The 57,671-nt window shown below is 37.1% G+C and carries 54 protein-coding genes and 1 pseudogene (2 of these 55 cut by a window edge); 26 read left to right on the top strand and 29 right to left on the bottom strand.

Going from position 1 to position 57,671, the window contains the following annotated elements; translation table 11 throughout:
* Positions 1-783, bottom strand: the 5' portion of a protein-coding gene (locus J4771_RS12920) for a hypothetical protein (protein WP_224135400.1). Its footprint begins 99 nt before the window's first position; 783 of the gene's 882 nt are visible here — the first part of the coding sequence; it begins with the start codon at positions 781-783; its stop codon lies off the left edge, out of view.
* Between the two features lie 303 nt (positions 784-1,086).
* Positions 1,087-1,698: a recombination mediator RecR gene (gene recR, locus J4771_RS12915; protein WP_224135399.1), complete on the bottom strand. Its 612-nt coding sequence runs from the start codon at positions 1,696-1,698 to the stop codon at positions 1,087-1,089.
* Between the two features lie 73 nt (positions 1,699-1,771).
* On the opposite strand from recR, the gene J4771_RS12910 reads away from it, so the two are divergent.
* The 3 genes from J4771_RS12910 to J4771_RS12900 all read left to right on the top strand — a co-directional run bounded on the left by J4771_RS12910 (position 1,772) and on the right by J4771_RS12900 (position 4,517).
* Positions 1,772-2,377 (top strand): LURP-one-related/scramblase family protein, encoded by a 606-nt coding sequence (locus J4771_RS12910; RefSeq protein WP_224135398.1) that lies wholly within the window; start codon positions 1,772-1,774, stop codon positions 2,375-2,377.
* Positions 2,378-2,457: 80 nt separating this feature from the next.
* On the top strand, positions 2,458-3,903 hold the full coding sequence (locus J4771_RS12905; RefSeq protein ID WP_224135397.1) for an aminoacyl-histidine dipeptidase: 1,446 nt from the start codon (positions 2,458-2,460) through the stop codon (positions 3,901-3,903).
* An 80-nt stretch (positions 3,904-3,983) separates the two neighbouring features.
* Complete coding sequence (locus J4771_RS12900; protein ID WP_224135396.1) at positions 3,984-4,517, top strand: DUF4256 domain-containing protein; 534 nt, start codon at positions 3,984-3,986, stop codon at positions 4,515-4,517.
* Positions 4,518-4,684: 167 nt separating this feature from the next.
* Here J4771_RS12900 and J4771_RS12895 read toward each other — a convergent pair whose 3' ends face one another.
* The 3 genes from J4771_RS12895 to J4771_RS12890 form a co-directional block, all read right to left on the bottom strand.
* Positions 4,685-5,020 carry a 2Fe-2S iron-sulfur cluster-binding protein gene (locus J4771_RS12895; RefSeq protein WP_224135395.1) on the bottom strand — a complete coding sequence of 112 codons (336 nt, stop codon included), beginning with the start codon at positions 5,018-5,020 and terminating at the stop codon, positions 4,685-4,687.
* A 28-nt stretch (positions 5,021-5,048) separates the two neighbouring features.
* Positions 5,049-5,177 carry a hypothetical protein gene (locus J4771_RS13230; RefSeq protein ID WP_262900179.1) on the bottom strand — a complete coding sequence of 43 codons (129 nt, stop codon included), beginning with the start codon at positions 5,175-5,177 and terminating at the stop codon, positions 5,049-5,051.
* Between the two features lie 75 nt (positions 5,178-5,252).
* A complete protein-coding gene (locus J4771_RS12890; protein WP_224135394.1) occupies positions 5,253-6,305 on the bottom strand; it encodes an NAD(P)/FAD-dependent oxidoreductase in 1,053 nt (350 codons plus the stop codon).
* A gap of 144 nt (positions 6,306-6,449) precedes the next feature.
* On the opposite strand from J4771_RS12890, the gene J4771_RS12885 reads away from it, so the two are divergent.
* On the top strand, positions 6,450-7,217 hold the full coding sequence (locus tag J4771_RS12885) for a DUF3108 domain-containing protein (protein WP_224135393.1): 768 nt from the start codon (positions 6,450-6,452) through the stop codon (positions 7,215-7,217).
* A 52-nt stretch (positions 7,218-7,269) separates the two neighbouring features.
* On the opposite strand, the gene J4771_RS12880 is transcribed toward J4771_RS12885, so the two are convergent.
* Positions 7,270-7,632, bottom strand: a complete 363-nt coding sequence (locus J4771_RS12880; protein WP_224135392.1) for a hypothetical protein — start codon at positions 7,630-7,632, stop codon at positions 7,270-7,272.
* Between the two features lie 26 nt (positions 7,633-7,658).
* Positions 7,659-8,798 carry an acyl-CoA dehydrogenase gene (locus tag J4771_RS12875; RefSeq protein ID WP_224135391.1) on the bottom strand — a complete coding sequence of 380 codons (1,140 nt, stop codon included), beginning with the start codon at positions 8,796-8,798 and terminating at the stop codon, positions 7,659-7,661.
* A gap of 173 nt (positions 8,799-8,971) precedes the next feature.
* Here J4771_RS12875 and J4771_RS12870 point away from each other — a divergent pair, with 173 nt between their 5' ends.
* The 10 genes from J4771_RS12870 to J4771_RS12825 all read left to right on the top strand — a co-directional run bounded on the left by J4771_RS12870 (position 8,972) and on the right by J4771_RS12825 (position 19,221).
* Positions 8,972-10,750 (top strand): AMP-dependent synthetase/ligase, encoded by a 1,779-nt coding sequence (locus tag J4771_RS12870; protein WP_224135390.1) that lies wholly within the window; start codon positions 8,972-8,974, stop codon positions 10,748-10,750.
* A 134-nt stretch (positions 10,751-10,884) separates the two neighbouring features.
* On the top strand, positions 10,885-11,481 hold the full coding sequence (locus tag J4771_RS12865) for a TetR/AcrR family transcriptional regulator (protein WP_224135389.1): 597 nt from the start codon (positions 10,885-10,887) through the stop codon (positions 11,479-11,481).
* Between the two features lie 28 nt (positions 11,482-11,509).
* Positions 11,510-12,757, top strand: a complete 1,248-nt coding sequence (locus J4771_RS12860; protein WP_224135388.1) for a TolC family protein — start codon at positions 11,510-11,512, stop codon at positions 12,755-12,757.
* Between the two features lie 154 nt (positions 12,758-12,911).
* On the top strand, positions 12,912-13,883 hold the full coding sequence (locus J4771_RS12855) for an HlyD family secretion protein (RefSeq protein ID WP_224135387.1): 972 nt from the start codon (positions 12,912-12,914) through the stop codon (positions 13,881-13,883).
* Between the two features lie 147 nt (positions 13,884-14,030).
* Positions 14,031-14,963 (top strand): ABC transporter ATP-binding protein, encoded by a 933-nt coding sequence (locus tag J4771_RS12850; protein ID WP_224135386.1) that lies wholly within the window; start codon positions 14,031-14,033, stop codon positions 14,961-14,963.
* A 178-nt stretch (positions 14,964-15,141) separates the two neighbouring features.
* Positions 15,142-15,909: an ABC transporter ATP-binding protein gene (locus J4771_RS12845; RefSeq protein ID WP_224135385.1), complete on the top strand. Its 768-nt coding sequence runs from the start codon at positions 15,142-15,144 to the stop codon at positions 15,907-15,909.
* A gap of 82 nt (positions 15,910-15,991) precedes the next feature.
* Positions 15,992-17,098 carry an ABC transporter permease gene (locus tag J4771_RS12840; protein WP_224135384.1) on the top strand — a complete coding sequence of 369 codons (1,107 nt, stop codon included), beginning with the start codon at positions 15,992-15,994 and terminating at the stop codon, positions 17,096-17,098.
* Positions 17,099-17,251: 153 nt separating this feature from the next.
* Positions 17,252-18,310, top strand: coding sequence for an ABC transporter permease (locus tag J4771_RS12835; RefSeq protein WP_262900178.1), 1,059 nt, complete (start codon positions 17,252-17,254; stop codon positions 18,308-18,310).
* A 54-nt stretch (positions 18,311-18,364) separates the two neighbouring features.
* Positions 18,365-18,736, top strand: coding sequence for a hypothetical protein (locus tag J4771_RS12830; RefSeq protein ID WP_224135382.1), 372 nt, complete (start codon positions 18,365-18,367; stop codon positions 18,734-18,736).
* Positions 18,733-19,221, top strand: a complete 489-nt coding sequence (locus J4771_RS12825; protein WP_224135381.1) for a hypothetical protein — start codon at positions 18,733-18,735, stop codon at positions 19,219-19,221. Before J4771_RS12830 ends, J4771_RS12825 begins: the two co-directional genes overlap by 4 nt.
* A gap of 146 nt (positions 19,222-19,367) precedes the next feature.
* On the opposite strand, the gene mazG is transcribed toward J4771_RS12825, so the two are convergent.
* From mazG to ruvX, 4 genes are all read right to left on the bottom strand, one after another.
* Positions 19,368-20,132, bottom strand: a complete 765-nt coding sequence (gene mazG / locus J4771_RS12820; protein ID WP_224135380.1) for a nucleoside triphosphate pyrophosphohydrolase — start codon at positions 20,130-20,132, stop codon at positions 19,368-19,370.
* Positions 20,133-20,479: 347 nt separating this feature from the next.
* The gene (locus tag J4771_RS12815; protein ID WP_224135379.1) at positions 20,480-21,040 is read right to left on the bottom strand and encodes a DUF5606 family protein; all 561 of its coding nucleotides are present in this window, start codon (positions 21,038-21,040) and stop codon (positions 20,480-20,482) included.
* 75 nt (positions 21,041-21,115) lie between these two features.
* Positions 21,116-21,688, bottom strand: coding sequence for a peptide deformylase (gene def, locus J4771_RS12810; RefSeq protein ID WP_224135378.1), 573 nt, complete (start codon positions 21,686-21,688; stop codon positions 21,116-21,118).
* Positions 21,685-22,101, bottom strand: coding sequence for a Holliday junction resolvase RuvX (gene ruvX, locus J4771_RS12805; RefSeq protein WP_224135377.1), 417 nt, complete (start codon positions 22,099-22,101; stop codon positions 21,685-21,687). Before ruvX ends, def begins: the two co-directional genes overlap by 4 nt.
* A 112-nt stretch (positions 22,102-22,213) precedes the next feature.
* Between ruvX and J4771_RS12800 the strand changes: the two genes are divergently transcribed.
* Entirely contained in the window at positions 22,214-22,690 is a 477-nt protein-coding gene (locus J4771_RS12800; RefSeq protein WP_224135376.1) for a SixA phosphatase family protein, read from the top strand.
* A 75-nt stretch (positions 22,691-22,765) separates the two neighbouring features.
* Here J4771_RS12800 and J4771_RS12795 read toward each other — a convergent pair whose 3' ends face one another.
* Positions 22,766-24,313 (bottom strand): serine hydrolase, encoded by a 1,548-nt coding sequence (locus tag J4771_RS12795; RefSeq protein ID WP_224135375.1) that lies wholly within the window; start codon positions 24,311-24,313, stop codon positions 22,766-22,768.
* Between the two features lie 119 nt (positions 24,314-24,432).
* On the opposite strand from J4771_RS12795, the gene pyrF reads away from it, so the two are divergent.
* From pyrF to J4771_RS12775, 4 genes are all read left to right on the top strand, one after another.
* Positions 24,433-25,791 carry an orotidine-5'-phosphate decarboxylase gene (gene pyrF / locus J4771_RS12790; protein ID WP_224135374.1) on the top strand — a complete coding sequence of 453 codons (1,359 nt, stop codon included), beginning with the start codon at positions 24,433-24,435 and terminating at the stop codon, positions 25,789-25,791.
* 89 nt (positions 25,792-25,880) lie between these two features.
* The gene (locus tag J4771_RS12785) at positions 25,881-26,801 is read left to right on the top strand and encodes an AEC family transporter (RefSeq protein ID WP_224135373.1); all 921 of its coding nucleotides are present in this window, start codon (positions 25,881-25,883) and stop codon (positions 26,799-26,801) included.
* 322 nt (positions 26,802-27,123) lie between these two features.
* A complete protein-coding gene (locus J4771_RS12780; protein WP_224135372.1) occupies positions 27,124-27,837 on the top strand; it encodes a DsbA family oxidoreductase in 714 nt (237 codons plus the stop codon).
* A gap of 73 nt (positions 27,838-27,910) precedes the next feature.
* The gene (locus J4771_RS12775) at positions 27,911-28,483 is read left to right on the top strand and encodes a YceI family protein (protein WP_224135371.1); all 573 of its coding nucleotides are present in this window, start codon (positions 27,911-27,913) and stop codon (positions 28,481-28,483) included.
* Positions 28,484-28,541: 58 nt separating this feature from the next.
* Here J4771_RS12775 and J4771_RS12770 read toward each other — a convergent pair whose 3' ends face one another.
* Positions 28,542-29,327, bottom strand: a complete 786-nt coding sequence (locus J4771_RS12770) for a DUF4846 domain-containing protein (protein ID WP_224135370.1) — start codon at positions 29,325-29,327, stop codon at positions 28,542-28,544.
* A gap of 242 nt (positions 29,328-29,569) precedes the next feature.
* On the opposite strand from J4771_RS12770, the gene J4771_RS12765 reads away from it, so the two are divergent.
* Complete coding sequence (locus J4771_RS12765; protein ID WP_224135369.1) at positions 29,570-32,389, top strand: aminopeptidase; 2,820 nt, start codon at positions 29,570-29,572, stop codon at positions 32,387-32,389.
* Between the two features lie 86 nt (positions 32,390-32,475).
* Here the strand turns inward: J4771_RS12765 and J4771_RS12760 are convergent, their stop codons facing one another.
* Entirely contained in the window at positions 32,476-33,258 is a 783-nt protein-coding gene (locus tag J4771_RS12760) for a T9SS type A sorting domain-containing protein (RefSeq protein WP_224135368.1), read from the bottom strand.
* Between the two features lie 98 nt (positions 33,259-33,356).
* Positions 33,357-33,989 carry a T9SS type A sorting domain-containing protein gene (locus J4771_RS12755; protein WP_224135367.1) on the bottom strand — a complete coding sequence of 211 codons (633 nt, stop codon included), beginning with the start codon at positions 33,987-33,989 and terminating at the stop codon, positions 33,357-33,359.
* A gap of 306 nt (positions 33,990-34,295) precedes the next feature.
* Here J4771_RS12755 and J4771_RS13225 point away from each other — a divergent pair, with 306 nt between their 5' ends.
* A complete protein-coding gene (locus J4771_RS13225) occupies positions 34,296-37,481 on the top strand; it encodes a hypothetical protein (RefSeq protein WP_262900177.1) in 3,186 nt (1,061 codons plus the stop codon).
* A 227-nt stretch (positions 37,482-37,708) separates the two neighbouring features.
* Here J4771_RS13225 and J4771_RS12745 read toward each other — a convergent pair whose 3' ends face one another.
* Positions 37,709-38,905, bottom strand: a complete 1,197-nt coding sequence (locus J4771_RS12745; RefSeq protein ID WP_224135366.1) for an exo-beta-N-acetylmuramidase NamZ family protein — start codon at positions 38,903-38,905, stop codon at positions 37,709-37,711.
* Between the two features lie 4 nt (positions 38,906-38,909).
* On the opposite strand from J4771_RS12745, the gene J4771_RS12740 reads away from it, so the two are divergent.
* Both J4771_RS12740 and J4771_RS12735 read left to right on the top strand, forming a co-directional pair.
* A complete protein-coding gene (locus J4771_RS12740) occupies positions 38,910-40,139 on the top strand; it encodes an ABC transporter permease (RefSeq protein ID WP_224135365.1) in 1,230 nt (409 codons plus the stop codon).
* A 263-nt stretch (positions 40,140-40,402) separates the two neighbouring features.
* A complete protein-coding gene (locus J4771_RS12735; protein ID WP_224135364.1) occupies positions 40,403-41,383 on the top strand; it encodes a PLP-dependent cysteine synthase family protein in 981 nt (326 codons plus the stop codon).
* 85 nt (positions 41,384-41,468) lie between these two features.
* Here J4771_RS12735 and J4771_RS12730 read toward each other — a convergent pair whose 3' ends face one another.
* From J4771_RS12730 to J4771_RS12710, 5 genes are all read right to left on the bottom strand, one after another.
* Positions 41,469-42,785, bottom strand: a complete 1,317-nt coding sequence (locus J4771_RS12730) for a glycosyltransferase family protein (RefSeq protein ID WP_224135363.1) — start codon at positions 42,783-42,785, stop codon at positions 41,469-41,471.
* A gap of 36 nt (positions 42,786-42,821) precedes the next feature.
* Positions 42,822-45,374 (bottom strand): YfhO family protein, encoded by a 2,553-nt coding sequence (locus J4771_RS12725; RefSeq protein WP_224135362.1) that lies wholly within the window; start codon positions 45,372-45,374, stop codon positions 42,822-42,824.
* A 130-nt stretch (positions 45,375-45,504) separates the two neighbouring features.
* Complete coding sequence (locus tag J4771_RS12720) at positions 45,505-45,729, bottom strand: glutathione S-transferase family protein (protein WP_224135361.1); 225 nt, start codon at positions 45,727-45,729, stop codon at positions 45,505-45,507.
* Between the two features lie 83 nt (positions 45,730-45,812).
* Positions 45,813-46,859 (bottom strand): DUF6263 family protein, encoded by a 1,047-nt coding sequence (locus tag J4771_RS12715; RefSeq protein ID WP_224135360.1) that lies wholly within the window; start codon positions 46,857-46,859, stop codon positions 45,813-45,815.
* Positions 46,860-47,079: 220 nt separating this feature from the next.
* On the bottom strand, positions 47,080-47,280 hold the full coding sequence (locus tag J4771_RS12710) for an SRPBCC family protein (protein WP_262900176.1): 201 nt from the start codon (positions 47,278-47,280) through the stop codon (positions 47,080-47,082).
* Between the two features lie 120 nt (positions 47,281-47,400).
* On the opposite strand from J4771_RS12710, the gene J4771_RS12705 reads away from it, so the two are divergent.
* Complete coding sequence (locus tag J4771_RS12705) at positions 47,401-49,515, top strand: M3 family metallopeptidase (RefSeq protein ID WP_224135358.1); 2,115 nt, start codon at positions 47,401-47,403, stop codon at positions 49,513-49,515.
* A 94-nt stretch (positions 49,516-49,609) separates the two neighbouring features.
* Here J4771_RS12705 and J4771_RS12700 read toward each other — a convergent pair whose 3' ends face one another.
* Both J4771_RS12700 and panD read right to left on the bottom strand, forming a co-directional pair.
* Positions 49,610-50,659, bottom strand: a complete 1,050-nt coding sequence (locus J4771_RS12700) for a lysylphosphatidylglycerol synthase transmembrane domain-containing protein (RefSeq protein WP_224135357.1) — start codon at positions 50,657-50,659, stop codon at positions 49,610-49,612.
* A gap of 10 nt (positions 50,660-50,669) precedes the next feature.
* Positions 50,670-51,020, bottom strand: coding sequence for an aspartate 1-decarboxylase (gene panD, locus J4771_RS12695; protein ID WP_224135356.1), 351 nt, complete (start codon positions 51,018-51,020; stop codon positions 50,670-50,672).
* A gap of 399 nt (positions 51,021-51,419) precedes the next feature.
* Here panD and J4771_RS12690 point away from each other — a divergent pair, with 399 nt between their 5' ends.
* A complete protein-coding gene (locus J4771_RS12690) occupies positions 51,420-51,710 on the top strand; it encodes an HU family DNA-binding protein (RefSeq protein ID WP_088469993.1) in 291 nt (96 codons plus the stop codon).
* Between the two features lie 62 nt (positions 51,711-51,772).
* Here J4771_RS12690 and J4771_RS13340 read toward each other — a convergent pair.
* Positions 51,773-53,124: pseudogene (locus J4771_RS13340) on the bottom strand (IS3 family transposase).
* 253 nt (positions 53,125-53,377) lie between these two features.
* Positions 53,378-54,022: a pyridoxamine 5'-phosphate oxidase gene (gene pdxH, locus J4771_RS12675; RefSeq protein ID WP_224135355.1), complete on the bottom strand. Its 645-nt coding sequence runs from the start codon at positions 54,020-54,022 to the stop codon at positions 53,378-53,380.
* A gap of 54 nt (positions 54,023-54,076) precedes the next feature.
* On the opposite strand from pdxH, the gene J4771_RS12670 reads away from it, so the two are divergent.
* Complete coding sequence (locus tag J4771_RS12670; RefSeq protein WP_224135354.1) at positions 54,077-54,625, top strand: YqgE/AlgH family protein; 549 nt, start codon at positions 54,077-54,079, stop codon at positions 54,623-54,625.
* A 298-nt stretch (positions 54,626-54,923) separates the two neighbouring features.
* Here the strand turns inward: J4771_RS12670 and J4771_RS12665 are convergent, their stop codons facing one another.
* The 4 genes from J4771_RS12665 to J4771_RS12650 form a co-directional block, all read right to left on the bottom strand.
* A complete protein-coding gene (locus J4771_RS12665; RefSeq protein WP_394369792.1) occupies positions 54,924-55,730 on the bottom strand; it encodes an aminotransferase class IV in 807 nt (268 codons plus the stop codon).
* A 71-nt stretch (positions 55,731-55,801) separates the two neighbouring features.
* Positions 55,802-56,188 (bottom strand): START-like domain-containing protein, encoded by a 387-nt coding sequence (locus J4771_RS12660; protein ID WP_224135352.1) that lies wholly within the window; start codon positions 56,186-56,188, stop codon positions 55,802-55,804.
* A 133-nt stretch (positions 56,189-56,321) separates the two neighbouring features.
* Complete coding sequence (locus tag J4771_RS12655) at positions 56,322-56,519, bottom strand: hypothetical protein (protein WP_224135351.1); 198 nt, start codon at positions 56,517-56,519, stop codon at positions 56,322-56,324.
* 74 nt (positions 56,520-56,593) lie between these two features.
* Positions 56,594-57,671: the 3' portion of an aspartate aminotransferase family protein gene (locus tag J4771_RS12650; protein ID WP_224135350.1), read on the bottom strand. Its footprint extends 95 nt past the window's final position; 1,078 of the gene's 1,173 nt are visible here — the last part of the coding sequence; its start codon lies off the right edge, out of view — the gene reads right to left on this strand; it ends in the stop codon at positions 56,594-56,596.

Genomic DNA, 57,671 nt, shown 5'->3' with positions numbered 1-57,671 from the left:
ACCGGATTCAAAAAAAACAGATTTCAATCCGTACCAATAAATCATCAATAAAAAAACCGACATTACGGAAAAGAACAAAACAAATGAACTGTAATCAAGCACGTTTTTAACATTCTTTACTTTAAAGGATAAAATTCCCGCTAAAGTGAAGAAAAAAAAACTAAAAAAAACAGGTTGTTTGCTCTGCAATTGAAAAGGATTGTGATATTTTATCAGTTCCCAACTTTCTGCCGGCAAGAAAAACCAAATCAGAAACGGGATCGTTGTTAATATTAAAACTGAACCGAAAATAACTTTCTGTCTAAAACTTAAAAAATAAACTTTACGGAGCAAAAGTATCATTAAAGGAAAAAGTATCGGAATCCTCGTCAATAGAAGCAAAGCTGCAATAATTGCAACATATTCATATCTTAATTTTGTCGATTTAATGAAGTATTTCCAAAGAAAAAGAATCGCTCCGACCGCAATAATGAAGTTTGAAAATAAGTCACTTTTCGTATAAATCTCATAAAGATAAGACGGTGAAAAAATGAGTAAACAAATGGCCACAACTCGTTCTCGATAATTTTTAAAAAATTTAAAAACAATCAACGAAAATAATACAAAAACAAAACATTGCAAATAACCAACGCTCCCAAAAAGCAAATAAAAAGGCATTCCCAATAGAACCAAAACAGGCAGATTAGAAGATTCATTCCCTTGAAAATCAACAATATTGTATGGATATTCGCCTCGTAAAATTGCATTGATGCTGATTTCCATTGCCGCCCACCGATCGGTCATTAAATTTTGAGAATCAACCATTCTGTTGATATAAACGGTGCATAAGAAAAACAGCGGAACAATCAACCAAAACAATATTTTAAAAACAGAATCCTTTAGAATAATCTTTTTTACTAGAAATATAAACCCTGAAAAAAAAATGATATACAAAAAAAGAAATGCTGAAGCTTGAAGAGCAGAAAAATGTTCGCTTCCGTATTTTATAATGAAGAGTCCGTTCACAAAAAAGAATATGAAGTATCTTAAAAAGAAGGTGGATTTTTCGGAGTTAAAGGATAAAATTTTTCCCATCATAAAATCTATTTATCCTGCTTCATTGTACGGTAATCTGTTCTGAATAGATCTTCCCAACGAAATTTCATCGGCATATTCCAACTCGTCGCCAACAGAAATTCCGCGTGCGATGGTTGAAAAATTCACCTCAAAATTTTTGAATTTTTTATAGATGTAATAAGCAGTGGTATCGCCTTCCATCGTTGCGCTTAAAGCGAAAATCAGTTCTTTGATGTATCCTTCCTGCAATTTTTTTTCGATAGATGAAATATTTAATTGATTGGGACCGATTCCTTCCATCGGTGAAATTTTGCCGCCCAAAACCAAGTATTTTCCACGGAACTTATTGGTGTTTTCAATCGCCATCACATCGCGAACATCTTCTACGATGCAAAGAATCTCATCATTTCTTTTTGGGTTTGCGCAGATTTCGCAAATTTCTGAGTCAGAAAAATTGTGGCATTCCTTGCAATATTTAATATCTACAACCAATTTCTGCAAAGATTCACCCAAAACGATTGCCTGACTTTCGGGCTGCTTCAATAAATGTAAAGCCAGTCGCAATGCGGTTTTTTTGCCGATTCCGGGAAGTCCCGAAATTTCCTCCACTGCTTTTGCCAAAACTTTGCTAGGATAATCCATTTCGCAAAAATAAAATTTAATATCTCAAACTGCAAGTTTAGTCCGTTTTATTACCTTTGAAAAAACAACCTCTATGATTCTTAAAAACTTAAATTATCCTCTCGATTTTAAATTCAAAATCACCACGCTTTCCAGCGATTTCAATATTACCGACCGACACGGGAACTATGTAGCGTATGTTCGTGAAAAAATGTTCAAATTAAAAGAAGATGTGATCGTTTTCAATGATGAAAGTAAATCGCAGGAATTGTTCAGAATCAAGGCGGATCGTTGGTTAGATTTCAACGCAAGTTATTCAATGACGGATTTATCGACCCATAAAAACCTTGGAAGACTTGCCAGAAAAGGAATGCGCTCTATTTGGAAATCTCAATACGATATCATTGACGGGAATGAAAAAATAAAATTTCAGATCAACGAAGACAATGCTTGGATCAAAATTTGGGACAGTTTCGTAGGTGAAATACCTATTATTGGAATGTTTACCGGATATTTTCTGAATCCTTCCTACACGGTGAAAGATGCGTCGGGAAAAGAATACTTCAAACTAAAGAAAATGCCTTCGCTTATCGGAAGGCGATTCCAGCTCGACAGATTGATCGATATCGACGATGAGGACGAATCACTCGTTATTTTATCTTTCCTCATGATGGTTCTTTTAGAAAGAGAAAGAGGTTAAAAAAGACATTGAACAAAAATTAATGCTTCCGTTTTTTAGGGAGCATTTTTTATTCGTAAATTTGGGATAAATAAAATTCTATGGAAATTACACAGCTCGAACCCCAAATAATCTGGAAAAATTTCGCAGCATTGAACGCTGTTCCAAGACCTTCAAAAAAAGAAGGAAAAGTGATCGAATTCATTAAAAATTTCTGCGAAAATCTTGGTCTGGAAACCAACGTGGACGAAATAGGAAACGTCATCATCAAAAAACCCGCAACTTCGGGAATGGAAGATAGAAAATCCATCGTATTGCAATCGCATCTTGACATGGTTTGCCAAAAAAACAGCGATATCAATTTCGATTTCGAAACGCAGGGAATTGAAATGGAAGTGGATGGAGACTGGGTGAAAGCAAAAGGAACCACTTTAGGAGCGGACAATGGTTTAGGAGTCGCTGCAATCATGTCGATTTTGGAAAGCAATGATATTCCTCATCCTGCTTTGGAAGCACTTTTTACGATTGATGAAGAAACGGGAATGACCGGAGCAATGGGATTGAAGCCGGGTCAACTTCAGGGACAAATTTTACTGAATCTCGACACCGAAGAAGATGACGAAATCGATATCGGTTGTGCAGGTGGAATTGATGTAACCGCCACTCAAAATTACGAATTGGAAGAATCTAAAGGACAAATCATAAAAATTGAAATTAAAGGTTTGCAAGGCGGCCATTCCGGAATGGACATCCACAAAGGTTTCGGAAATGCGAATGTGATTTTGGGAAGACTTTTATTTACAGGACTTTACAGCCAAAATATACAGTTGATTTCTATTGATGGCGGTGGTTTGAGAAACGCGATTCCGCGAGAGGCGTTTGCAGTTTTATCGGTAAGAAATTCGATTGAGTTTATTGAAGATGCAAATGTTTTAAGAAAAGCAATTTTGGAAGAGTTTGCCGATGTTGAAAAGGATTTGGCGATTAATATTGAAACTTTCTCTACTCCTGAAAAAGCGATTTCTGAAGAAAATTCAGCGAGAATTATTTTAGCATTAAAAGCTTTACACAACGGCGTTTACAGAATGTCGCCCGATGTTGCAGATTTGGTGGAAGCATCAAACAACGTAGCAAGAGTTGAGTTAAAAAACGGAGAACTGAAAATATTAAATCTTTCCCGTTCTTCTGTAGAATCCACAAAATTTGCGGTGGCTGAACAATTGAAAGCCGTTTGCGAATTGGCGGGAATGAACGTGGAATTCAGCGGATCTTATCCAGGATGGAAACCAAAACCCGGTTCAGAAATCGTGAAATTAATGGAAACAATCTATGAAAAAGATTTCGGTTCAAAACCACATGTTGTCGCCTGTCACGCAGGTTTGGAATGTGGAATTATCGGTGCAAACTATCCCGAAATGGAAATGGTGAGTTTCGGACCCACCATTCGTGGAGCGCATTCGCCGGATGAAAAAGCGAATATTCCGTCGGTGCAGAAATTCTGGGGATTTTTGAAGGAGATTTTGGCGGACATTCCTGCAAAAAATTAATAATAATACTTAAGAATGAATACATTAGTGCAGTTGAAATTTATTTTTTTAACTGCACTTTTTTCATAACCAAAATATTCATGAAAAACTTTGAAGACTTACTTAACATTCTAAAAAGCCGTTTCGAAAAAAATCTGAATCGTCATCAAAATTTAAAATGGGATGATGTTCAAAAAAAACTCGAAGCCAATCCAAAGAAATTAGAATCCCTCCAAAAAATGGAAGAAACCGGCGGTGAACCGGATGTTGTAGGTTTTGAAAATGGCGAATTTTTGTTCTATGATTGTTCCCCTGAAAGTCCGAAAGAAAGAAGAAGTTTTTGCTACGACCAAGAAGCACTCGATAAACGGAAAGAAAACAAACCAAAAAACTCGGCAACAGAATTTGCAAAATCTTTGGGAATTGAAATTCTAAACGAAGAAGAATATCGCCATTTACAAACACTTGGCGAATTTGATTCTAAAACTTCAAGTTGGCTGAAAACGCCTGAAAAAATCAGAAAATTAGGTGGAGCTATTTTTGGGGATTACCGTTTCGGAACCGTCTTTATTTACCACAACGGGGCGGAATCTTATTACGCAGCGAGAGGTTTTCGGGGAGTTTTGAGAGTGTGATTTTTTGTGGGTGTGTTGTTGCGAATTTGACTTCGTCAATGAATATCTTTCAGACTGAATTTGCTTTGCAGCTAATTCTTAGAGCGGAAAAAATTCACCATTCACTCTTTGAAGGAAAAATTCACAATTGACGACTTGTTTCCTTGCTCTTGTTACTTGGCTATTGTTTAGGGATACGGCGCAATCTCCACTTCCAAACCTTCGATTTCTTCGGTGATGTGGATTTGGCAACCGAGCCGGGAATTGGGTTCCACATGAAAAGCTTCAGCCAACATCGCGTCTTCTTCAGCTCCCATTTCCTGTAATTTTTCTTCGCCATTCAAAACATAAACCTGACAAGAAGCGCACATCGCCATTCCACCGCAAACTCCGATGGTTCCTTCTTCCGCCAGTTCGTAGGAACGGATGACTTCCATTAAATTCATCGACATGTCGGTTGGTGCGACAACTTCATGAAGGTCGCCGTTTCGGTCTGTGATTTTTAGGTTTATATCTAAAGACATTTTTTAAATAATAATGAATAATGAAAAATTAATAATTTTTTTGTTTCCTCGCTTCGCTCGGAATGACAATCGCCCTTTCTAAAATATTGTTGGGATTTGGAGCGGCGGCTTCGCCGCCGCTCCAAATCCCTCTCTCAAAAAATGACAATATTGTCATTTCGAACGAAGTGAGAAATCTTATTCATGAGAGAACTTTTGTACCATCCAGCTTCCATCTTCCGACTTGCAGCTTTTAATCGATTTTCATTACGACTGCTTTTTCCGCTTCTTTTCTACTTCCGTCGAAACCATCCACTCCACTTACAGTTGTATATTTCAAGACATATTTTTTGCCTGGATTCAGCATGTTGTAAACACTTTGACACATCAAAGTTGCCTCATGAAAACCACATAAAATCAGTTTCAATTTTCCTGGATAGGTATTCACGTCGCCAATTGCATAAACTCCAGGAATATTGGTTTGATAATCTAAAGCGTTATTTACAACGATTGCGTTCTTTTCAATTTCTAATCCCCAATTGGCGATATCTCCCAATTTTGGAGTCAATCCGAAAAGTGGAACGAAATAGTCAGTTTCTACATCAAAAGTTTCACCTTCCTTTTCCACGGTAATTGCGGAAACGTGACCGTCACCTTTAATTCCAACAACTTCTGCAGGAGTAATCAAATTGATTTTTCCTTGATTTTTTAAATGTTGCACTTTCTCCACCGAATCCAAAGCACCGCGGAATTCGTTTCTTCTGTGGATTAAAGTAACTTCATGGGCTACATTCGCCAAAAAAATACTCCAATCCAAAGCAGAATCTCCTCCACCTGCAATTACCACTTTTTTTCCACGGAAATGTTCAGGATCTTTGATGAAATATTCAACTCCATTTTCTTCGTAATCGGCAATATTTTCGATGGTTGGTTTTCGAGGTTCAAAAGTTCCCAAACCGCCTGCAATTGCAACAGCTTTAGCTCTGTGAACAGTTCCTTTATTGGTAACGACTTCAAAAGTTCCGTCTTCTAATTTCGTTAAAGTTTGTGCTGTTTCCGCCAAAGTAAATCCTGGCTGAAACTGTTTAATCTGCTCCATTAAATTATCTACCAATTCACCAGCATTGATGGAAGGATAGCCCGGAATATCGAAAATAGGTTTTTTGGGATAAAGCTCCGTCAATTGTCCTCCTGGTTGCGGAAGCGCATCGATTAGGTGACATTTCATCTTTAGCAAACCTGCCTCAAATACGGCAAAAAGTCCTGTTGGTCCTGCTCCTATGATTAATAAATCTGTGGTAATCATTAATGAAATATTTAGAAAAATTAGATTCGCAAATTTAAGAAAAATAAAAGAACAGCGGATTACATAACACTGACAAATCTCATATATAAAACGACTGAAACCAATGTATTATATTTGTGGCAAAATTTTTGCAAAATAGTCACCATGAAAAAATTTTTTAGTGTATTAACAGTTCTTCTCTTTGCATTTGCATTCCCGCAAAAGTTTGATAACATTCAATCTGGTGAAACACTGAATTACCGAATTCATTACGGAATTCTTAATGCGGGAACAGCGACTTTGACAACTTTGAAAACCACTTACCTAGGGCAGCCACATTTTTACGTAAAAGGTGTAGGAAAAACAACCGGTGCGGTTCGAGCTTTTTTCAAGGTGGAAGATGTATATGAAAGTTTTATTAATTACAATACAGGTTTACCGAGTTTCTACGTGCGAAATGTAAAGGAAGGAACTTATACCCAACATTTTGAGACCGTTTTTAACCACAATAATCAAACGCTGATTCTAACCGATAAAGAAAAAAACACCTCACGAACATTGAATTCCGTGAAAGGAGTTCAAGACATGCTTTCCGCTTTTTATTATTTGAGGAGTTTGGATAACAGCGAACTGAAAGTCGGAAGTGTAAAAAAATTAAATGTTTGGATTGACGACGAAATGTTTCCGTTCCAACTGCGGGTTGTAGGGAGTGAAAACATCAGTACCAAATTTGGGAAGATAAATGCGCTGAAAATCGTACCTCAAGTAATCAGCGGACGGGTTTTTAAAGACAAAGAAGGAGTGACTTTGTGGGTAAGTAACGACCGAAATTATGTCCCGCTTTTAATTCAGGCACAATTAGCGGTCGGTTCTTTAAAAGCGAGTATCGATTCTTACAAGAACGTGAAGTACCCTTTAAATTTTACAAAATAAGGCGGTTTAAATTTAAAAATCCTTTCTGAAAGCAAATCAGAAAGGATTTTTTTTATTTCATGTTGATTACTTTATCAACGAGATAAGTAGTGTTTCCGCGCCATGGTAGAACGCCATGATATTCTTTGTAATGAAGGTCGAAAGTTTTCCCGCTGTTCATTTCGAGTTGCTTAAATACCACTTCATCTTCAATGGAAAATTCGAACTCATAGCTGGTTAAAGCCCCGGTTTTCCCCCGACCAAAACCTTCCTGGATGAGTTTCCCTTCATACGTTTTAAAAATATTTCCTTTTTTCACGGCATAATTTAAAACACCGGATTTCACTCCTTCACCGAAAACGAAAAAATATTTGTACCAAACAAATCCTCCTAAAAGAAGCAATACGGCAACTAAAGTGATCCAAATGTATTTCATGATATTATCCGTTTTTTGTTAGATGATTATTTCGCAATAGACCTTGAAATTACAATTTTCTGAATTTCGGAAGTTCCCTCGTAAATCTGGGTAATTTTTGCATCACGCATCATTCTTTCTACATGATACTCTTTCACATAACCATAACCACCGTGAATCTGAACAGCCTCAATCGTAGTATCCATCGCGACTTGTGACGAATATAGTTTTGCCATCGCCCCACTTTCAGAAATATCTTTGCCTTCATCTTTTTCTACTGCAGCTTTGTAGCACAGCATTCTCGCTGCCGTAATTTGGGTCGCCATATCGGCAAGTTTGAAGGCGATTGCTTGGTGATTGATAATTTCTGTACGGAACGCCTTTCTGGTTTTTGCGTACTTCAATGCCAATTCATAAGCTCCGGAAGCAATTCCTAAAGCTTGGGAAGCAATCCCGATTCGTCCTCCATTTAAAACCGCCATCGCGAAATTGAAACCGAAGCCGTCTTCACCAATTCTATTCTCCTTAGGAACTTTTACGTTGTTAAAAATCAAGGAATGGGTGTCGCTACCTCTGATTCCCAGTTTATCTTCTTTTGGTCCGATTTCAAAACCTTCCCAACCTTTTTCTACGATGAATGCGTTAATTCCTTTATGTTTTTTTTCTGGGTCGGTTTGAGCAATAACGATATAATACGTTGCGTTTCCACCGTTGGTGATCCAGTTTTTAATTCCGTTCAGAAGGTAGTAATCACCTTTGTCTTCGGCAGTAGTTTTTTGTGAAGTTGCATCCGATCCTGCTTCTGGTTCAGAAAGCGCAAATGCACCAATAACTTCTCCACTTGCTAATGGATACAGATATTTCATCTTCTGTTCTTCGTTGCAAAATTTTTCCAAACCTGCGCAAACCAACGAATTGTTCACCGACATTACAACCGCAGCAGACGCATCCACTTTTGCAATTTCTTCCATGGCAAGAACGTAGGAAACGCTATCCATTCCGGCGCCGCCATATTTTGGATCAACCATCATTCCAAGGAAACCGAGTTCTCCCATTTTCTTTACCTGTTCGTAAGGAAATTTCTGTTCATTGTCTCTTTCGATCACGCCGGGCAAAAGTTCAGTTTGTGCAAAATCCCTTGCTGCTTGCTGAATCATCAACTGCTCCTCCGATAAATTAAAGTCCATAAAGTATATTAAATGTTTGAGGGTAAATTTACAATTTTTCTAAAAATTAAAAAATTTAAATACGCTTTATGCGCAAAATAGTTTTTGTCGGATGAAATAAAATTAATAGTTTTACATTTAAGGCCTTAAAATTTAAAGTCGAAGCAGATTCAACAACCAAAATAAACATTGAAATGAGCATAAAAAGACTATTCGATTTCGCACATAACGCGCTGGAAAAATATCCACAAGATGACATGTTCGTCACCAAATACCATGGGAATTGGCAAAAAACCTCCACAAAGGAGTACATTAATCTAGGAAATAAAGTTTCGCGCGGGTTGCTGAAACTAGGCATCAAACCAGGCGATAAAATTGCTTTAATCACCACTGCAACCCGCACAGAATGGGCAGTAATGGATTTGGGAATTTCGCAGATTGGCGCAGTTTCCGTTCCTGTTTATCCCACAATTTCACCTGAAGATTATGATTTCATCTTTAATAATGCCGAAGTAAAATATTGTTTTGTTTCAGACCTAGAACTGCTCGACAGAGTTTTGAAAATTAAAGGAAATGTAACTTCTTTACAGGGAATTTTCACTTTTGACCAAGTTGATGGCGCTGCTAACTGGAAAGAAATTATTGATTTAGGCGAAGATGAAGCCACCCAAGTTGAAGTGGATGATCTTTCGAAAAGCATTAATTCGGAAGATTTGGCGACCATTATTTATACTTCCGGAACCACCGGAAAACCAAAAGGGGTGATGCTTACTCACCAAAATATTGTAGCAAACGTTCTTGCTTCAGATCCACGAATTCCAAGAGTGAAAGGTATGGACTACAAGGACATTAAAGTATTGAGTTTCTTGCCGATCTGCCACATTTTCGAAAGAATGCTTTTTTATCTTTATCAATATAACGGATACACGGTTTACTTTGCCGAAAGCATCGAAAAAATGGGTGATAACATTAAGGAAGTTCAACCACACATCATGTCCGTTGTTCCAAGACTTATCGAAAAAGTTTATGATAAAATTTATGACAAAGGAACTTCTGCAGGTGGCTTGAAATCTAGAATTTTCCTTTGGGCTTTAGGGGTGAACAAAGCAAAAAACAGCATCGGAAAACCATCCGGATTGAAAGAAATGATTGCAGATAAATTGGTTTTTTCAAAATGGAGAGAAGGTTTAGGTGGAAATATTATCACTTTGGTTTCTGGTTCTGCCGCTTTGGCTCCACGTTTAAACAAAATGTTCCAAAATGCGGGAATTCCGATTCTTGAAGGTTACGGTTTAACAGAAACTTCGCCTGTAATTTCGGTGAACAGTTTCGGGAAGATTAAAATTGGAACCGTGGGTCATGTTTTAGAAAATTTGGATGTAAAAATTCAGGAAGATGGCGAGATAACTGTAAAAGGACCTTCCGTTTTTAAAGGATATTTTAAGAATGAAGAAATGACGAAAGAGGTTTTCACCGAAGAAGGTTATTTCAAAACCGGAGATATTGGCCATATCGATGAAGAAGGTTATCTACACATCACCGACCGTAAAAAAGAAATGTTCAAAACTTCCGGTGGAAAATATATCGCACCTCAAGTAATTGAAAACCAAGCAAAAGCCTCTAAATTTATCGAACAAATTATGGTTGTTGGAGACGGCGAAAAAATGCCGTGTGCATTCATTCAACCTGACTTTAATTTTGTGCAACATTGGGCAGAACGAAAAGGCTACAATATTGGCAAAACACCTGAAGAAATAGTAAAAAGCACTGAATTAAAGGAAAGAATCGGAAAAGAAATCGATTATTTGAACACCAAATTAGGAAGTTGGGAGCAAATCAAAAAGTTTGAACTTACACCTGAAGTATGGTCCATCGAACTTGGCCAGCTTACCCCGACTTTGAAACTGAAAAGAAAAGCGGTAAAGGAAAGATACATCAAGCTTTACAACAAAATGTACGGTCACGATAATTAAAATTAATCAAATTTCTATTTTAAAACACAGTTCTTTAGCTGTGTTTTTTTGGAAAAAATTTTTAATCATTTAATTAAATAATTTGTTTAAATCAAAATTTTAATTGTAAATTTGCTTCGTTAAAAGATTACAAAATGTCTGAAAACGAAATTTCTACTGAAGACAAAATCCTACTTGCCGCTTCGAAAGTCTTTACCGAAAAAGGGTTTGCAGGAGCAAGAACACGCGATATTGCAGATGAAGCAGGAATTAACCTGGCGCTGCTGAATTACTATTTCCGCAGCAAAGAAAAACTTTTCGACCAGGTGATGAAGGTAAAAATTGTGCTCCTTTTCGGAAAAATAATACCAATTATCAGCAATGAAAAAACGACGATTGAGGAAAAAATAGATTTGGCGAGCGAAAAGTATTTTGAAATTTTATCTAAAAACCCAAACCTTCCCCTGTTTGTCATCAGCGAAATTCAAAAGAAAAATTCCGACATCAAATCGATTCTTCCCGTTGAAAAAATATTGATGAATTCGGTCATCATTCAACAGATTAAAGAAAAAAATCCTGGACTCAACCCGTTTCATTTTCTGCTAAATTTTTTGGGAATGACTGTTTTTCCTTTTTTGGCGAGACCTGTTTTTCAAAACTTTCACATCATGAATGATGATGAATTTCAAAAATTTGTGGAAGAAAGAAAAACGCTTGTCCCGCAATGGATTAAATTGATTTTAAATAGTTAGGAGTTCCGAAGATAAAATTAAAGAACAAATGAAGAAATTTAAATATTTATTTCTGCTGTACTGTTTCTCGATGAATGCACAGACATTGACTTTACAACAATGTTATCAATTGGCAAGGGGAAATTATCCGTTGATTAAACGAAACGATTTACTTGCAAAATCAAAAGATTACACCGTCGAAAACGCATCGAAAGCTTGGTTGCCACAAATCAACATTTTGGGACAGGCAACTTATCAATCGGATGTAACACAGTTACCGATTAAACTTCCCAATGCAACCGTAGAACCTTTAAGCAAAGACCAATACAAATTTTTTGCAGACGTAAATCAAACTATTTTTGATGGCGGAATGATTTCCAACCAAAAGAAAATAGCGGAACTCCAGTCCCAAACCGAAATTCAGAAAAACGAGGTAGAACTCGAAAAATTAAAAGACCGAATCAATCAGCTTTTCTTCGGAATCATCCAAACGGATGAACAAATCAACCAGTTGGATTTGTCGAAAAGCGACCTTCAAAACGGGTTGAAAAAAGCAGAAGCACAACTGAAATACGGTACTATTCTTCGGAGCAACGTAGATGTTTTGAAGGCACAACTCATCAATATCGAGCAGCAGCAAATTGAATTAAAATCGCTGAAAAGTAATTTCATTAAAATGCTTTCTTTTTTCACCAATAAAAATTTGGATGAAGATACTCAACTTGAAAAACCTGAAAAACTTTTATTAACGAACGAAAATAACCGTCCTGAACTGAAACTATTTGATTTGCAGAAACAACTTTCAGAATCTCAAAAGTCTTTAATTAAAAGTAAAAACCTTCCAAAACTTGGCGCATTTTTACAAGCAGGTTACGGAAAACCGGGATTGAATATGTTGAAAAATGAATTTGATACTTTCTTTATTGGCGGCATCAAACTAAATATTCCGATTTCAGGATTTTACACCAAAAGCAATGAACTCGCTTTGATTGACAATCAACAACAAGATATTGATATTCAGAAGGAAAACTTTCTTTTTAATCAAAAATTTTCGATGATTCAAAACAGTAACGATTTAGAAAAAATTCAAAAATTGATTGATAAAGATATCGAAATCATCAGTTTAAGAGAAAGCATCAAAAAAGCAAGTCTCGCCCAACTGGAAAACGGCGTCATCAACACCAACGATTATCTGCGTGAAGTAAACGCCGAAGAACAGGCCAAAATTTCAAAAATTAAACATGAAATTCAATATTTGTTGACGCAGTATAATTTGAAAACACAGCTTGGAAATTGAGGCGAAGTCCGAGATTCGAGTAACGAGTTTCGGGATTCGAGGTTTGAGATTTTAAGCTGCCATATTTGAACTTTAAAAAGCATGGTAATCTTCTATAAAACATTTAACTTTTGTGATTTTTGTGGTTAAAAATTTTGTGGTTAAATAAAAAATTATGAAAAAAACAATATTAACATTTGCGGTTCTCTCCCTGTTTTCCTGCAAAAATTCCAATCAGGATTACGACGCTTCAGGAACTTTTGAAGCCGATGAAGTCATGGTTACCGCAGAAGCGACAGGAAAAATTCTTGAACTGAAATTAGAGGAAGGTCAAACCCTAAACGCCAATCAGGAAGTGGGAATTATCGACGGAAAAGGAATCGAACTTCAGAAAGAACAGGTTCTAGCTTCGATTAACGCGATTGAACAGAAAACCAATTCCGCTTTGCCGCAAATTTCGGTGTTGCAAAGCCAGTACAATTCGCAAAAAGCCAATATTTCTGTGCTTCAGGAGCAGCTTCAAAATGCGGTGAGAGAAAGAAATAGAACGGCAAATTTGGTAAAAAGCGATGCCGCAACAAGAAAACAATTGGATGATGCGAATGGAAATATTGAGGTGATTCAAAAACAAATTCAGGCAGCGCAAACACAACTTTCTACTGTAAATCAACAAATTTCTGCTGCGAAAGAAAATGTTGCGATTCAAAATCGAGCGGTTTTAAGCGAGCGAAATCCGACCGAAAAAAAAGTGGCTCAATTTGATGAACAGCTGAAACACAACATTATTCAAAGTCCGATTTCGGGAACAGTACTTACCAAATATTCCAACAAAGGAGAATTTGCAACGATAGGAAAACCAATTTTCAAAATGGCGGATTTGAACCAGATGACACTTCGTGCATACATTACAGGCGACCAAATCGCAAAAGTAAAATTAAACCAGTCCGTAAAAATTCTGGTGGATTCAGGCGACGGAAAAACCAGAGAACTTCCAGGAACCGTTTATTGGATAAGTTCTGATGCGGAATTCACCCCGAAGACCATTCAGACCAAAAACGAAAGAGCCAACTTGGTTTACGCTACAAAAATTCGTGTGAAAAATGACGGGTTTTTGAAGATTGGGATGTATGGAGAAGTGAGGTTTTAGGTTGGAAGCTGCACGTTTCAAAAGTGAATAGTGAATTCGCTTCGCTGTGAATTGTGAATTTCTTAAAGGCTCAAAAATTTTATTTCGGATTACAATAATCAAACAATATCAAACGACTTCAAACAATTTCAAACTTCAAATTAGATTGTGCCTACAATTTCAGTAGAAAATATCACCAAAAATTACGGCAAGAAAAACGAAAAAGTTCTTGCGGTGGATGACTTGTCTTTTTCGGTGAAAGAAGGGGAAATTTTCGGATTAATTGGTCCAGATGGAAGTGGAAAAACTACGGTTTTCAGAATTTTGACCACGCTGCTTCTCCCCGATTCAGGAATGGCGAAAGTACTGGATTTCGATATTGAAAAAGATTACAAACAAATCCGCAAAATTGTTGGTTATATGCCCGGAAAGTTTTCCCTTTATCAAGATTTGAGTGTGGAAGAAAACCTACAGTTTTTCGCTTCGGTTTTTAACACGACGGTTGAGAAAAATTATGACTTAATCAAAGATATTTATGTTCAATTAGAACCATTTAAAAACCGAAAAGCAGGACAGCTTTCGGGTGGAATGAAGCAGAAACTCGCACTTTGTTGCGCCTTAATCCACAAACCTGAAGTCCTTTTCCTCGATGAACCGACCACAGGAGTTGACCCTGTTTCACGAAAAGAATTTTGGGAAATGCTGAAACGTTTGAAAGAACAAAACATCACGATTCTCGTGGCAACGCCTTACATGGACGAAGCTGCAATGTGCGACAGAATCGCCTTAATGCAAAACGGAAAAATTCTGAAAACCGCTACTCCAAGAGAGATTTCAGATGAGTTTCCTGAACAGATTTTCGAAGTAAAAGCAGGAAGAAATGCCAAACTTTTGAGAGTTCTTGAACATTATCCCGATAAAGAAGATGCCTACGCTTTTGGAGAATTTTCGCATTTAATCATCGGTAAAAATGAAAATTTTGACAAAGAAAAACTTGTACAATATTTAAAGGAAAATGGTTTGACGGAAATTGAAATCAACCCGACGAAGGCGACGATTGAGGATAGTTTTATCTTATTGCTTTCTGCAAAAAATAAGTGATGAGTAATGAATAATGAGTAATGAATGAAAACCTTCAAAAAATAAACGAACGAAATTCTATCCCCGGTTGCAACGGAAATCCCGCAGCGACGACGAAGGAGGAGCGAGGAATTGCAGTGGAAAACGGGACCGAACTCTAAAAGATGCGAAAACAGTGTAGCTCCTAAAATAATAAATAATGAATGCAGTGCAGAAAGCCAATAGCGGAAAGCTGACAGCAATTTTCGCAGAAAACATCACCAAAAAATTTGGCGATTTCACGGCGGTTGACCACATTAGTTTTGAGGTTCCGAAAGGGGAAATTTTTGGTTTTCTCGGCGCAAACGGTGCAGGAAAAACTACGGCGATGAGGATGTTTTGCGGACTTTCCATCCCAACTTCAGGCGAGGCCAAAGTGGCGGGTTTTGATGTGTACCGGGAAACCGAGCAAATCAAGAAAAATATTGGCTATATGAGTCAGAAATTTTCGCTGTATGGAAATCTGACCGTGAAAGAAAATCTTGAATTCTTCGGTGGAATCTACGGTTTAAGCGATTCGGAAATTAAAACAAAAAGTGACGAGCTGCTGCAAAAACTACAATTGGAAAGCGAGAAAAACAAGTTGGTTTCGGAACTTCCTTTGGGTTGGAAACAGAAACTTGCTTTTTCGGTGGCGGTTTTCCATAATCCGCAAATTGTGTTCCTGGACGAACCTACAGGCGGAGTTGACCCTGTAACGCGGCGACAATTTTGGGACATGATTTATGACGCTTCCGAACGGGAAATCACGATTTTCGTGACGACACATTATATGGATGAGGCGGAATATTGCGACCGAGTTTCGATTATGGTGGATGGAAAAATTGAGGCGCTCGATTCGCCTAAAAATTTGAAAAAACAGTTTAATGCCGAAAATATGGATGAAGTTTTTTATCAGCTGGCGAGAAAAGCGGAAAGAAATGAATGATAGAAAGTGAATGGTGAATTAAAAATAGCAGAAACTAAACAACTCAAAACCCGAATCTCGAACCTCGTAACTCGTAACCCGTATGAACCGACTTCTCCCCTTCATCAAAAAAGAATTCTATCATGTTTTGCGTGACAGACGGGTTTTGCTGATGATTTTCGGGATGCCGATTGTGCAGGTTTTGTTGTTTGGTTTTGCTTTGAGTACGGAAATCAAGAACACCAAAATCGCTGTTTTCGACCAAGACAAGACGCAGGAATCGGCTCAACTTTTAGAGAAAATTAATCAGAACCGATACTTTGATATTGCGGAAAACATTCGTTCCGAAAAAGAATTTGAAGAGGTTTTTAAAACGGGGGAAATAAAAGTGATTGTGAATATTCCGAGAGGTTTTTCTAAAAATATTAATAACGCTGAAAAAACTGATATTCAATTAATTGTGGATGGAATTGACATTAATCTCGCCAACCAAATCACCAATTTTTTAGAAAATATCGCCACTGATTTTTACACCAAAAAACAATTGCAGACTACGAATCAAATGGTCATCAAACCCGAAATCAGGATGCTTTATAATCCGCAGTTGAAAGGCGCACCGAATTTTGTTCCAGGCGTGATGGCGATGATTTTACTAATTGTTTGTGTGATGATGACCGCCATTTCCATCGTGAAGGAAAAAGAGACAGGAACCATGGAAATTCTTTTGGTATCGCCGATGAAACCTGCATTCATCATTATTTCCAAGGCAGTTCCCTACTTATTTTTATCGTTGTTGATTTTAGTTTCCATCTTAATTTTGAGCGTGACTTTGCTCGAATTGCCGATTCACGGAAGTTTGTTTTTGCTTTTTGCCGTGAGTTTTGTTTACATTACAGTAAGTCTTCTCCTCGGAATTTTGATTTCAATTTTCACTCAAACTCAGCAACAGGCGATGTTGATTTCACTTTTGGGAATGATGCTTCCGACTTTGCTTTTGAGCGGATTTATGTTTCCGATTGAAAACATGCCGATTCCGTTGCAAGTTATTTCGAATATCATTCCTGCAAAATGGTATTATTTAATGATTAAAAACATCATGATTAAAGGAACAGGACTGTTCATCATTTGGAAAGAATTGCTCGTTTTGCTTGGAATGATGGGAGTTTTATTTGTTGTGGCAATAAAGAAATTTAAAATTAGACTTGAGTAAAAAAAAGTGAATGGTGAATTTTCCTTCGGAAGTGAATGGTGAATTTGAAACCTGAAACTTGAGACTTTAAACTTTAAACAAAAACCTGTGTTTCGTCAACTTTCCATATTAATCAAAAAAGAATTCCGACAGATTTTTCGGAACAAATCGATTTTGGCAATCATTTTTGTGGCTCCAATGATGCAGTTGTTGATTTTGCCGATGGCTGCAAATTACGAAATCAAGAACATCAATCTTGCCGTTGTTGACCAGGACCATTCCACGCTTTCGCGAGATTTAATCAATGATATCACGAGTTCAGGTTACTTTAGAATTTATTACTACGGCGCAAGTTATGATGCTGCTTATGAAACTTTAGAGGAAGAAAAGTCCGATTTGATTCTTCAAATTCCACAAAATTTTGAAAAGAATCTGGTTCGGGAAAACTCACAGAAAATTTCGATAGCAATCAACGCCATCAACGGAACAAAAGCAGGACTTTCAGGAACTTACCTTTCTGCAATTTTGAGAAAATTCAATCAAAAAATCAACATTCAATACCATCCTCAAATCGCGGAAAAGATAAAAAATTCGGGTTTGGAAGTTCGTTCCTCGCTTTGGTTTAATCAAACTTATAATTACCGACTTTCGCTCGTTCCAGGAATTTTGGTTTTTTTAATAACACTTGTTGCAGGAATGCTTTCCGCATTAAATATCGTCGCCGAAAAAGAAATCGGAACCATCGAGCAAATCAACGTGTCACCCATCAAGAAAAGTTATTTTATCCTCGGAAAGACCATTCCGTTTTGGATTTTAGGAAACGTGGTGTTTACGATTGGATTATTGATTTCAAGATTTATATATGGAATAGAAATCCACGGAAATCTGCTCCTACTCTACTTTTTTGTAGCGATTTACTTGATGGTCGTTTTAGGTTATGGGCTTTTGATTTCCACTTTTTCCGAAACGCAGCAACAGGCGATGTTCATCAATTTTTTCTTCGTGATGATCTTTATTTTGATGAGCGGACTTTTCACGCCAATTGAAAGTATGCCAAATTGGGCGCAAAAAATCACTTACTTTAATCCGCTTCGTTATATGATTGAAATTGTGCGCCTGATTATTTTGAAAGACAGCAAGTTAACCGATTTATTTCCGCAAATTTCTGCACTAATTGCAATGGCAGTAGTTTTCAATTCTTTGGCGATTTGGAACTACAGGAAGAGAGGTTAAGGTTAAGGTTAAGGTTAAGAAAATTACCAAGTTTAATTTCATTAACTTGCATAAATGACAAAGAAAATTTTGCTTTTCGTTTTAACAATTTTCGGATTGGTTACTGCTTTTATGAGCAGTTCCGTACTTTTCGATTGGTTTGGAATTCGGGAAAAGGAAGGGAATTATGTTCCATTTGTCGTGATTGCCAATTTCATTTGCGGATTTCTTTATTTGACTGCAGCTTTCGGAATTTTTAAGGATAAAAAGTGGTCGCCATACCTTCTAATTCTTGCATTCATCATTTTAGTAATCACGTTCATCGCTCTATATTTTCATATCAATTCGGGCGGAATTTACGAAACAAAAACCGTGAAAGCGCTGGCTTTTCGTACCGTTCTAACTTTAATTTTTACCATAACCAACTTTAAAATATTTAAGAAATGAAGAAATTAATTGTTCCTGCAATCCTAGGAATTGCGATTCTAACTTCTTGTGAAAAGAAACAAAACGAAACCGTTGTTACTGAAAATGCTGCAAAAACAGAACAAGTCGCGGAAAATCACGATGAACACGCAACTCAAGAAGAACATTCCGCTGAAAGTACAAAATTAGAACTCGACAACGGGAAGAAATGGAAAACCAATGCAGAAATGCTTCCTTTCATCAACGAACAGGAAAAACTTCTAGAAAATTTTGACGATGACAAAGATGATTACAAAGTTCTTGCAGCCCACCTTAGTTCCGCCAACGAAAAATTGATTAAAAGCTGCACCATGACAGGAAAACCGCATGATGCTCTTCACGTTTGGTTAACCGACCACATGAAGAATATCGACTTGCTCGCAAAAGCTCCTAATAAACAGGAAGCCGAAAAAACGATCGATGTTTTGGAAGATTCCATGGAAACTTATCACACTTATTTTGAGTAACTTCTAAAAAAATAATCCTTCAAGAATGTGAAACTTGAAGGATTATTTTATTGAAGAGCTGAACAATCTCAAAATATTCTACCTATTGGACAATTCACGATTTGTCCCTACAAACTCACCAACTCACAAACACACCAACTCACCCATTAAAACCTCTTCGCTTCTTCCCAAAGCAAATCCATTTCCTCCAAATTCAAATCCGCTAAAATCATATTTTTTTCCAAAGCCAATTTCTCCATCTTTTGAAAACGGGAAATAAATTTTAAATTGGTTTTTTCCAAGGCTGAATCGGGATTGATCCCCACAATTCTCGCATAATTGATGAGCGAAAAGAAAACGTCGCCCAATTCCTGTTCCTTTTTGTCCAAATCAGTTTCTGCATGAAATTCGGCGAGTTCTTCGTCTACTTTTTTCCACGCATCTTCTGCATCGTGAAATTCAAAGCCAATTCCTTTCACTTTTTCCTGAATTCTAAACGCTTTCACCATACTTGGAGTTCCTTTGGAAACCCCTGAAAGAACAGATTTGTTGCCTTCCTTTAATTTCAGTTTCTCCCAATTTTGTTTCACTTCCTCTCCATCTTTCACCTCAACATCACCATAAATATGTGGATGACGGAAAATCAGTTTTTCATTTAAAGAATTGATCACATCAGCAATATCGAAACTTCCTTTTTCTGAACCAATTTTTGCATAAAAAACCAAATGTAGCAAAACGTCGCCGAGTTCTTTTTTAATTTCGGGCAAATCTTCCTGCAAAAGTGCGTCGGAAAGTTCATACACTTCCTCCAAAGTCAAGTGCCGCAAACTCTGCAAATCCTGTTTTTTATCCCACGGACATTTTTCCCGCAAATCATCCATAATGTCTAAAAGTTGCGAGAAGGCTTCGAGTTTTTGTGCTTTGGAATTCATGAGATTTGAAATATTTTGGAAACTTTTTCAAAGTTCGGAACTTTGTCAAAGTTGTGCAAGGATTAAAAAATGAATTTCTTTCAGAGTGAAATCGCTTCGCTGTCAATTTGTTTCGCAGCGAATTTACTTTGTAGTGAATTCTGCGGGTAAATTTGGTGAATATTTTAAAAAGAAAAAAGATAATCCACCCCGTCAAATTTGTTGCACAAATTTGACACCCCTCGAAAGGAGGGGAATTCTCACGCTTTTATTGAGATTTTAAATAAAGAAAAACCTCCCCGAATTTTGGAAAGGTTATATTTAAATTTTGTTTGCTGAAGGCTGATTGCCGAGCGCCGAAAGCAAAACTATCCTTGCTTTCTGTGCGTACTTTTCGGGGCAGATTTAGCGGCAGAAGTTGAAGCCTTCACTTTTGGAGCGGCTGCTTTTTCTGCTTTTGGAGCTGCTTTTTTGGCTTCCTTTTTTTCTGTTGCTTCCGTTTTTTCAGAAGTTTCTGCTGTTGTTTCTTCTGCCTTTACAAAACTTTCAGGAGTGATGTAACCTGCCTTGTTCAAAATATTGTACCACTGCGCCAATTTTTTGATATCGGAAACGTAAACTCTTTCTGTATCGTAATCAGGAAGCGATTCAAGCATGAACGCTCTCAATTCCGCATCCGTCGATTTGTGGGAAATGGTTTCTTTGAAATCGTTGTTTTTTGCCACGTTTTCAAAAACTTCAAACAAAGGAACTTCTTTATCGAAAGTAAACATTGCGATATTATCCAACAAACTTACCTGCGAAGAATTGGAGATGCTCGCTTTTTTCTTCGTTAAAACATCTTCCACGATAAAACCGCTTTTCAACTGCGAAATCAACTTGTAAAGTCCTGGTTTTCCAGAAATTGAAATTATTTTTTCTAACTGCATTTTTCTATTTTTTGTTTGATTTTATTTGATTTTATTTGAACTTGTTTTATTTGACTTCCTGCTTCCATCATCCAGCTACTTGGGAAATCTCATTTTATAATTGACGGAAACGTCGCCCTGCGAAATTTTCATCAGTTTTCCTTTCACCAATTTTTTCTTTAAAGAACTTAAATGGTCCGTGAAAAGAATTCCTTCAATATGGTCGTATTCATGCTGAATGACACGTGCTCTCATGTCGGAAAAAGTGTCGGTATGTTGAACGAAATTTTCGTCGTAATATTCTATCTTGATGGTTTCTTTTCTTTTCACATCTTCACGAACGTCGGGAATGGAGAGACAGCCTTCGTTGAATTTCCACTCTTCGCCAGTTTCCTCCAAAATTTTTGCATTGATGAAAACCTTCTTAAAATTTTTGAATTCTTCCGCCAATTCTGCATAATCCTCATCTTCAGAAAGCGGTGACAAATCAGCGATAAAAAGGCGGATATCCAAACCGATTTGCGGTGCAGCCAAACCTATTCCGTGCGCAGATTCCATGGTTTCAAACATGTTTGAAATCAGTTCCTGCAACTGCGGATAATCTTGGTCAATTTCATGGCAATGCTTCCTCAAAACGGAGTCTCCAAATGCTCTTATCGGTAATATCATCTTTGTTTCTGTTCTAAAAAATTCTGCAAAATAATCGTTGCACTTACTTTGTCAATCAATCCTTTTTCTTCTCTTTTCTTTTTGCTTTTTCCGCTTTGAGAAATAAAAAAAGAAGCCATTTTTGAAGTAAAACGTTCATCAAAACGATGAATCTCCACTTCAGGAAATTCAGATTTGAAACGTTCCAGAAATTTTAAAATCTCTGTTTCCACTTCAGAAAGATTTCCCTTTAAATCTGTAGGAAGTCCCACTACGATTGAATCCACCTGATTCTCAACAAAATACTTTTTCAAAAATTCAAAAATATCTCTTGTTTCGATGGTTTCCAAACCGCTTGCAATAATCTGCATATCGTCGGTAACAGCAATTCCACAACGTTTTTTCCCATAATCAATCGCCATTATTTTTCCCATAGTCTGCAAATTTAAGAAATTTTGCGAAAATGATTTTTATCCATAAAATAATAATTACTCCGTTTTGTTGGGAAATATTTTATAATTTTATTTTCTCAAATTTTTAATTGGAATGAAAACATTGATTCTTGTGCGCCATGCAAAAAGCGATTGGCCCGAAAATACCGACGATTTTGACAGACCGCTTGCTGAACGAGGTTTAGAAGATGCGGTAAAAATGTCGAAATTTTTGAAGGACAACAATATCGAGATTCAAAAATTCGTCTCGAGTCCTGCGGTGCGCGCTTTGAACACGTGCAAGATTTTCAACCAAACTTATGATATTGAGATTGATACCAATCAGAAACTGTATAATCCTTCCGAAAGAAATTTTGAATCGGTGATTTATGATTTGGAAAATGACGTGAATTCTGTTGCGATGTTTTCACACAACAACGGAATTTCAAATTTTGCCAATTCGATGTCGGATGATGTCTTTATGTTTCCGACTTGTGGTGTTGCGGGTTTTCAAATCGAGACCGATTCATGGTCTGATTTTGAAAACGCCAAAAAGAAATTGGTTTTCTTTTATGAGCCCAAGAAAATTTAAGGAGTTTAAAGCCACATAGGTACATAGAATTTTTTTATTAAAACTATGTGCCTATGTGGCTTCAAATTTTGAGATTTATTTCTTTTTCAAATCCAAATCTCCGAAATCAAAAGAAAAATCAGTCACATCTGAAATCGGCTTCATTTTCGCACCTGTTGCTTTTCCGTTTTCATCCAAGCTGAAATTGATGAACGCATCTGCATCGTAACTTCTGTCGTCCCATTTCGCAATCATCACGTTGGGCGAATAAGGCAAAAGCTCCCCTTTTAAACGTGGAGAATTTTTGCAGATGATTCTGAAAGTCTTTCCGTCATGTGAAATAATTACATCTCCAAACCAAGGATCATTGTAAGTTCCTACGATTTGTTCAGGTTTGATTTGGCTGTTTTTATCTTTTTTAAAAGTTTCAGATTTTGCGAAAACTTCTTTTTTTCCTTTGTCGTAATCGGCGTTTAATTTAGCCATTCTGTCGGCGTAAGTTTTCAGCCAATTTCGGTCTGCAATTCCCAGATAAGCATCTTTCACCGTATTGGTAATCGTACTGAAAGCTGCTCCACTTTGCTGATTGGTCAAAACCACAATTCCTAATTTCATGTCGGGAATCAAAGTAAATTGAGTTACCGTTCCGATTAATCCACCTGTGTGATAAACTTGTTTATGGCCTTTCACATCGGTTAAAAACCAACCCAATCCATAACCGCCAAAGTTGGAATCATAAGAATTTTTCAAAGCAACAGGAGTTGAAATCTGCAAATTCCACAACTGCTGAATTTGTTTGTCAGAAACCAATTTTTTACCGTCTTTCGTGGTGAAACCATTCATTAAAAATTCCGCCCAAGTGTTCATATCTTTGATATTGCTGATAATTCCGCCCGCTGCATTTGCGGTTTCATTCCAATCGTGAGGAACGGGAATTGCTTTTCCGTCAACGGGAGCATGAGCTTCAATAATATTGGAAACACTGGCTGCTTTTGCACGGTTGTAACTCCCGTAACTTGAAGTCATTCCGACGGGTTTCATGATTTTTTGTTCGATGAATTCCGCCCAACTTAAACCCGAAATTCTGTGAATCACTTCTCCTGCAACGATGAACATGATGTTGTTATAATCCAAAGTCGAACGGAAAGAATTTGCAGGTTTTAAATATCTCACATTGTGCACAATATCGTTCACCGTCAAACTTCCGCCTTCAGGAAAAAACATCAGATCGCCTTGTCCTAAACCAAGTCCTGCTCTGTGTGTAATCAAATCTTTCACTGTCACCTGTTGTGAAACATAAGGATCATACATCTGAAATTCAGGAATAAATTTGGTCACTTTATCGTCCCAGTTCAGTTTTCCTTCATCCACCAAAATCGCTAAAGCGGTCGCTGTAAAACCTTTCGAGTTGGAAGCAATTCCCACCAAAGTATTTTCGTCCATTTTCTGTTTTGTGTTCATTGAACTTACGCCGAAACCTTTTGCATAAACCGTTTTTCCGTCTTTAATAATTCCAACAGAAATTCCTGGAACATCAAAAGTTTTCAATGTATTTTGAATAAGTTCGTCGAGTTTTTTTTCTTCGATTTGAGAAAAAGAAAGCAATGAGAACAGAACAAATAGTAAAGAAAGTTTTAGTTTCATTGTGACAGTTTTGATTTTTTCAAAGATAGAGATTTTCTGTCTGAATTATAGAAATCTTTCCGTTCTCAACTTCCAATTTCCAACTTTTCCACGTAACTTTGTGAAAAGTAAAAAATTGAATGGAAACTAAAAAGGAATTTTTTCTCGAGTGCTACAAACTCGGCATCATCAAATTCGGAAGATTTACCCTGAAAAGCGGAATTGAAAGTCCATTTTATGTGGATTTGCGGCCACTTGCTTCAGACCCGAAAATTTTGAAAAATTTGGCCAATTATCTTTTGGATATGCTTCCACTGGATAATTTCGATTTGATTTGCGGAGTTCCTTATGCGGCGCTTCCGATGGCGACTGCGATGTCTTTGGAAAGTTATATTCCATTGATTATGAAGCGGAAAGAAGCCAAACAACACGGCACGAAAAAATTGATTGAAGGTATTTTCACGAAAGGTCAAAACTGTCTTTTGGTGGAAGATGTGATTACTTCAGGAAAATCTCTTTTAGAAACCATTCCCGAAATTGAAAACGAGGGAATCACCGTTTCCGACATTGTGGTAGTTCTCGACCGACAACAAGGCGGAAAAGAACTTTTGGAAAGCAAAGGTTACCATGTTCATACGCTTTTCACAATTTCTGAAGTGTGCAAAATGTTGAAGGAAGAAGGATTGTTGATGGATGATGAAATTGAAAGAATCAACGATTTTCTTGCAGGAAATGTGGTAAAATTCAAAGAAGAAAAAAGAATTTCCTACGAAGAAAAACTGAAGATTTGTGATCATTCTGTTGCTCAAAAATTATTAAAAATCGCTATTGAAAAACGTTCGAACCTTATCGTTTCCGCTGATGTTACGACTACCGCAGAATTATTAAATTTGGTTGAAAAAGTCGGCCCACACATCGTTGCACTGAAAACGCATATCGATATTATTTCTGATTTTGATGCCGATAAAACAATTTTACCGTTAAAAGATTTAGCTTCAAAGTACAATTTTCTTTTAATGGAAGACCGCAAATTTGCCGACATTGGAAACACGCAGGAACTTCAGTTTTCGATGGGCGTTTTCAAAATTTCTAATTGGGCGGATTTTGTCACGGCACAAGTTATTGCAGGCTACGATTCACTCGATTGTTTCAGAAATGTGGGTGTTGTTGCGATTTTAAGCATGTCTTCCACAGGAACTTTGACCGATATGGAATACCGCGAACAAGCCGTAAAAATTGCAGTTTCCCATCCCAATGTTTTTGGCGGAGTGGCTCAAAATAAAATTCCAAACGAACTTTTATTGTTTACTCCGGGTGTGAATCTTGCCGATTCTGGCGATGGAAAAGGACAACAATACAACACGCCTGAACACGTTTTTACAAAATTAGAAACCGATTTCATCATCGTAGGACGCGGAATTTACAAATCTGATGATGCGGAAAAAGCAGCCTTAAACTACAAAATCGCAGGTTGGAATGCGTACGAACAGAGTCTTTAATTTTTGAAATAAAAACTGCCCCGAATGCACGAATATTTTATTTGTGCATTTTTGATTTAAACATTTTATAAAAGAATTCCTGTCGCTTCATGTCAAATTTAATCCTACTTTTCCTTTGTCTGTTTCTCGGAATATTTTTGAGAAAAACCAAAATTTTTCCAGAAAATGGACATTCGGCGTTGAATTCTTTTGTGGTGAATATTTCACTTTCAGCTCTTGCGCTTTACTACATTCCGAAAGTGGTGTTGAGTTACCAAATTATTTTTCCTGTCGCCATTGCGTGGATGAACATTATCTTGGCGATTTTGTTTTTCACTTTTTTAGGAAAGAAAATGAATTGGTCAAAAGGTTTGATTGGCGCATTGATTATGGGTGCAGGTTTTGGCAACACTTCATTCATCGGAATACCTGTCATTCAGGCGATTTATGGCGAAAGCGGAATTAAAACCGTGATGCTTGTTGACCAACCGGGAGGATTTGTCGCCCTTTCCACAGTTGGAATTGCGGTGGCGAATTTTTATTCAGGTGGACAAAGTTCAGTGTTGGAGATTTTTAAAAAAATTATTCGATTTCCTCCATTCATTGCTTTTAGCATCGCAGTTTTGTTGAATATTTTCAGTGTTTCCGTTCCAGTTGAATTGGATGAAGTTTTCTCAAAACTTGGTGCGACAACGGTTCCGCTTGCACTGGTTTCTGTGGGAAGTCAGCTTCGTTGGCAAAAATTAGATTCAGATTCTAAACCTCTTTTTTGGGGACTTTTATTTAAACTGATTCTGTTTCCTGCATTTGTTTTTGTTCTTTATTTCATCATTCTAAAACAGCGCGGAGAAATGATTGAAATTTCCTTTCTGGAATCCGCAATGGCTCCGATGATTACCGCCGTCATTATTGCAATTGACCACCAACTTTCGCCAAAAGTTTCAAACCTTATGATTGGTATTGGGATTCCGCTTTCCTTTGTTACTTTGGCGATTTGGTATTTCGTTTTGAAATATACTTTTGGAGTTTAGGGGATTCGGACACGGAAATGAAAGTAAACACCAATCTAAACTTGAATAATTTGCATTAATATTAATTTCAAAATTTCTGTCACAGAATACTTTTTTTAACGCAAAGATTATTATTAATCCTTCACTTTTTTAAGGACGCAAAGTTTATCCCCAAGTTTCGGGATTGATTAAGCGAATGTTTAGGGAAATGTTCAAAGCAGGCTTCATCAGTGAATTGATTCGAATCTTTGCGTTGTTCTTTGGTGCAAAATAAACTTACCATACATCAATGTAGCTCACTTTTTAAGGCACTATCTTTGTTCCAATAAATCAAATCAGTATTATGAAAAATATGAAAGTGGATATTTGGAGCGACATTCGCTGTCCGTTTTGCTATGTCGGAAAAAGAAAGTTTGAAAGAGCGTTGGAACAATTTCCCAGTGCAAAAAATATTGAGGTGAATTGGCACAGTTTCCAACTCGATCCCGATTTAACGACCGATGCAGACAGAGATAATTACGAATACCTCGCTTCACGAAAAGGAATTTCGGTAGAAGAAGCCAAAATCCTTCACGGTCACGCAAAAAATGCAGGTCAAGAAGCGGGAATCGATTTTAATTTTGACGATTCAAAAGTGGCAAATTCGTTCAGAGGACATCTTCTCATTCAGTTGGCGAAAACTAAAAATCTAGCCAACGAAATCGAGGAAAAACTTTTTGAAGCACAATTTGAAAATGGTCAAAATATTGACGATGAAGCGACTTTAATTAAAATCGGAAAATCGGTTGGATTAAGTGAAGATGAAATAAAAGATGCTTTAAAATCTGATGAAATGGCGTATAAAGTTAATGAAGACCTTCAAATGGCGCGACAACTTGGAATAAATGCGGTTCCGTTTTTCGTTTTTAATGACAAATATGGCGTTTCTGGTGCACAACAACCTGAACTTTTCCTGGAAGTCCTGAATAAATCCTGGGAAGAATTTTCTTCCGGCGACAACGGCTTGCAAATCATCAATTCGGGAGAAAGTTGCGATATAGAAGGAAACTGCAATTAAAAAGTAAATCGTCAAATCGTTTCGCTGTCAATAGACAATAAATCAAATTTAAATCAACCAAAATAAAATCATTATGAAAAAATTACTTTCAATCATCACTGTTTTAGTGTTTTCAATTTCAATGTTCGGACAGATTGTTCTAAAGAGCGATCCTGCTCATTCCAGAATTCAATTTGCGGTCATTCACCTCGGAATCAATGATATTACGGGAAATTTCAACAAGGCATCATTAACCATTAACGCCAACGAAAAAAGTTTTGCGAAATCTACTCTTACATTTTCTGCCGATATCAATTCCATCAACACGGATATTGAACAACGCGACACCCACCTGAAAAGTCCTGATTTCTTTGACGCAGAAAAATATCCAACCTTGGATTTCACCAGTACTTCCCTCACCAAAACTAAAAACAATTACTACACTTTGAAGGGAAATCTCACCATGCACGGAATTACAAAACCGGTGACTTTAACCTTGGTTTACAGAGGAAATACCATTAACGCAATGAACAAGAAAAAAACCTACGGTTATCAAGTTTACGGTACTTTGAAGAGATCCGACTTCGGAATTGGCCCAAAATTTCCGGCACCGATGATCAGTGATTTGGTAAGAATAAAAGGAGATTTTGAATTGACTGCTGAATAAAAAATTAGTTTTAAAAACAGCAAAGCGGAAAATCGGGTGACACCATTTTCCGCTTTTTTTATTTCAATTTTTGAAATCTTTTAATGGAAGTAGGTTTAAAAATATACTTCGCAGTCACGGTTTGGGGTGCATTGACATCCAGTTCGTACCAAGGCGAAAGTTTTGCGTCGGGATTTCGCAAAATATGGATGTCTTGTGCAGGCATAAAACTTTCCGCTAAAAGATAGAGCCTTTTTCCTGCATTATTTCTCGCCACCCCCACAATAATTACGGAATGGCCGGGACTTCCTGGTTTTATCAGATAATCTCCCGATTTAATTTCAGAATTTTTCAACACCGGTACCGATTCTCTGTCCAAAGAAATGGTTCCCGCATACCGGAAAATAATGTTCAGATATTCGCGGAAAGTCTCGTAAGAATCGTCCACTTTTCCCGTTTTGATAAACCTTACCCGTTTTCCAACTTCTTTTGTCCGGGTTCCGTTTTTGTAATCGTTCCATGAAAAAAATTGCCCGCTCGTTAGTTCGAAACCAATTTCATCAAAGCGTTTTTTTGACCAAAGATATTCTCCGTACAATCTCATCCATGCATCGGCACATTGCTGCAAATCTTTGTCGCCCACATCAATTTTCAAAATCGCAACGTGGTTATTTTGTCTCGGTATGGGAACTGCCTTGAAATCACGCACCGGGAAATTCGGCGGATGCAGCGGAAAATAATTGAGGTATTCGCTAAAACTTCCCGCTTCTTCTTTCATCCAAATATAACCTTTGGGCGGCGTAAAACGAGTGCGAATCGTTGCTTTACTTTCATCGATGATTAAAGGCACTGTAGTTTCAATCACTTGGGAAAAAGTTTGCTGAACACCAAGGATCAAAAACAGAAAAGCAATATGGAACCCTTTAAACAATATGGAAAGTTTTACCAAAAATAAATAAATCTGAACAAAGTTTGAGGTTATAATTGATTAAGGTCAAAAAAACGGCTTCTTACCGAACCTCATCCAGATGGATTTTCCCTTTAAAATTTTAAGAAAAACACCATCAGTTTTATAAAAACATCATTATATTTGAGAATTGCTTTATAATGAAAAGATTTTTGTGCGGATTTTTATTGGTGTTCGGTTTTGTTGCTGTTTTTGGCCAACAGGACAGTGTTTACATCGCTGCAAGAATTGTTGAAAATGATAGGCAGGTTTCCGTAAATGAGGAGATTACCTATTTCAACAACACCAATTCAAGTTTAGAAAAAATCAAACTTCTCAATTGGATTTCCGCCTACAGAAACCGACACACTCCCCTTCTCAAAAGAAAATTGGAAGACCGAAAGAGCGAACTTTACTTCGCAAATTCTAACGAATTAGGAAGTGTAGAAAATTTTAAGGCTAAAATTGATAATAAAGCGATTTCTGGAGTTAACGAGTCCGATGAAAATGTTTACCTTTCACTTGCCGAAAAATTAGAGCCAGGAAAAAGCGTAAAAATTTCGTTGGAATATACACTGAATTTGCCATCAGAAAAATTTACGAATTACGGAACGGATGGAAAGAAATTCAAACTTAAGTACTTCTTCATCGTTCCCGATGGTTTTGAAAACGAGAACCAGCCCGAAAGAAATTTTATTGATATTGAGGAAAATCAAAGCCCCGGAATTTTCTGGACGGTGAATCTGGATGTTCCCGCAAACTGGTTTTCAAAGAGCAATCTGAAAGAAATTCAGCCCAATTATTTTCAGGGAAATCTAAATAACGATCCAGAGTTTTTAATTACTGAAAACAAATTTGACAGCATTGCCACTACTGTTGATGCACAAAATATCCAAATTGATTTCGGTTATCTCTTAACCCCAGCTGAAAGACAGAATCTGGAATTTTATCTACCGCTGCAACTTAATTTCATCAAGAGCAAAATAGGATTTCTGCCCTCAAAAATTTTGATCACCGAAAAATTTAAAAATGCGGAAAACTTTACCGGAACGGACGATATTAAATTCTGGAAATTCCGTTGGCAACTTTTTGATGACGCTAAAAAGATTGATTTGAACTATTTCAGCATTTTGGCGAAAAATATTGTATCGCAGACAACTATTTTTGAGAAAAACGCTGATCATTGGATGATGAACGGACTAAAAACCTACCTCGAAATTCAGTACCTCGACCGATACTATAAAGACGAGAAACTTTTGGGCGAACTTCCCGACAATGCAAAAATTTTTGGGTTGAAACCGCTGAAAATGTTTCACGCCTCCAGACTGAAACTTTCAGAGCGTTATGGTTTGGCCTATCAATACATCATGACGCAGAATTTGGATCAAAAAATAGCTGAACCTTTTGAGAAGTTGAGTAATTATAACGCTTCTGCAATCAGTTATTTTGAAATGGGAAGTCTAATTTCCTTTATCGCCGAAAAAATGGGTAAAGAAATTTTTGATGATTTTATGAAATTTTATCTAAAGAAAAATGCCACAAAACCTATCAATACTAAAGAGTTTTTGGATGAGCTGGCTTTAGCTTCGGGCTATTCTTCGGAATTTTTAGAGCGGTTTATCCAGCAAAAAAACCGCACGAATTTCAGTTTAAGACGTTACAAAAAATTGGGAGACGAATTTCAAATCAAGGTGAAAAAAAATACGGTTCAGCAAATTCCCTTCAAAGTGGAAACCGAAAATAAAAAGGGAGAAAAGAAGGAATTCTGGTTCGATACCGACGATTCTATGGAGCCTAAACCCTACAACATCCCGCAATCTGATGCCGATAAAATTGTAGTAAACAGCGAATATATCTTTCCAGAAAATAATTTCAGAGATAATTATCGCTACACGAAAGGATTTTTCGCCAATCAGAAGAAGATACGTTTTAAACTTTTCAAGGACATTCCCAATCCCGAATACAACGAGATTTATCTGAATCCGAGAACGAATTTCAATGCCTACGACAAAGTTTTGTTTGGTCTTAATTTTAAAAATTCTTCACTTTTTGAAAGGAAATTTAAGTATTCAATTACGCCCTATTTTAGTTCAGGTACAGGAAAACTTACCGGTTCCGGTGGTGTTTCGTACTCGTTCTTACCTGCTGAAAGTTTTTACAGAAGTTTGGATTTGGGAGTATCCGGATCCTATTTTCATTACGATTATGATTTAACCTATCGCAAATTCTCGGCATTTGCAAGCATAAGTTTTGCGAAAAATCCCAGAAGTGATACCAGTAGAAGCGTGGGAATTTCCTACAATTTCTTCGACAAAGATTTGAATCCGGAAATGATTCGCAAAAACGAATATGCAAAGTACAATCTGTGGAGCATTGGTTACGGTTATTCGAACCGGCAGATCATCCACGAAAAATATTTCAGCACGAATCTTCAGTTGATGGAGGATTTCCAGAAAATTTCAGCAGAGGCGTTTTACCGCTGGGAATACGCGAAGGACAAGAAAGTAAGTTTCAGGATTTTTGGGGGCTATTTTATCTCTAATCAAACGAAAAACAACCTTTTCGATTACGGAATTTCACGCACATCGAATTACAGTTTTTCTTACGGATTATTGGGACAAAGTGCAACTTCCGGAATTCTTGCACAACAGCTGATCATTACGGATGGTGGTTTTAAATCCTTTATCGGAACTACCGCAAATCGATGGATTACCGCATTCAATGTAGATTCTCACGTTTGGAAATGGTTTAATATTTATGCGGATGCGGGAATCTATAAAAATGTAGGTCGTGATTCTCAATTCATTTGGGATTCTGGTGTGAAAGTGAAGGTCATTCCTGATTTTTTGGAAGTTTATTTCCCGATACAAAGTTCGCTCGGTTTTGAGCCTTCATTTAAAGATTATGGGAAGAGAATACGTTTTACTTTGGTACTGAATTTCTCTGCCGTAACCAATTATTTCAGGAGAGGATGGTTTTGAGAAACCTGATGTTGGGTGATTGATGCCAATATCAACAAAAAAGCCGCTTTAGAAAAAAGCGGCTTTCAAAATATTTATAAAAAATATTAGTTTTTGATTACTTTTCTGCTCACTTTCGCAGAACCGTTATCTACAGTAACGATATAAGTTCCTTTCGCCATTGAAGAAGTGTTGATTGCTTCACCATTGCTCACTCTGTTTGAGCTTACCAATCTTCCTTCAGCTGAATAAATATTTACCGTAGCTCTTTCTGGAAGCATTACTCTCAACTCGTTCCCAACGATGGTGTTCATTTTTACGGCTTTGTCGAACGACTTTACATCAGTAACAGCCATAGTAGATTTGTCTGCAAAAAGTACATCATCAACATAAATCACTCCACCATTGTTAGTTGCGCTTTCACCATAAACTCTTAAACCTGGTCTTGCAACGGTTGCTCCTGCATTTGGCATAGCCTCCGCAGTGAAAAATTTCCACTCTGGAGAGTCTACAGAAAAATCTGCAGCCTGCATAGCGTTTGCACCTGTATCTGCTGTATTTCTAAATTGATTCCAGTACTTAAATTTCGCATTTGGAGTATTGTCTAAATACCATCCTGAAAACACGTAAGTTTTAGTAAGATCTACAGGAATATCGGTAGTTGGACTGATTGTTCTGTTACCTGATGCAGAAGCTGGAGCAGTAATTCCAACTGCAAAAGTTCCACTATGTGCATTTGCACCAGTACCCTGAACAATTGTAGTACCTGTAACGTACCAACCATCTGGAGCCGTACCAGTCCAAGCCTCAAATCCTGGATTTGGCATTAAATTTTGTGCAGATACTGCTGCAACGGCTGTAATTCCTAAAATTGTAAAGATTTTTTTCATAATAAATTGATTTTAATTATATTAAAAAATTAGAACACAAATTTACAAAAAAATACTTCCCAAAAGAGAAGTATTTAAAATTTAACAATTTATTAAAATTATTTTTTGATAATCTTTTCAGATACTGCTTTTCCGTTTACAGTTCCTGTTACGATGTACATTCCTTTTGCTAAATCTGCAACATTTAAAGAAGTGTTTTCGTTTACAGAAGCAGATTTCACAACCTGTCCGTTCATTGAAATTACTTTCACATAAGCTTTTGCAGAGAATAAAATATTGTTGTCAACAACGGTATTTTTCACCAAGTTTACTTTTGCAGCGTTTACGTTTCCTACCGCCATTGAAGAGGTTGGTCTATAAGTAACGGTGAAAGAAGGAATACGCAACTGAATGTTACTTGTCCCACCAAGATGGGCATTTTTGAAAGTTAATGTACTTGCTGCAGCAATTCCAGAAAGTGTGTAATCGTTTGTGCTTTTTGGCATCGTTGCAAAAGCGCCACCATCAACGCTGTAAGTTACAGTTGGGTTATAGCTTGCTACTGCTGTAAAAGACAATCCAGTAATCTCATAACCTGTTGCTACTGAAATAGTGAAAGAATTACCGTCTCCTGTCGCTCTGTCCGAATAGATTCGAACACCTGCAGGAGCTGCGGTATAAAATGTTGGAGACTGTGCAGAAGTTCCTTTAGCCGTCACAAAAGTAAGGTTTGAATCAATTGTTCCAGACAATACTTCCGATTGATTTGCTCCAGAAAAAGTTTACGTTGCCGTCGTTTGAGCATTAACTGTTGCAGCCAAAACTATCGCTGCGAATAATGAATAAAGTTTTTTCATTGTTTTAAAAATTTAATTATTAATAATTTATGACCCAAAAATACAACGTTTTTTATTAATGTCATAATTATTAGGTTAAATAATTATTAAGACTTCAATAACAATTTTAAAAGCAGTTTTTCGTTACTTTTACACAACGGTTTTGCAGAGATTTTGGCTAAAAAAATATTTTCTTTTTTCTTTATCTTTTCAGTATTAAGCTTGATTAATGCCCAAATTTTCACGTGGAAAAATCCAAACATTCCGGAAGATTCGGTAAAAAGAGACTCAATCATCGCTGCAAAAATCAATAAAGATGTTTTCTCGAAAGATACGCTCGACTTTATCCGAACTCAAAACAAAGTTATTTTGGATGAAGGCGTTTTGGTGAAAAATACCCGTTCCAATATTTTAGGAGATTTGAACTCGAAAGGTTCGATCATTCGTGGAATTACTTTCGGGAATAATCAAGGACAAAGCGTGCAAAGCTCGATGGATTTGCAGATTACAGGTAAACTTTCGAAGGATGTTTCCGTTCTGGCGAGCATTTCAGACCACAATCTCCCGATTCAAGCCGATGGTTACACGCAGACTTTGGAAGAATTCGACAAAATTTATATCCAGCTTAATATTAAAGACAAATCAATCCTAAGAGCCGGACATTTGGATTTGCTGGATGAAAAAACCTATTTCGGCCGATTCCAACGACGAAGCATGGGTTTGGAATTTGAAACCCAATTTGGGAACATTAACAAAACTTTCGTGGATGTTTCCGCCGGAGTTGCGAGAAGTGAATTTCACAGAACTCGTTTTCAGGGCGTGGAAGGAAATCAAGGACCGTATCGATTGAATGGAAAAAACGGCGAACAATTCATCACGATTATTTCTGGCTCTGAACAGGTTTTTATTGATGGAATATTAATGAAGCGTGGCGAAAACCAAGATTATGTCATCAATTACAACACAGGAGAAATTACTTTCACGAGTTATCGGCCTATTTTTAAACAAAATTTCATCACCATTTCCTATAATTATACCAACCGAAATTACAACCGATTTTTAGTAACGGGCGGAATTCGACATGAAAGGGAAAAAGCCAAATTCGGGTTCAATTGGTTTATGGAAAACGATAATAAAAATGCCCCGCTTTCCTTAAATCTTTCCAAAGAAGACGAACAGATTTTAGCCAATGCAGGAAACAATCCCGATTTAATGTATGCACCTTCAGGAACCGTTTCGGAGTACGATGTCAACAAAATACTTTATCAATTAATTCAAAATCCGAACGGAAATTATTATGAATTTTCTACCGATCAAACTCAAACCCTTTATCAGGTTGCGTTTACCTATTTCGGGCAGAATTTGGGAGATTACAGACTGAAACAAACTACCAATAACGGTCGGGTTTTCGAATATGTGGGAAACAATCTCGGCGATTACAAGGCGGTTCGAAAGTTACCCGCTCCACAAAAATCTCAGGTTTTTTCGGCAAATACCGAAATTCTTTTAAATGAGGGAAAAATCGGGGCGGATTTTTCATTGAGCAATTTCGATGTGAACTTATTTTCTTCAAAAGATGCCAATCAAAATATCGGTTATGCAGGAAGAATTTTCGGGAACAAAACGTTTACGAAAAACAATTGGAAAGGAACGCCGAGTTTTGAATTTCAGCACATCAATTCGCAGTTTCATATTCTCGACAGAATTAATGACGTTGAGTTTTCAAGGGATTTTAATTTAAACTCGGAGTTCAATAAAATCACCCAAAACCGTTTGATTTTTAGCTTTTTAAATCAATGGAAAAATCTTTCATTTTTAAACTACCGAATCAATTATTTGGACGAAAAAGATTCCTATAAAGGAATTAAAAACGATTTGGATTTTGGTTGGATAAAAGGGAAATTCAACACCAAAGGAAATTTCTCCTACCTCGACACCAAAGCAACTTTGCAAAACACCAAATTCGTTCGTGGCGGAATTATCGCTGAAAGAATCGGCGAAAAAGGAAGTTGGGCAATCGGCGGAAGTGTGGAACACAACCTGAAAAACTTCAATCAAACCAATCAGCTCGACGTTTCAAGTTACAGCTGGAAAGAAATTTTTGTACAGAAAAAAATCGGTGATTCGGCACGAACAAAACTTTTAACTAAAATGTATTTCCGTGATAATGATTCCGTGCGAAACAATTCTCTGGAAAACATGAACCAAATTTTGGGTTTAATGGCGGAAAGTCAAATCATCAAAACCGAAAAAACCACATTGAATGCGTTGATTCATTATCGAAAACTCTTTTATCAAGAACAAAATTTTGCCAACAAGTTCAATCAGGATTTTGTGGTGGGAAATATTTTATACAATCAGCAACTTTTCAGAAACGGAATGCGTTTGCAGGCATTTTACGAACTCGGAAACGGGCAGGAAGCACAACGGGAATTTCAATACATCAAAGTTACCGACGGACAGGGAATTTACAAATGGACCGACTACAACGGCGACGGAATTCAACAACTCGACGAATTTGAAATTGCGGAATATGCCGATTTGGCGCAGTACATCAGAGTTTACACGAACACGGTGAATTATATTCCTTCCAATAAAAATAAAATGCAGTTGGCTTTGTTTGTGAATCCATCGGTGGTTTTCAATTCTGAAAATAAATTTTTAAAGCGTTGGAACTTAAATATTTCTTTGAATTCGCAAAATTCTTTCTACAAAAAAGAAAAAGTTTTGGTTTTGAATCCATTCGAGAAAAATGAAGACCAAATCCTGAAAAATCAAAATATTTTGGCTTCGGCGCAATTCAATCCTACCGACAAATCGGGTTGGAACGGAAGTTACCGTTTCATTAAAAATGACAATTTGATTAATGCCAACTTTAGTAATGAAGAACGTTCGCAAACTTCAAATTTTCTAAACATCGGATATTGGTTCAATAAAGATTTCAGGTTGGATTGGGAAAATTCAGTTCATCATATTTCCAATTCGTCGCAACTTTTCAAGACGAGAGATTATCTTTTAAATAATTTTGAAACGAAGCCGAAAGCGACTTATAAATTGACGGAAACCATCCAAGCTGAGTTATCTTCTGCATTAAGGCAAAAGAAAAGAACAGACGGAGAAGAATTTTTGAAAACCTTCGATTTAACGGGAAGTTTGCAGTGGGACAGAAAGAGAACCTCAGTTCGCGGAAGTTTCTCGTTCATCAACAATAATTTCACAGGGAACAATTTTTCTTTGGTCGGAAATCAAATGTTGGACGGATTAAAGCCGGGCAAAAACCAGGTTTGGAGCGTTTTCTTTCAACAGGCGATCAGTTCGTTGATTCAATTGAATGTGAATTATGAAGGTAGGAATTCTGGCGAAAGAACGATTCATATTGGTTCGATGCAGGTGAAGGCGTCTTTTTAAGTGACCAAGCTTCGCTGTCAATTCGACTGCGTCGGTGAACGGTGAATTTTCTTCGCAGGAATGGTGAATTTTTAGCAATTCAAAGACATTTAATGAATTTGAAATTCACTCTGAAAGAAATTCACTCTGAAAGAAATTCACTCTGAAAGAAATTCACTGCGAAAGAAATTCACTCTGAAAGAAATTCATTCTGAAAGAAATTCACTGCGAAGGCAAATCACCTCAACTCAATCCTCATAAACCACATATTTCGCACGAATTTTCTGAAATTTCTCCAAATCGCTTTTCCACGATTCTTTAATTTCATTCTCAGATTTTCCCGCAATGATTTGTTTCCTCAACTCATCGGTTCCAGCCAATTTATCGAAGAATAAATTTTTCAGGAAGAAATCCTGTTGCGAATTTTTGTAGTTTTTATATGCATTTAATAGCCAATCTAAATTAAGTTCCCTCAAATCATGTAAATAAGTTGAAAGATTTTCTCCGAAGCAAAGTTTTCCATTTAAGAAAGGATCTTTCGCTCCGGAAGTTGGTTTTGGCGTAAATTGATAGGGCAAGTTTTTCGTCCAGGGCGAACCATAAATCTGAAAAGGTAAAGTGGTTCCCCTTCCAACAGAAACTTGAGTTCCCTCAAAAAAACACAAACTCGGATAAAGGTTGATCGACTTATCATTCGGCAAGTTCGGCGACGGTTTATCGGAAATTTCGTAACGTTGTTTTTTGTGATATCCCTGCATCGGAATCAAGGTATATTTTGCTTGTACTCCGTTCTTCAGCCACTTTTCGCCATTCACCATTTTTCCGTATTCACCAATCGTCAAACCGTAAACTATTGGAACGTTGTGCATTCCCACGAAACTTTTCCATTGGTCTTTCAAAACCGGACCGTCAATATAACCGTCGTGTGGATTTGGTCGGTCCAGAACGATGACTTCCACGTTATTTTCCGCTCCGGCTTCCATTACATAAGTCAAAGTCGAAATATAGGTGTAAAACCGAACTCCAACATCTTGAATATCAAACAAAACCAAATCAATTCCTTTTAATTGTTCGGAAGTTGGCTTTTTATTACTTCCATAAAGGGAAACAATCGGAATTCCGGTTTTAGAATCCACTCCGTTTTTCACGTGTTCACCTGCATCTGCATCGCCACGAAAACCGTGTTCAGGAGCGAAAATCGTTTTGATTTTAATATTTTTTTTCACCAAAAAATCCACCAGAAATGTTTTGTCTTTCAGCAATCCGGTTTGATTGGTGACAACCGCGATGGTTTTGTTTTCAAGAAAGGGAAGATACAATTCAGGGCGATCTGCTCCTGTTTTAAAACAGTTTTTATCGATGTTTTGTGCAAAATTTGGTTGGCAAAAACCGAAATAAATGAGGACAATCAGAAATAAATCTTTAATTTTGAGGGCTAAATTCATCCGCTTGAAGTTTCCGTTATATTTTTCTAAAAAAATTGCTTTTTCCAAAGATAACAAAAATAATCTTTCACGGATTATTGTCTTTATTGGTCGGCTTTCCGTAGCTTTAGGAGTGATTGTTTCTTTAATTACGGTTTCTACAGGATTGGGTTCGAAACGGGCGATTAAAGAGCGAATGGCGGATTTTTCGGGACATATTTCCATTAAATCCAAACAGTCGAACAATTCTTATAACTCCTCACCTTTAAGTACGGAAGGACTTCAAATTCAAAAAATCAAGGAATTACCCGATGTGGCAAATATGCAGAAATACGTTTCCGTAAGTGGAATTCTGCGTAACGAACATAATTTTGCCGGAATTATCTTTAAAGGAATTGGCCCCGATTTTGACCATGAAAGGTTTAAAAAATTTTTGATTGAAGGTAAAACTCCAATAGTAAAAGAAGGTGTTTTCAACTACGGAATTGCCATTTCGCAAAAGTTAGCGTCTGATCTTCATTTGAATGTGAAAGACAGCATTGTCGCCATTTTTTCCAAAGAAAACCAAAGTCCGCTCTATAGAAAATTTCAGGTTGTTGGAATTTACAAAACAGATATCAAAATGATTGACGAACTTTTCGTCATCGGCGGAATCAATCATGCTAGAAAAATACAGGGTTTTCAAGGAAAGGAAATAGGCGGAATCGATGTTTTTCTAAAAAATATTAATGACATTGATGAAGATGCACCACTTGTGGACAAATTGGTGGGCTATAAAAATTATACCGTAAAAGCAACTGATCAATATCCGCAAATCATGGATTTCATTGCGATATTCGACACCAATATTGCGTTGATCATCATCATTATGCTTGTTGTGGTAATTATCAATATTGTGATGGTTTTGCTGATTTTGATTATCGAGCGAACCAATTCCATCGGAATGCTGAAAACTTTGGGCGCAAGTAACGGACAAATCCGAACCATTTTCATCAATTACACTTTGCTGATCATGATTCCGGGATTGGTTTTCGGAAATCTGATCGGAATTGGATTCCTGCTGATTCAAAAATATTTCGGGATCATCAAATTAAATCCCGAGAATTACTATTTGAGTGTAGTTCCCGTAGATTTGAATCCTCTTTATATTCTCGCCATTTCTATTGGAATCCTCATCGTTTCTGCTGTCGCACTGATTTTGCCAAGTTATCTGATCAGCAAGATTTCTCCGGTGAAGGCGATTAAGTATAATTAAATTTTGGTGCATGGTGCAATTGGTGCAGGTTGCAGATTGTTGCATTATTGCGATTCTTGTAGGGACAGATCGTGATCTGTCCAAAAAACACAGGTTTTTTCTGCGCACAACAATTCCCTTCGAAAGACAAAATTCCTTAACTTCTAGCCCCGATGGAAGCGGCATCCTTTTTTGCAGCGAGGAACGAGTGGCAAAAAAGATATAGCGGACAGCGGGTACAAATTGCCAAAGAATCCGTACTTTTGCTGCTTTAAAAATTGACAATGAAATACGCAGAAAATATCCTTGAAACCATCGGAAATACGCCACTTGTGAAATTGAACAAAGTATTGGGCGAAGATTTCCCAGCTTTGGTTTTGGCGAAAGTGGAAACCTTCAATCCCGGAAATTCGGTGAAAGACAGAATGGCGCTGAAAATGATAGAGGACGCTGAAAAAGACGGTCGCTTGAAACCCGGCGGAACCATTATTGAAGGAACTTCTGGAAATACGGGAATGGGACTTGCTTTGGCGGCGATTGTGAAAGGTTACAAATGTATTTTCGTGACGAACTCGAAACAGTCGAAGGAAAAATGTGATATTTTGCGTGCAGTGGGTGCAGAAGTAATTGTTTGTCCGACCGATGTAAAACCGACGGATCCTCGTTCATATTACTCAGTTTCAAAGCGTTTGGCGACGGAAACGGAAAATGGATGGTACGTAAATCAGTACGATAACTTGTCGAACCGAGAAGCACACTATGAATCTACTGCTCCGGAAATCTGGGAACAAACGGATGGAAAAATCACGCACTTTTTGGTTGGAGCAGGAACAGGAGGAACAATTTGCGGAGTTGGGAAATTTTTGAAGGAGAAAAACGAGAACATTAAAGTAATCGGTGTGGATACTTTTGGTTCGATTTTAAAGGAATACCACGAAACGGGAGAAATCCATTACGATCATGCATATACGTACATTACGGAAGGAATTGGTGAAGACATTATCCCTGAAAATTACGACATGTCGGTGATTGATCATTTCGAAAAAGTGACGGACAAAGATGGTGCGGTTTACGCTAGAAAATTGGCTAAAGAGGAAGGAATTTTCTGTGGATATTCTGCGGGAAGTGCGATTTCTGCGTTGGTTCAAATGAAGGATCAGTTCACGAAAGATGATGTGGTTGTGGTTTTATTGCACGATCACGGTTCGAGGTATGTGGGGAAAATTTACAATGATGATTGGATGAAGGAGCAGGGTTGGCTCTAAATGGCTTTCGGCGATCAGCTTTTAGCTTTCGGCAGGTTTAGTATAAAGATAAAATCAGGGAAAATTTCCCTGATTTTTTTTAGGTCTATAAAATTTCCGACAATTTTTTGGTGAGATTTTTTCTAGAGAATTGATCTATATTTTTGGTTTGGGAAGATAGATTTCCGTTGTTCCAATCTTGATATTTTTCGAGAATAAATGATTTCAAAGGTTCAGAATCATCATAAGAAAAGTGTTTTCCAGCATTGGTTTCCTCGAGGATTTTTTTTACATCGCCGTCTTTTGGACCGAAAGAGAGAATCTGATTTCCTGTCTGAAGGTATTCGAAAATTTTGCCGGGAATAATTCCTTTTGAAGTTTCGTTCGGAAAGTTCGTGATTAAAAGCAAATCCGAATTTCGCATTTCGGCATTGGCTGCTGAATGTGAAAGATAACCTAAGTTTTTAACCGAGTTTTTTAATTCAGAATTTTCGATTTTCTCTAAAATCTTGTCATCAATTCTTCCAACAAACTTTAATTCGAAATCGTCTTTAAAATTTTTATTTTCCTTAATCAATTCACCCAAAACGTTCCACAATATTTCAGGATTCCTCAATTGTTCTAAAACACCGATGTAGCTTAGCGTGAACTTTGTTTGAGTGTTTGAGCGTTTGAGCGTTTGAGGGTTTTGCGTTGTCATGCTGAGCGGAGTCGAAGCATCTTCATCAAAACCATTCGTGACACAAAATGAATTGGCTCCTTTTTTTCGAAAATTTTCCGCATCAGTGAAACTTGTGGCTAAAGTGATGTCGGCTGTTTTGAAAACCTGCGCTTCTAAATTCCTGTGTTTTTTATCGGAAGATTTGGTGAGTTTCAAATGCTTGTAGTAGGAAATTTCTGTCCAAGGATCGCGGAAATCGGCAATCCATTTTAAATTAGGAAATTCCTTTTTTAATTCTAAACCAATCAAATGTAAAGAATGTGGCGGTCCTGTTGTGACAAAGGCATCGAAATGATTTTCCTTTAAATATTTTTTTAAAAATTCCACTGAAGGTTTCACCCAAAAAACTCTTGCATCTGGAATGAAAAAATTTCCGCGCACCCAAATCGAAAGTTTGGATTTCCATGACTGATTTTTCCCGACATCGAATTGTCCCGCCTTAAATTTTTTATTGTCTTTACCGAAAAATTCTGCGATTTGATAGGGTTCCCAAATTTTGGTTTTGATGATTTCTAAATCTTTTGAAACTTCTTTTTCTAAGGATTCATCAACAATCGGATAACTTGGATTTTCGGGAATGAAAATAGTGGGTTTCCATCCGAATTCGGGAAGATATTTGACGAATTTCAACCAACGCTGAACCCCTGGTCCACCCGAAGGCGGCCAATAATAGGTGATGATTAAAATTCTTTTTTGTTTCATTCAAATGGGTGCAATTGGTGTAAATGGTTGCAGAGTTTACGCAGTTTGATTGTTTCGATTCTTGTACAACCAATAAATTCCACCCAAACTCAACAGCAAAAACAATCCAAACGCAATCATGGAAATCAGTTTTCCTTTGGCGATTACGGCAGGTTCGAAAACCATTTTCACCATGTGATTTCCTGCAGGAACGTGAACCGCTCTCAGCAAATAATTGGCTTTGATGTAGGGAACTTCATTGCCGTCAATCAACATTTTCCAACCTTTCGGATAATAAATTTCCGAGAAAACTGCCAATTGCGGGGTTTTTGATTGGGTTTTGAATTCCAATTCGTTCGGTTGATATTTTGTCAGATTTAAAACTGCAGTAGAATCTGCAGCCAATTGCTTTCCCTCAAAATATTTTTGGTCGTCTTTCGAAATGATGGCAACTTCTTTTGAATCGATTTCGCCGATTTGTTTGATTTCTTCATTTGGATTTTCTACAAATTTCACGTTTGAAACAAACCACGCATTTCCGTTTGCGTTGGGATTTACCACGGCATCAGGTTTTTCCGCATTTCCAAAAATCATGTATTTGGTATTCAGCATATTCAGTATTTTCGGAATTTTTACCGTGTCCATTTTACTGAAATATTCGTTGATTAAGTCATCATATCTCCTCAATTTCACCGCATGATAACCACCGATTGAGGATTTGAAATAAGACGTATTCGTTTCGCTGAAAGTTCCCAAAGTTTGGTTGTAGATTCGGTAATGGGTTTTGTCTTTTTCTGCGATGGTTTCTAAAGTTTGGTTGATTTTCGCATTCGCTAAAAGTGATTGAAGATTTGAGTTCTCTCCTACTTTCTGCATCAGCAAATCTGAATTTTCTGTTTGGAAGGGATTTTCTGCAAAAGCTTTATCCACGAAATTATCGTTGTTTAAATATCGTTTATTCACGCTCCACAAATCGAAAAGACTTACCAAACCAATGACGATAATCGCAATATTCTGACTTAATTTTTTCTTTAAACTTAAAAATAAAACTCCTGCTGTAATCGCTACGTAAATAATTGCTTTAATGGCATCAATTCTGAACATTTTGAATCTTTCATCCACCAAAAAATCAAGAAGATATGGCGGAAGATACGTTTTTTCAGAATCGGTGTGGAAACCTAAAATTGATTTTCCGAATACCAAAAGAAGCAGAATTATTCCTAAAACCGAAGCTGAAACATACTTCAAGATTTTGGTTTTATATTCTTCTGTTAGAATATTTTCCGAAGTGGTTTCCGTCTTTTCATTGGAGTTAAAAAACCGATAAAGCCCGATCATTGCAACTAATGGGAACAACAATTCTACCACGACCAAAATCGAACTCGGCGCACGGAACTTATTGTAAAACGGAACAAAATCGATGAAGAAATCCGAAAGCGCCATGAAATTACTTCCCCACGCTAAAAATATGGTGAGAATCGAAGCTCCCAAAATCCAATACCGGTACTTTTTCCAAGCAAAGAAAAATCCGAGAATTGCCAAGAAACAAACCACCGCTCCTTGATAAGCTGGTCCAGAAGTTCCAGGTTGTTCTCCCCAATAAGTGAGCGACGAAAAACCTTTTGAGATTCGATCCATTTCAGATTGTGAAGTAACGTTTTCCTGAACCATTTCCTGAACTCTCGCCATCATTTTATCAGAGCCTTCTTCATTGCTTGAACCGCCCATTAATCGTGGAATGAAAAGGTTTAAGGTTTCCATTTTTCCGTAGCTCCACATCAGCATCGATTCTTTATCCATTCCCGATTCGTCGGAAGAATGTCTGTCGTTATTAAGAATTTGTTTTCCGCGAACGGTTTCAGTAACATATTCCGAATTTGCCATGATTCTTTGGGAGTTCATCCCCACTCCGAGAAGCATCGCCAAAGCCAAAATCCCGTTTGAAATCCCGAAATGTTTCCAAGAAATTTTATGTTGAAACGCACGAATCAATTCAGAAACGAATAAAAATCCGAGTGCGATGAACAAATAATACGTCATTTGCGGGTGATTTGCCGCAACCTGAAGGCCCATGAATAAAGCCGTGACAATGAATCCGAGAATATATTTCTTTCGAATATAAACCAAAAGAATTCCCGCCAAAAGTGGCGCAAAATAAGCAACAGTATGAATTTTCCCGTTGTGACCTGCAGCAAGCGCGATGTAGAAATAAGTTGAAAGTCCGAAAAAAGTCGCCCCTAAAAGCGCATATTTCCAGTTACGAACCGCAACCAAACCGAGAAGAAAAAAACCTGAAAAAAGGAGAAAAATATAATTCGCGGGTTTTGGCAAAAAGTTCAAAACTCCATCAATACTTTTCACAATATCTCCACGGAATTGTGCTCCCATTTGATAAGTCGGCATTCCGCCAAACATGGAGTCGCTCCAATACGTTTCCAGGCCATTTTGAGCACGGTAATCCAAAAGTTCTTTTGCGCCACCTTTGTATTGCACGATGTCGTGTTGGAAAAGTTGTTTTCCTGTCAAAACTGGATTTGCATAAACCAAAGCCAAAATCATGAACAGAACCAAACTGGCGATAATGAAAATTAGTTTTTTATTTTTTACCATATTTTTTATTTAAAGAAACCTGTTCATCGAATTAAACAGGTTTAATGTATAAGATTCAAAATTGAATTTCACAAAGATAATCAAAGAAACATTTTAATAATTGGAAACTAAAATTGTTTTCCCATTTATATTATCTTTCGGAAGTTTTTTCGTCTTTAACTTCCTCATAATCTACTGTCTCTGCATCCCAATTTAGTTTGGAATCTAAATTTTTCTTTGTTTTTTGGGTCGTTACATTTTCATTATTCTGCGGTTTTGGAAACTTGTAAAATGCTGAAAAAAATAAGCGCTTCAGAATATTCCAAAGAAAAAAAATAATGATTGTTGCGAGGATTAATTCTAAAATATATTTCATCTTCGTAATTAAAAATGAAAAATTAACAATGAATAATTTGTAACAAAGTCATTATTTATGATTCATTGTTAATTCTTAATTGATTAAGGATTCACCGTAACCGTTGAGTTAGAAACACTTTTCATCGATTGTGTTTGTTTTCCGTCGGAAAGTGTTTCTGTTTGTGCCGTTTTCACAGAAATGGTTTGGTTTTTAACCCAACCTGTATTTTGGTCGAGCAAGATTTTCCCGTTTTGTGAAAGTTCAGAAGACATTGTTCGTGTCACTCCTTGTTGAGTTGCCTTATCCGATTTCTTTGGGATTCCGCCTGAAACAGAGATTTCGGCAACACCGTTTCCAACGCTTTTCAAGACGTAGGTTGTGGTCAATTTTATTTTTCCATCGGGAGTTGCGTTTTCAGATTCTGTCCACTTCCCTCCTACTTTAGCTCCTTTCTCAGGAAGTAAAACTAAATTTTTGGTGAACTGCTCCTTCAAAACTTTTTCATTAAAACTTTCTTTAAAACTTTTTGCGAACGCTGCTTTCTGATTGGCTTCTTTAATTACACCTGCAACAGAACCGGAAACCTTCGTATAAATCGGCTCAAAACCTATGATGGAAAGAACTTTTCCTTTCTCATCCATTTTCATACTTAATTTATTTCCAACCAAAGCCTTGTTGACTTTCCACATCATTTTCAACTGTTCTTCTTTCGGTTCAGCCGCTTTGGTGTCGACTGCGATGGTTTTCCCGTTTGCAGTTTGTGAATTTCTTTTTCCCAACAAATTAATGGTAATGTCGTAAACTCCCTTATCAAAATTATTCACAAAAAACGACATTTCATCGGTCGTTTCGCTTGTTCCGCCTTGTGATTGTCCGTTTGGGGCGGTCATGGTTTGAACGTCTTTTTGAACGGTTTTCAATGGGTAAGACTTTCCTTTTTCCAGTTTGAAAGTCTGGGTATAAACTCCTAAGGAATCTTTAATTGCAGGAGTTACAGCGTTTGCAATTTCCGCTTTTACAGAATCTGCAGGAACTTCCACGGTAATGGTTTTTCCTGTAGCTGGGTCAACTTTGGTGATGGTTTTAGTTTCTTTTTTGCACGAAACAAGTGCTATCGAAATAAGCGCAATTGCGGTAATTTTTTTCATTAAATATTTTTTCTGTTAAGCGATTTCAAACTTTTTTGCCAAAATCAAAGGCAAATTTAAGGTAATTATTTTACGTCGTTTTCAAACATGGCATTTTTTAACTTTTTTTAATGTTTGTAAAAGAAAAATCCCTTCAATCTAATATGATGAAAGGACTTTTAATTTTTAACTACCGTCTTTCTAACAGATTCGAAATCTGCTCTTTAAAGAAAGGGAATATTTACTTTTCGGAAATTTCCTTCAGTTTTGCCAGACCTTCTCCATAAGATTTATCCATCGCTCCGTCCATGAAAAAACGCATCAAGTTCATCGGCCTTTCCAATTCGGAATCGAGGGTCCAAGTTACTTTTGTTCCGTTTCCTTCAGGAGTCAGAATTACTTCGGAATAAGAAGTGTCTTCAAAAGGTCTTTTGAAATCCATTTTAGTTTTCTGTCTTTGGTTCGGAACCAATTCCACAATTTCCTGACAACCTGCACCTGCATCTCAAGATTATAAAAATTACTTGAAAGATTACTAAATTTGTTCAACTAAAAAACAATTATGCAAAACCCACTTTTAGAAAATTTCAAAACTCCTCATCATACCGCACCTTTCAACGAGATTAAGGAAAAACATTATCTTCCCGCCTTTCAAGAACTCATCAAAATTTCTGAAAAGGAAATCAACGATATAGTTGAAAATCAAGATGAACCCACTTTTGAAAACGTGATTGAAGCACTCGCTTATTCGGGCGAAAAATTGGATGTGGTTTCTAACATTTTCTTCAATTTAAATTCTGCGGAGACGAATGATGAAATCCAGAAAATTGCGCAGGAAGTTTCGCCACTTTTAACAGAATTTTCAGCGAAGATCTCTCAAAACGGAAAACTTTTCAAAAAGATTAAAAAAGTTTTTGATGAACAGAATTCCCCTCCTTTGGAGGAGTGGTCGAGCCAAAGGCGAGATCGGGGTGGTTTAAATTTAAACGAAGAACAGCAGATGCTTTTGAATGAAACTTACAAAGGTTTTGTGAGAAGCGGAGCACTTTTAAACGATTCCGATAAAGAGAAATTCAAAAATATCAGCATCGAACTTTCAAAAAAATCGTTACAGTTTGGTCAAAATGTATTGGCGGAAACGAACAATTATTTCAAACATATTAAAGACGAAAAAGATTTGGCAGGAATTCCCGAACCGATTCTGCAACAATACCGTGAAGAAGCCAAGCAAAGGAATCTCGAAGGTTTTGTGGTGACTTTGCAATACCCAAGTTACATTCCGTTCATGACTTATGCAGAAAATCGGGAGTTGAGGAAGGAACTTGCTTTAGCCAACGGAAAAAAAGGATTTCAAAAGAATGAATTCGACAATCAGAATTTGATTAAAGAGATTATCAAACTAAAGCAGGAAAAAGCCCAAATTCTTGGCTACAAATCCTTTGCAGACTATGTTTTGGAAGAACGAATGGCAAAATCTCCCGATAAAGTTCAAGCGTTTTTGAATGAACTTTTAGTGAAGGCAAAACCTTATGCACAAAAGGAAATCGAAGAATTGAAAACTTTAGCAAAATCCGATGGAATTGATGAGATGCAAAGCTACGACCACGCTTTTTACGCCGAAAAACTACGGAAGCAAAAATTCGATATCGATGATGAAGAACTGAAACCTTATTTTCCTTTAGAAAAAGTTCAGGAAGCGGTTTTCGGATTGGCTCGACAACTTTTCGGATTGGAGTTTGTGGAAGTTCACGATGTTCAGAAGTATCATGAGGAAGTGAAAACCTATGAAGTGTTTGAAGTAGGAAGTCCGAAGTCCGAAGTCCGACGTAATTCGCCGAAAGCTGAAAGCCAAAAGCTGAAAGCAATTTTATACGTCGATTATCACCCCCGAAAAGGAAAACGTGCAGGAGCCTGGATGACCAGTTTTAAAAATCAGTTCAAGAAAGACGGCGAAAATTCTCGTCCACACATTTCGGTGGTTTGCAATTTTTCTAAACCTACTTCCGACACGCCGAGTTTATTAACTTTCCAGGAAGTGACCACGCTTTTCCACGAATTCGGACACGCTCTGCACGGAATTTTAGCGGATACGACTTATCCAAATCTTTCGGGAACTTCTGTGAAATGGGACTTTGTGGAACTTCCATCACAATTTTTAGAAAACTATTGTTACGAACCCGAATTCTTAAAAACATTTGCTAAACATTATGAAACGGGCGAAGTTTTACCTGATGAAAAAATTCAGAAAATTTCGGATTCCAAAAATTTTATGGAAGGTTACCAAACTTTAAGACAACTGGGATTTGGAATTTTGGATATGGCATATCATTCCGCAGTTGGAGCGTTGGAGCGTTTGAGTGTAAAGGAGTTTGAAGACCAAACTACAGAAAAAACTCAACTCTATCCAAAAAATCCTGAAACCATTATGAGTACAAGTTTTTCACACATTTTTCAAGGTGGTTATTCCGCGGGATATTATTCCTACAAATGGGCGGAAGTTTTGGATGCAGACGCATTTCAATATTTTAAAGAAAACGGAATTTTCAATCTAGAAATTGCAGCGAAATACAAAATCCTCCTTTCTTCTGGTGGAACAAAAGATCCGATGGAACTGTACAAAAATTTCCGTGGACGCGAACCCAAAGTGGAGAGTTTGTTGAAGCGTGCGTTTGGATAATTTAAACACAAAATCACAGAGATTTTTACGCTGCACACAAAGATTTTTGCCACGAATTCACGAATAATTTTTTAGTGAATTTGCGGCAAAATTTTTATTGGAATTCCTTCTTTTTTACCAACTCATTTCTCGCTTTTGTAAGCATCGGAATCGAGATAATCCCCATCACAATCATAATAACCATTTGCATCGTGTGGGAAATAAACGCATAGGAAAGTCCAATTTCACCGCCTTCTTCAGGATTTTTTCCCATAGAGAGAAAGAGTGCCATAATTCCTAATTTCAAGGCAAAATGAAAAGCTCCGATTCCGCCAGAAGCGGGAACCATCATCCCCAAAGTTCCCACCACAATGATGAAAAACCCATCCGCAATAGTGAAATTAGAAGTTTCGGGAAGTGCGAAACATACGAGATATGCCGCCAAATAATAGCAAACCCAAATCGCAACCGAAAGCAAAATAAATTTCCCTTTCTGTTTTAATTTAAAAATGGATGTCAAGCCGTGGAAAATTCCCTTTCCGAAATCTACAACTTTTTGGTAAAGTGGAAATTTCTGCAACTTCTTTCTTAAAGCAAAAAACAAAATCGCCAAAACAACCGCTGCTCCCAATAGAAGAAATAATTTATTGTTAGATTGTGGTTCCGGAGTTTTTCCCTTTTCTTCGGTGACGTATTTATAGAAGGCAATAATTGCGTCGTATTTGAATAGTAAAGTCAATCCCAAAAATCCGAGCATACAGACCAAATCCACCACTCTTTCCAAGATAATGGTTCCGAAAGATTTCTCAACTGGAACTTTTTCAACCCCGAAAAGTGCCGTAGAACGAGCTAATTCGCCACTTCTGGGAATGGTGAGATTCATTAAGTAACCGAAAGAAATCGTCCATAATGAATTGGAGTTTGAAATTTTATAACCAAGTGGTTCCAACAAAAGATTCCACCGAATCGCACGAAACCAATAGGCTAAAAGTCCAAAAACCGCAGCAATAAATACCCACAAATAATTGGCTTTCGCGAAATATCCTGCGATTTTTTTAAATTCTAAACCTCGCACAGCGAGCCACATAAAAAATGCTGCAATTGCCAATGAAATCGCGATGGTGAGAAAGGTTTTTAAAGGATTTGATTTTTTGTTCTCTTCCAAAATTCAACAATTAGGTAAGAAGATTGGTCTTTTCGTCGGGGAAAATAATTTTCGGCTGGAAGGTTTTTGCTTCTTCGGGAGTCATTTGCGCGTAGGAAATAATGATGATGATGTCGCCTTTCTGGACGCGTCTTGCAGCGGGTCCGTTCAAACAGATCTCGCCCGATTTTCGCTTTCCTTTAATGGCATAAGTGTCGAAACGTTCACCGTTGTTTACGTTGACAATATACACTCTTTCGCCCACCAAAATTCCTGAAGCTTCCAAAAGGTCTTCATCGATGGTGATGCTTCCGATATAATTAAGGTCTGATTCGGTAACACGGACCCTGTGAATCTTTGACTTGAAAACTTCAATTAACATGGCGCAAATTTAATTATTTTAATCAAAACGGCGCAGAAATTTATTTTTAAATAATTAAAATGATTTGCAAAAAAATAAGTTAAATCTTGAATGCAATTGGCCGTTACTACAATATATAATAAGAATTTACAATAATAATCTAAAAAATTGTATGAAATTCAATAATTCACAATTTTTACTTTACCATATCAATTTCACAATAAATGTCGATAAATAAGGGCATTGGCACGATTTTGGCGTTCTGAAACGTTGATTTTATGCAGGGCAGTGAATTTTTAACTTTCTGTTAATTTCAAGATTTTTATCAATTTTTGATTAAATTTTCAGAAAAAATTTGCGCAATATCAAAATTGTTTTATATTTGCTTTAACATTAAAACTAACCTTAATAATTTATATTATGAACAAGTCTGAATTAATCGACGCAATCGCAAAAGATGCGAACATCACAAAAGTTGCTGCAAAAGCTGCACTTGAATCTTTCATTTCTAACGTAACTTCTACTTTGAAGAAAAAAGACGGAAAAGTTTCTTTGGTAGGTTTCGGTACGTTCTCTGTTGCTGAAAGAGCTGCAAGACAAGGAATCAACCCTGCAACTAAAAAACCAATCAAAATTGCTGCTAAAAAAGTTGCTAAGTTTAAAGCTGGTGCTGATTTAGCTGGTGCAGTTATGGGTGCTAAGAAAAAATAATCGCTCGATTATATTGAAAATAAAACCTCGTCAATAGACTGCACCCAAAAGTTTAGACAAAATTAAACAATATTATTAAAGGAAAGAGTTCGGTACTGTACCGGGCTCTTTCCTTTTAAATTAAGCCTTATTCTGTCGTTGTTGTAATAATCAATGTATTCTTTTATTTCTTTCCTGAGTTCGTCGATAGAACCAAACTTTTTGGTATAAAACATTTCAGACTTCAATGTTCCGAAGAAATTTTCGATTATGGCATTGTCCAGACAGTTCCCTTTTCGGGACATACTTTGAACAATTCCTTTTTCTTTTAATATATTTTGATAAGCTTTCATTTGATATTGCCAACCTTGGTCTGAATGTAAAATGATGTTTTCTGTATTTTTAATTTTCTTTAAACCCTTTTTCAGCATATCTGTAATCTGTGCAAAGACAGGCCTTTCTGAGAGATTATAGCTGATGATTTCACCGTTGAATAAATCGATTATCGGAGATAAATAGAGCTTATTTCCCGAGACATTAAATTCCGTTACATCGGTTGCCCACTTCGTGTTCGGCTGGTCGGCTTTGAAATTTCTTTTCAAAATATTGGGTGCTATTTTTCCTTGTTCTCCACGGTAAGATTTGTATTTCTTTACCCGTATAATGCTTTTCAGTCCTAGCGATTTCATTAATCTCAATACTGTTTTATGATTGATAATAATTCCTTTATCTCTCATTGTCAAAGTAATACGCCGGTATCCAAACCTTCCTTTGTGTTGATGATAAATCTGTTTTATCATTGTTTTTACGTCCGAATATTTGTCGGTTTGAGCCTTGTTTTGATGATAATAGAAACTGCTTCTCGCCATCCCGGTACAATCCAATAATACGGACAGATTGTATTTAGGCCTTAACTCTTCGATGGCTTTTGCTTGTTCTTTTTGAGAGTTAAGGCGTCTAACTTTTTTAGAAAATCGATTTCGGCTCGCAGTCTTTCATTTTCCAGTAACAATTCTTCTTCCCTGGTCAATGGTTTGCCAGACTTTTTCTTTTTACGTTGGTAATCGCTCATAATTGCTGGTCTTCCTTTGGGTTTATTCTGTAACCCTAAAATACCACTTTTTTCGTAAGCGCTCCGCCAATTGGTGATGCTGGATTCTGCAGCGATATTAAACCGTGCAGCAGCTTGCTTTAGAGATAAGTCTTGTGCCTTGATCGTTTCCAAAACTCTTAACTTAAATTTTACGTCATAACGGCGATTGCTTCTGCGTTGCAGTCCTTCAATTCCGTACAAATCATAAAACCTTTTCCATTTGCGAACAACCGTCGCATCCAAACCTACTTCCTGTGCCAAAGAGTGGATCGACAGATCATTTTTCTTAATCTTCTCCACACAACTCACCTTAAATTCTAAACTATACTTTGATTCTCCCATAATAAAAATGCCCCTAAAAAGTGTCTAACTTTTTGGGGGCAGTCCACAATGGCGGGGTTTTTTTTGTGATCGAGATGTGAGATTCGGGATACCAGTTTCGTGATTCGTTGCTGTAGTTTGAAACTAAGGTTCAGGTTGTGACAAATTATTTATTTAAACTTTGTTTTAAAAATAATAAGAGTTTCACTAAAATACTCAATCACTCAAATAATAAATCTCTCAAACTCTCCCACTCTCAAACCCTCAAGCCCAATCATGGCGCCAATCTGGAAATCTTCCAATCGTAATCTTCCTGCAGTTCATACAAAATCCTATCGTGAAGACGGTTTGGTCTTCCCTGCCAAAATTCGATTTCATACGGTTTTGCGAGATAACCGCCCCAATTTTGCGGACGTGGAATTTCTCTTCCTTCAAATTCTTTTTCTAAATTTTTTAGTTTTTCTTCCAAAAATTCTCTGTTCGGAATGACCTGACTTTGGGGAGAAACTCTCGCTCCAAGCTGACTTCCTTTTGGTCGCGATTGAAAATAACCGTCACTAATATTTTCGGGAACTTTTTCTAAATCAGCTTTAATGATGATTTGTCTTTCCAAAGCCGGCCAAAAAAAATGAAGACAGGCTTTGTGATTGTTCTCGATTGCTTTTCCTTTTCGGCTTTCGTAATTGGTGTAGAACGTGAAGCCGTTCCAATCATAAGACTTCAGCAAAACCATTCTCGTTCTCGGACAGCCGTCATTTTCAAGCGTTGAAATCGCCATTGCATTGGCTTCTGAAATATTGGGATTTTCCTGCGCATCCAAAAACCAATCCCGAAATTGTTCGATGGGATTTTCTTTGATTTGATTTTCAAGAAGTTGGGATTTTTCGTAAACTTTTCGGTTGTCGTGCAGGTTTTCCATTAATATTTTTATTACATTTGAATGACGGGTTTTTTATTTGACCGCACATTTCAGATGAATTATTCTTACAAAGGTAAAATTTTAATTTCCACTCCGGATATTTCGGGCGACATATTTTCCCGCTCCGTTGTTTTGGTGGTTGATCATAATGAGAACGGTGCTTTCGGACTTATTTTAAATAAGAAGAACAACAATATGAGTTCGCGTCTTCTCGATATTTTCGGCTTTAAAGTAGATGTTTACGAAGGCGGACCTGTGGAAAACGACAAAATTTTCTTCATCTGCAAAGGACGACCGATTACCGAAAATTACTCAGAAATCACCGATGAATTTTATCTGACAGAAGACATTGAAAATGTAGTTTCCGCCATCATTGAGCAACGAATTTCCGTGAACGACATCAAAGTTTTTTCGGGTTATTCCGGTTGGGCTGCACAACAGTTAGAGGGCGAAATCCGTCGTAAAATGTGGACAGTGGTAGATGTTTACAATTTAGATTATACCACTTCGAGCGACCAAAGTCTTTGGAAAAACATCATGCAAAATCTTGGCGGAGAGTTTTTATTGTGGGCCAATGCGCCGCAAGATGTGTCAATGAACTGATCGAGTTACGAGTCACGGGATTCGAGGTTTTTCTCCATCAAAAACTTTAACAAATATTTAGCATTCCAGGAAATACTATTCGATAAATAATATCGTTTTAGGGGTAATTAAAAAAACTAAAACCCGGTCAATGACTTTCTTTCAAGGTTGTTTATCGGGTTTGTCAATTTTTGTAAAGAACCAGGAACCAAGTTTAAAGACACCCGTAAGTGAATAGTGAATTGGACTGCGTCGGTGAATGGTGAACTTTTCTAAATCAGAAGTTGTTTAATGAATTTGAAATTACTCCGAAGGAAATTCACTCAAAATTCCTTTTCCATTTCTCCATCATTTCAGAAAAACGTTCTTTTCCAAAACTCTTATTTCTAATTTTACACACCGGAAAAATTCCTTTCTCATCCGAAATCATCAAAATTTCCTCGGCTTTTTGTGATTCAAAACCAATCATTTCGCATTCCTGAATTTCTGCGAGGTTTTGTTTATGAACGAAAGTCACAAAATTTTCCATCAACGGAGAAATGTAGGCTCCTTCTGTAGTTTTAGGAATTTTAATCACATTTCCTTCCAAGAAAAGCAGGTTTCCGAAAATACTTCTTGCGATTCTTTTGTTTGGATTCAGCAAAATCACATCGTCCAAATCATTTTCTTTTGCATAAATTTCCGCATAAATATTTTCCGCACAATGAACATGAATATTGCTCAACAAATTACTGTTCACATTGATTTCCTTAATCATATCCATTTCAAAATCCCTCTGAAAAGACAAAACATCATCCAATTCATTCACTTCAAAATAAAAAAAAACATCGGATTTCGACAGTAACTTTTCATCTGAATTTCGATACACCAAAAATTGGATGATTCCATCGGAAACCCCTTTATCAATCACATTTTCCTGAAATAGTTGCTGAAAAAAATCAAGCGTATAATCCAGCGGAATGTTCATCCTCATTTTTCGCATGGACGCCATTAAGAAAAAGTAGCATTCTTCCGCCATAATCAGTTTTGAACTGCGGACAAAAAAAGAAACCTTCACCGCGTCACCAAATAAAAACGCCCTGTTTATCGACTGAAATTCGCCTGAAGTAAAAAAAGATTCCAAAATAATTTTGAATTTAGTTTAAAAAAATAATGAACGAAAATTCGTCCATCAAGTTTATTTGTTTTTAAAGTTTTCTAGGCTGCTCCGAGCTTAATTTGCAGATTTTCAATCAAATTTTCCCAATACAATTCATTCTCTTCCTCATCACCCGGCTCACAAAAATCAGTGATATTCAATGACAAATCCTCAGTAATATCATCAATCACAATGGTCATTTCGAAGAAATTTTTCGTTCCTTCATCCTCTTCCCAACGAAAACGCACGAAACTTTCCGGCTTATAACGAATCAGCGTCGCCTTTTCCGCAGGACCATTATTCCAACTGAAGAAAAAATCGTCGCCTTTTTCCACCACCTCATCCGCAAACCACTCCGAAAGTCCTTCTGCACTCGCCATATATTCGTACAAAATCTCTGATTGGCAGTGCATTGGGAACTCATACTGCACTTTCGTTTTCGCCATATTGCTCACTTTTTAATGTGTCGCAATATATAAATTTATTTCTGATATACACAAAATATTTCGCCGAAAATACTTTAAAAATTGAGGAGCAACAAAGTAGTTTCTTCTACGAAAGGCGGTCCCGCTCTCCGCTTCAATCTTTTTGTTTTGCCATCACCAAAACCGAATGAAAAACAAAAAGGATTTCCGCTGCGATCGGGGCTAGAGAGAAAAGGTGGTTTGTTTTTTGAAGGGACGATTTTGAAGTGATGGTCAATTCTACTTCGTCGGTGAATTTTTCCTGCGGAAAGTGAATGGTCAATTCTCTTCGCTGGAACCGGGAATTTTTCATCAAAACTAAAAATTTATCAAAATTTTCAAATTCACTGCGAAACAAATTCACCGCAAAGCATATTCCCTATAAAATTATTCCTCCAAAGCCTCCAAAATAATTGCACAGCCTTTCTTAATTTCTTCTTCCGAAATCGTCAAAGGCGGAGAAATTCTTAGATATTCGTTTCGGTACAATTGCCAAAAAACAATCAAACCTTTTTCCATGCAGCGTTTAGCAACATCCAAGGTATATTCAGGCGAACCAAGATTTGCGGCCAACATCAAACCACGTCCGTTGATATTTTTAATTTTCGGGTGAACCAAAAGTTCTCGAAACAACCTTTCTTTTTTATCAACCTCATTCATCAAACCGCTTTCAAGAACCTCCTTCAAAGTCGCATAACTTGCCGCCGCAATCAGAGGATTTCCACCAAAAGTCGTGATATGGCCCAATTTCGGGGAATGTGAAAGTGATCCCATAATTTCTCGAGAACTCATAAAAGCACCAACAGGAACGCCGCCTCCCATTCCTTTTCCCATCACCAAAATATCGGGAACAATTCCGTAATGTTCGAAGGCAAAAAGTTTTCCAGTCCTTCCAAATCCGGGCTGAATTTCATCGAGAATCAATAAAGCTCCAAATTCTTCACAACGATTTTTCAATTTTTTCAAATAATTATTTTCAGGAACAAGAAATCCTGCTGCACCTTGAATGGTTTCTAAAATAACACACGCCGTTTTCTCCGTGATTTGCTCTAAATCCTTTTCGTCATTGAACTCAATAAAGTTCACCATCGGCAAAAGCGGACGAAACTCACGTTTATGGTATTCATTTCCCGAAACCGACAAAGCGCCGTGTGTATTTCCATGATAAGAATTATTAAAGGAAATGATTTCTTCTCTTCCTGTATATCTTTTGGCAAGTTTTAAACTTCCGTCGATTGCTTCTGCACCGCTGTTTACAAGATAGGTGACTTCTAAAGGTTCAGGAGTTGCTTCGGCTAAAAGTTTGCAAAGTTTTACAGGCATTTCTTGCGCATATTCGCCGTAAACCATGACGTGAAGGTATTTTTCGGCCTGCGTTTTTATGGCATCCACAATTTTTGGGTGGGAATGTCCCAAAGTATTCGCAGAAACTCCCGCCACAAAATCGAGGTATTTTTTGCCATCG

It is taken from the genome of Candidatus Kaistella beijingensis, from assembly GCF_020084865.1.
GTDB classification, from domain to species: domain Bacteria; phylum Bacteroidota; class Bacteroidia; order Flavobacteriales; family Weeksellaceae; genus Kaistella; species Kaistella beijingensis.
This window is presented reverse-complemented; position numbering and strand designations above follow the sequence as displayed.

Coding starts and splice junctions, on each gene's coding strand:
- recR (WP_224135399.1), bottom strand. CDS start 1,698: ATGGATTATCCTAGCAAAGTTTTGGCAAAAGCAGTGGAGGAAATTTCG.
- J4771_RS12910 (WP_224135398.1), top strand. CDS start 1,772: ATGATTCTTAAAAACTTAAATTATCCTCTCGATTTTAAATTCAAAATC.
- J4771_RS12905 (WP_224135397.1), top strand. CDS start 2,458: ATGGAAATTACACAGCTCGAACCCCAAATAATCTGGAAAAATTTCGCA.
- J4771_RS12900 (WP_224135396.1), top strand. CDS start 3,984: ATGAAAAACTTTGAAGACTTACTTAACATTCTAAAAAGCCGTTTCGAA.
- J4771_RS12895 (WP_224135395.1), bottom strand. CDS start 5,020: ATGTCTTTAGATATAAACCTAAAAATCACAGACCGAAACGGCGACCTT.
- J4771_RS13230 (WP_262900179.1), bottom strand. CDS start 5,177: ATGACAATATTGTCATTTTTTGAGAGAGGGATTTGGAGCGGCGGCGAA.
- J4771_RS12890 (WP_224135394.1), bottom strand. CDS start 6,305: ATGATTACCACAGATTTATTAATCATAGGAGCAGGACCAACAGGACTT.
- J4771_RS12885 (WP_224135393.1), top strand. CDS start 6,450: ATGAAAAAATTTTTTAGTGTATTAACAGTTCTTCTCTTTGCATTTGCA.
- J4771_RS12880 (WP_224135392.1), bottom strand. CDS start 7,632: ATGAAATACATTTGGATCACTTTAGTTGCCGTATTGCTTCTTTTAGGA.
- J4771_RS12875 (WP_224135391.1), bottom strand. CDS start 8,798: ATGGACTTTAATTTATCGGAGGAGCAGTTGATGATTCAGCAAGCAGCA.
- J4771_RS12870 (WP_224135390.1), top strand. CDS start 8,972: ATGAGCATAAAAAGACTATTCGATTTCGCACATAACGCGCTGGAAAAA.
- J4771_RS12865 (WP_224135389.1), top strand. CDS start 10,885: ATGTCTGAAAACGAAATTTCTACTGAAGACAAAATCCTACTTGCCGCT.
- J4771_RS12860 (WP_224135388.1), top strand. CDS start 11,510: ATGAAGAAATTTAAATATTTATTTCTGCTGTACTGTTTCTCGATGAAT.
- J4771_RS12855 (WP_224135387.1), top strand. CDS start 12,912: ATGAAAAAAACAATATTAACATTTGCGGTTCTCTCCCTGTTTTCCTGC.
- J4771_RS12845 (WP_224135385.1), top strand. CDS start 15,142: ATGAATGCAGTGCAGAAAGCCAATAGCGGAAAGCTGACAGCAATTTTC.
- J4771_RS12840 (WP_224135384.1), top strand. CDS start 15,992: ATGAACCGACTTCTCCCCTTCATCAAAAAAGAATTCTATCATGTTTTG.
- J4771_RS12830 (WP_224135382.1), top strand. CDS start 18,365: ATGACAAAGAAAATTTTGCTTTTCGTTTTAACAATTTTCGGATTGGTT.
- J4771_RS12825 (WP_224135381.1), top strand. CDS start 18,733: ATGAAGAAATTAATTGTTCCTGCAATCCTAGGAATTGCGATTCTAACT.
- mazG (WP_224135380.1), bottom strand. CDS start 20,132: ATGAATTCCAAAGCACAAAAACTCGAAGCCTTCTCGCAACTTTTAGAC.
- J4771_RS12815 (WP_224135379.1), bottom strand. CDS start 21,040: ATGCAGTTAGAAAAAATAATTTCAATTTCTGGAAAACCAGGACTTTAC.
- def (WP_224135378.1), bottom strand. CDS start 21,688: ATGATATTACCGATAAGAGCATTTGGAGACTCCGTTTTGAGGAAGCAT.
- ruvX (WP_224135377.1), bottom strand. CDS start 22,101: ATGGGAAAAATAATGGCGATTGATTATGGGAAAAAACGTTGTGGAATT.
- J4771_RS12800 (WP_224135376.1), top strand. CDS start 22,214: ATGAAAACATTGATTCTTGTGCGCCATGCAAAAAGCGATTGGCCCGAA.
- J4771_RS12795 (WP_224135375.1), bottom strand. CDS start 24,313: ATGAAACTAAAACTTTCTTTACTATTTGTTCTGTTCTCATTGCTTTCT.
- pyrF (WP_224135374.1), top strand. CDS start 24,433: ATGGAAACTAAAAAGGAATTTTTTCTCGAGTGCTACAAACTCGGCATC.
- J4771_RS12785 (WP_224135373.1), top strand. CDS start 25,881: ATGTCAAATTTAATCCTACTTTTCCTTTGTCTGTTTCTCGGAATATTT.
- J4771_RS12780 (WP_224135372.1), top strand. CDS start 27,124: ATGAAAAATATGAAAGTGGATATTTGGAGCGACATTCGCTGTCCGTTT.
- J4771_RS12775 (WP_224135371.1), top strand. CDS start 27,911: ATGAAAAAATTACTTTCAATCATCACTGTTTTAGTGTTTTCAATTTCA.
- J4771_RS12765 (WP_224135369.1), top strand. CDS start 29,570: ATGAAAAGATTTTTGTGCGGATTTTTATTGGTGTTCGGTTTTGTTGCT.
- J4771_RS12760 (WP_224135368.1), bottom strand. CDS start 33,258: ATGAAAAAAATCTTTACAATTTTAGGAATTACAGCCGTTGCAGCAGTA.
- J4771_RS12745 (WP_224135366.1), bottom strand. CDS start 38,905: ATGAATTTAGCCCTCAAAATTAAAGATTTATTTCTGATTGTCCTCATT.
- J4771_RS12735 (WP_224135364.1), top strand. CDS start 40,403: ATGAAATACGCAGAAAATATCCTTGAAACCATCGGAAATACGCCACTT.
- J4771_RS12730 (WP_224135363.1), bottom strand. CDS start 42,785: ATGAAACAAAAAAGAATTTTAATCATCACCTATTATTGGCCGCCTTCG.
- J4771_RS12725 (WP_224135362.1), bottom strand. CDS start 45,374: ATGGTAAAAAATAAAAAACTAATTTTCATTATCGCCAGTTTGGTTCTG.
- J4771_RS12720 (WP_224135361.1), bottom strand. CDS start 45,729: ATGAAATATATTTTAGAATTAATCCTCGCAACAATCATTATTTTTTTT.
- J4771_RS12715 (WP_224135360.1), bottom strand. CDS start 46,859: ATGAAAAAAATTACCGCAATTGCGCTTATTTCGATAGCACTTGTTTCG.
- J4771_RS12710 (WP_262900176.1), bottom strand. CDS start 47,280: ATGGATTTCAAAAGACCTTTTGAAGACACTTCTTATTCCGAAGTAATT.
- J4771_RS12705 (WP_224135358.1), top strand. CDS start 47,401: ATGCAAAACCCACTTTTAGAAAATTTCAAAACTCCTCATCATACCGCA.
- panD (WP_224135356.1), bottom strand. CDS start 51,020: ATGTTAATTGAAGTTTTCAAGTCAAAGATTCACAGGGTCCGTGTTACC.
- J4771_RS12690 (WP_088469993.1), top strand. CDS start 51,420: ATGAACAAGTCTGAATTAATCGACGCAATCGCAAAAGATGCGAACATC.
- pdxH (WP_224135355.1), bottom strand. CDS start 54,022: ATGGAAAACCTGCACGACAACCGAAAAGTTTACGAAAAATCCCAACTT.
- J4771_RS12670 (WP_224135354.1), top strand. CDS start 54,077: ATGAATTATTCTTACAAAGGTAAAATTTTAATTTCCACTCCGGATATT.
- J4771_RS12660 (WP_224135352.1), bottom strand. CDS start 56,188: ATGGCGAAAACGAAAGTGCAGTATGAGTTCCCAATGCACTGCCAATCA.
- J4771_RS12655 (WP_224135351.1), bottom strand. CDS start 56,519: ATGAAAAATTCCCGGTTCCAGCGAAGAGAATTGACCATTCACTTTCCG.